Here is a 55,957-nt window from a genome sequence, read left to right as displayed (position 1 = left end):
TCATCGTCATGTACCGGCCGGAGGCGGGGACATCCGGCACCTGCGGCACCGGTAGCAGCACGTCGACGGCGGTCGGCTTCACGTATTCGAGCGTCCGGAATCGGTAGGTGTACCAGCCGTCGGGGGTCTCGACGACGATCGCGTCACCGACGTGGAGATCGGCGATGCGGTGGAAGGGGGCGCCGAACGTCGTGCGGTGCGCCGCGAGGGCGAAGTTCCCTTCCTGCCCCGGCATCTGCGTCCCCGGGTAGTGCCCGATGCCGATCGGGTCGAGTGTTCCCTGCCGTGTCACTCCGCCGGCGATCGCCACGTTGTAGTCCGAGCCGAAGCGGGGGATGTGCATGGTGGCGAAGATCTGCGCGTTCGCGGGCTGCGGAAGATCGGGCGGCGCCGCGGTCACGGGCTCGCCGCTGGTCGTGGGAGACGGCGAGGGTTCGGTTGTCGCCTCGGTCTGCCACTGCTGCGAGAGGGAGTTTCCGACCGAGTTCTGCTGGGCCCCGATGATGGAGTCGCCCCACCACATCTGCCAGGACACGTAGAGGAGCGCCAGCACTCCGGCCGTGATGAGGATCTCCCCGATGACACCGATCACGCTCACGCGGTGGCGGCGGGGAGCCTGCGGTGAGGCCGACGTCTCCGACGACGACGCGACGGCGCGACGATGGCGACGCAGCGGCGGTTCGGGTTCGGTCACACTCGGATTGTACGTTCCGCGGAGCTGAAGCATCCCCCCGATAGACTGTGCCGCATGGCATCCAAGCGCACGGACGACCAGCGACCCGCAGCCACCTCGGGTGAGCCCGCCCCGAACCCCGCGTGGTTCAAGCCGATCATGATCGGTCTCATGCTCCTCGGCCTCGCCTGGGTGCTCGTGTTCTACCTCAGCGGTTCGCAGTTCCCGATCCCGAACCTCGGCGCGTGGAACCTCGTCATCGGCTTCGGCATCGCCTTCGTCGGGTTCCTCATGACGACCCGCTGGCGCTGAGCCGCGGCATCCGAATTACACCGCTGTCATTCATCCCCACCTGTGGATGACGCTGTGGAAAACTCCGGCGATCAGCCGTAGATCGCGAGCGGGATCAGCATCAGCGCGAACAGCGCGACCGTGACCACGGTCAGCAGCACGATCTGACGCACCCGCTGGTCCCGACGACGCGTCCGCGCGAACACGAGGCCGACGACGGCGCCCGCGACGAGTCCGCCGAGGTGCGTCTGCCACGAGATTCCGAACCCGGGCACGAACCCGATCACCAGGTTCACCGCGAGCACGACGAGGATCCCCGTGATCTGGGCACCGAGGTGGCGGGCGATGATGACCAGCGCGCCGAAGAGCCCGAAGATCGCACCCGATGCCCCGAGCACGGGAGTCGGGAAGGCGAGCAGGGTCACTGCCACCCAGCCGCCGAGCGCACTGATCAGGTAGAGCGCGAGGAAGCGGCCCCTCCCGAGCAACGGCTCCATGATGCGACCGATCATCCAGAGCGAGAGCATGTTGAGCCCGATGTGCAGGATGCTGCTGTGCACCAGTGCGCCGGTCACCAGTCGCCAGGGTTCGAACGTGCCCAGAAGCGACGGGTAGAGCGCGGGCGCGTAGAAGACGAACCACTGCGTCGAGGCCGGGATGATCTGCTGGATCACATAGAAGACGGCCGTGATGGCGATGATCGCGTAGGTCACCACCGGCTGTCCGCGCAGCGCAACGGAGGTCGACCCTCCCGCCCGGCCCCAGCGGCGCTGCGCTCGGGCCTGGGCGGGAGTCTGGTCACGGCGCTGCTGCGCGATGCACTCGGGACAGATGACGCCGACGGCCGCCTGGGTCTGGCATTCGGGGCAGATCGTGCGCAGGCACCGCTGGCAGAGCACGAAGCTCTGCCGGTCGGGATGCCGGTAGCAGAAGTTCTCGCGATTGCGCGCGAAGTCGGCGCTGGTCACCGCTGTGGTCAGGCCGCGACGATGTCGATCGACTCGATGACCACCGGCTCGACCGGACGGTCGCCCGCAGCGGTCGGCACCGCGGCGATGGCATCGACCACGGCGCGCGAGGCGTCGTCGGCGACCTCGCCGAAGATCGAGTGCTTGCCCTGCAGCCACGGCGTCGGGTCGGTCGTGATGAAGAACTGCGAGCCGTTCGTTCCCTCGGCCTTGCCCGTGATGGCGTTCCGGCGGAGTCCGGCGTTCGCCATCGCGAGGAGGTACGGCTTCTGGAAGGTCAGCTCGGGGTGGATCTCGTCGTCGAACTGGTAGCCGGGCCCGCCGATGCCCTGTCCGAGCGGATCACCGCCCTGGATCATGAAGCCGGGGATGATGCGGTGGAAGATGACGTCCTTGTACAGGGCGCCCTCTCCCGGCTGACCCGTCGCCGGGTTGGTCCAGGCCTGCGAGCCGTCCGAGAGGCCGGTGAAGTTCTGCACCGTGCGCGGGGCGTGGTCCCCGAAGAGGTTGACGAGGATGTCGCCGTGGTTCGTGTGGATGGTGGCGACTGCCGTGTGAAGAGCCATGCGTACATTCTCACAGAGTTCCCTGCAACCCCGCCCGGCCGCGGCGCCCGATTCTGGCAATATGGGCGGTACCCATCCCATCGAAAAGGGGGTCCGCTCGTGAGTCTCACCCGCAAGCGCAAGAAGGAGCTGCGCAAGCTCCAGAACCAGGTGAACAAGCTGTGGGAAGCCCAGCAGGTCGTGCTCGGCGAGGCTGCCGGCGCCGCCCGCGAGGCCGGCCGGCAGCTCGGCAACTACAACCGTGAGCACGTGGTTCCGGCCGTGCAGCAGGGGTACGAGACCTATGCGGCTCCCTACGTCGACCGTGGGGTGAAGGCGTCCAAGCGCGTGCTGAGTGACGCCGTCGTGCCGGCGGCCGGTGCTCTCGTCGGTGGTGCTCTGTCGGTATGGGATGCCGCGAACGACACACGTGGCCGCATCGCCGCGGGCCGTGGCCTCGAGCTTCCCGATGCGGCGCTGTTCCAGAAGCGCGCCGCCGGCTACAGCAAGAAGGCGACGAAGAAGCTGTCCGCCAAGCTCGCGGCGCTCGAGCCGCAGCGCAAGGGCATCGGCGCGGGCGGGGTGATCGCCATCATCCTCGGTGCGGCCGCTGCCATCGGTGTGCTCTACGCCGCGTGGCAGACCCTGCGCGCCGACGACGAGCTGTGGGTCGCGGACGACCCGCTGCGCGCGCCCGACGCCTGAGTCGCGAACATTGAGGGGGCGGGAGGATGTCGACATCCTCCCGCCCCCTTCGCGCGCGTGGTGGTCAGTCGATGAGGCCGGCGAAGCGTAGCGAGATGTCGACCAGGCTCACCCGGCGCAGGGCAGCGACCTCGGTGAGCGAGAACCACCGCGCCTCGTCCGTCGAGCCGTCGGCCTCGTTGCGTAGCGCGCCTCCCACGGTCTCCGCGCGGTAGATGATCCTCAGCGCGTGAAGGGGTGACGCCGCTCCCGGGAACCGCTTTCCCGCCGGGATCACCTGCGAATCGATGCCGAGCAGCGCGCCGATGCGGGCCTCGTAGCCGGTCTCCTCGTCCACCTCGCGGCGAGCGGCGTCGATCGGGTCCTCTCCGGGGTCGATGCCCCCGCCCGGCATCGTCCATCCGCTCCGGCCGCCTTCGTTCCAGTGGGCGAGGAGCACCCTCCCCTCCGCATCGGTGATGACGGCGTACGCGGCGACCCGGATGTCCATGTCCGAAGCCTACGACCCGTGCTCTCGGGGCGGGCTGGGCGGACGGGCGTACACTGACCGGCACGCCTGACATCGCCACCTTCCTCACCACTTGGCGCGCCGATCCCCTCACGATCGTCGTGCTGCTCGTCGCGGGCGCAAGCTATCTCTGGGGCGTGAGAGCCGCAGGCCGCCGCGGGGTGGAGTGGCCGCTGACGCGCACGCTGCTGTTCTTCGGTCTGGGCCTCGGCTCGTACGCGGTCGTGGAGCTCGGATTCCTCGGCGTCTATTCCGGCGAGCTTCGCTGGGCATTCACGACCCGCATCGCACTGCTGATCTTCGTGGTTCCGGCCGGAGTGGTGGTGGGCCGCCCTCTCGAGCTCGCCGAGGCGGCGACCGGCCCGACCGGCGCGGCGCGCATCGCTCGACTCCTCGCCTCGCGGCTCGTGCGCCTGTTCGGAAATGCGATGTTCGCGACCGTCTTCGTCGCCGCGATCTTCTGCGTCTTCCTCACGCCTCTCGCCGGTGCCCTGCGCTCGAACCCGCTGACCGATGCCCTCCTGGGGGTGATCGTCCCGATTGTCGGGGTGGTTCTGGTCCTGCCGATGGCTGCGCTCTCCGCGGTGCACACCGGTCTGTTCATCACCATCGAGTTCCTGCTGGCCTTCGTCGAGCTGCTCATCGACTCGGTGCCCGGCATCCTGCTGCGACTCAACGACTCGGTGGTGGATGCCGCGGCCACCACGACCTCCTCGCTCGGGTGGTGGCCGAACCCCTTGCACGACCAGCACCTCGCAGGTGACATGCTGTGGTTCATCGCCGAGGTCGCAGACGTGCCGGTGCTCGTCATCCTGCTCCTGCGATGGATGCGCAGCGATCGACGCGAGGCCACCCAGTACGACGAGCTCGACGACGACGAGTACGAGCGTCTGACCCAGGAGCACCTGCGCGGGGGCCGCGCCGAGAGCGCCTGACCCGGCGTTCATCGGGTTGTGGAAAACCCCCTCGCGCGTCGGCGACGCGTGGCTAGCGTGGCGCTGTGTTGCCCGATGCGGAGGAGACGATCGCGCAGGTCGAGGCGGATGCCCGCCTGACCCAGGAGCGCGCTGACAAGATGCCGGCCTTCCAGGCCGCGATGGCGGAGGTGCGCGGCAGCGCGTACTCGGCCGCCAAGGACGTGTTCGTCGAGGTGGATGCCACCGGTCGGGTGACCGGCCTCCGCCTCGGCGATCAGGCCGTTGCGCGCGGTGCGCGACGGCTCACCCAGGAGATCCTCGCGGTGATCGCGGTCGCCCAGGACGACGTGCAGGAGAAGGCGCTGCGGCGCGTGTCCCGGTTGCTCGGTGACGACGACCCGATCGTCAGCGAGCTTCGCGCCGCGGCATCCGCGCCCCCCGTGGAGAGGACGACGTGATGGGCGACGAGATCGCGCTCGACTTCGACAGGCTGAGGCATCACGCCGCGCTCGTCGAATCTCTCGCCGACGACGTGACCCGGGCGATCGGCGCACTGCGCGGGGGCGATCTCGCCTCGGACGCGTTCGGCATCCTGTGCGCGTTCCTCGTGCCTCCCTCGCTCGCGATGACCGCAGCGGCCACGGGCATGTTCGGTACGAACGAGTCATTGCTGCTGCGCACGGCAGGGCAGCTGCGGGGCACGGCTCAGCAGTGGGAGCAGCTCGAGGCCGACATCGTCACGACACTGCATGATCTCGAGAGGGCGATGGACTGATGACCCCTTCTGCACAGACGCTCGCCGCCCCCTACGCGGGTACTCGCCTTCTCGAGGACGGCCGGGCGTTGTCGACCGCGATCCAGAACGGCAACTGGCTCGATGGCGGCATCGCGTTCTTCGACACCCTCAGCAGCGCTGCCGCCGCCGCGGCCGATCCGATCGGAACGATCGCGAGCGCCGGACTCGGGTGGGTGATCAACCTTCTCGGCCCGCTCAAGTCCTGGCTGGAACAGCTCGCCGGGAGCGAGGCGAGTGTCAGCGGCGTCGCGTCCCAGTGGACGAGCGCGGGTGCGTCGATGCGCAGCGCCGGGTCGACGCTCGCCGCGCGGACGAGCGATCTCGAGGGGCTGTCGGGAGCGACGGTGATCGCGTATCTGCGGTTCGCGCAAGAGACGTCGCGTCAGTTGACCGCTTCCGGCGATTGGGCGGATTCGGTCTCGAGCGGACTGACGACAGCCTCAGGTCTCGTGGCGCGTATGCAGAGCGTCGTGAAGTCGGCGATCTCGAAGGTGCTCGCCACGGCGATCGAAGCCATGGCGGTGGTGGCGGCATCCTTCGGACTCGGAATGGGCTACGCGATCGCCCGGGTCGTCACGCGCGTCAACGAGATGGTCAACAAGGTCGCGAAGCCCATCGTGCAGGTGCTGCGGTCGGTGAAGTCGCTCGTCGGCTTCGTGCAGCAGATGCGGTCCCTGTTCGACAGCACGTCGTCGCTCATCGCGACGCTGGCCGGCAACTCGCCTGCAGCGACGGTCGTGACCGCCGGCGGGACCGTGGATGCCGCGGCCGCGACGCAGCTCGGATCCACGGGCTATGACCGACTCACCCTCGCGGGCGGCGCTGCAGACCTCGACCGCACGCGCATCGACGCCGGGATGACCGGCATCGGCGCCCCGGGCTCGGCGACGGGGGTCGCCGCACTCACCGTCGACGGCTCGATGGGTGGAGGGGTATCCGGAGGAGCGGGCTTCTCGATCGCATCGGCCGGTGCGCCGACGAGCACGGGCATCTCCGCCGCGGGCCTCGTGGGATCGACCTCGGCGGGAACGGATCCCGCCGGAACCGTCGCCGGCACGACGGCCGCCGGTGCGGCGGCCGCGCGGATGATGCATCCCGGCGTCGCCGGAGCGGGTCCGATGTCCGATCAGAGATCGGCCGCCCCGCAACGCGGGGGAAAGCGACGGGGCGTACGTATCGTCTCGGACGACGACGACTGAGTTCGCATCGGAACGTCGAACGGCCGGTCCTTCGGGACCGGCCGTCGTTGTGTTGTGGAGCCTAGGAGATTCGAACTCCTGACATCCTGCTTGCAAAGCAGGCGCTCTACCAGCTGAGCTAAGGCCCCGGAGGGAGAAGAGTGGGGCTACCAGGACTTGAACCTGGGACCTCTTCATTATCAGTGAAGCGCTCTAACCGCCTGAGCTATAGCCCCGTGCGACGGCTCGGCCGTCAACCTCCAAGACTTTACCCGACGCCTCCTCATTTCACGAATTCGACGTCGCCGATGCTCACGGCGCAGGCAAGCCATGCCTTCGTTGCCGAGGCCCGATCCGGGTCGATTTACTGGACGCATGACCCAGGAATCCACGGAGCACGCCGAGCCGCACAACGGTGGTGTGAGCCAGCGTCTCAACTGGCTGCGCGCCGGTGTGCTCGGCGCGAACGACGGCATCGTGTCCGTCGCGTCCCTCGTCGTCGGTGTCGCCGGTGCGACGACCGATGTGCCCGCTCTGCTGACGGCCGGCATCGCCGGCCTCGTCGGTGGCGCCGTGTCGATGGCCCTCGGGGAGTACGTGTCGGTGAGCAGTCAGCGCGACAGCGAGCGGGCGCTCATCGAGAAGGAGAAGCGCGAGCTGCTCGAGATGCCCGAGGAGGAGCTCGAAGAGCTCACCCAGCTCTATCAGCAGCGCGGGATCTCGCGGGAGACCGCAGAGAAGGTGGCGGCCGAGCTCACCGCTCACGATGCCCTCGCGGCGCACCTCGAGGTCGAGCTCGGCATCGACCAGGATGACCTGGTCAGCCCGTGGCAGGCCGCGTTCTCCTCGGCGATCGCGTTCACGGCCGGCGCGATCCTTCCGCTTCTGGCGATCCTCCTGCCGCCCCCGGGCCTGCGTGTGCCGATCACGTTCGTCGTGGTGATCATCGCGCTGGCGCTGACCGGAACGATCTCCGCGAAGCTCGGCGGCAGCGGCCGCCGCAAGGCGGCGCTGCGCCTGGTGATCGGTGGCGCGCTCGCACTCGTGGTCACCTACCTGATCGGTCACCTGCTCGGCACCGCCGGCATCGTCTGAGACGGTATGACGAAGGGCCCTGCCGTACGGCGGGGCCCTTCGTCATACCGTCGGTCAGTTCGAGGTGAACCCGACCAGCAGTCCGCCGGTCACCTTGACGGCGAAGTTGTAGATTCCCGCGACGACGGCGCCGAGCACCGTCACCACGATGAGGTTGATGATGGCGACGACCGCGGCGAAGGCGAGCACCTGCGGCAGGCCGATCGTGTGGCTGAGGATGAACGTGCCGCCCGAGATCGACGACGTGAACTCGTCGGCCTTCGAGAGCACACCGGTCGCCGCGACGGCGGCGTAAACCACGACATAGGCGACGACCGTCACGATCGCGAGCGCCACCGCGGCGAGGAAGGAGAGCTTCACAGCCGTCCAGAAGTCGACGTAGACCAGACGCAGCCGCACCTGCTTGGTGCTGGCGCCCTTCGAGCTGCTGGACTTCTTCGCGAGCTTGTCCGCTACGGTGCTCATGCCTCAGTGTTCTCCTCAGTACCTACGTCGACGCCGTCGGACTCGGCCGGGGCATCGGATGTCTCGGCGAGACCTCGCTCGCCGTTGCGAGCGATCGCGAGGATGCGATCGTCGTCGTCGGGCCGGGCGAACACGACTCCCATCGTGTCGCGTCCCTTCGCCGGGACCTCGGCCACGGCAGAGCGTACCACCTTGCCACTTGCGAGAACCACGAGAACCTCGTCGTCCTCGCCCACGATGAGGCCGCCGGCGAGGTCGCCTCGGTCGTCGTGGAGCTTGGCCACCTTGATGCCGAGTCCACCGCGGCTCTGCACCCGGTACTGATCCACGTCGGTGCGCTTCGCGTAGCCGCCTTCGGTGACGACGAACACGAATCCTTCGTCGTGGACGACCGACGCCGACAGCAGACTGTCATCCCCGCGGAAGGCCATGCCCTTCACACCTTCGGTGGAGCGACCCATCGGACGCAGTGCGTCGTCGGTCGCGGTGAAGCGCAGAGACATGCCGTGCCGCGAGATCAGCAGCACATCGTCGGACTCGTCGACGAGCAGCGCGCTCGTCACCTCGTCGCCCTCGCGCAGCTTGATCGCGATGACGCCGCCCTGACGGTTGGTGTCGTACTCACCGAGTCGCGTCTTCTTCACGAGGCCCGACCGCGTGGCCAGCACGAGATAGGGCGAGGTCGCGTAGTCGCGGATGTCGAGGATCTGCGCCACCTGCTCGTCCGGCTGCAGGGCGAGCAGGTTCGCGACGTGCTGACCCTTCGCATCGCGTCCGGCCTCGGGCACTTCATAGCCCTTGGCCCGGTACACCCGGCCCTTGGTGGTGAAGAACAGCAGCCAGTGGTGCGTGGTCGTCACGAAGAAGTGCTCGACGACGTCGTCCGCGCGCAGCTGCGCGCCCTTCACACCCTTGCCGCCGCGGTGCTGCGAGCGGTAGTTGTCGCTGCGGGTGCGCTTGATGTATCCGTCACGGGTGATCGTGACGACCATCTCCTCCTCGGGGATGAGGTCCTCGATGGACATGTCGCCGTCGAAGCCGAACAGGATCTCGGTGCGACGCTCGTCGCCGAACTTCTCGACGATCTCACTCAGCTCGTCGCGCACGATCGTGCGCTGGCGCTCGGGGCTCGCGAGGATGCCCTTGTAGTCGGTGATCTGCTCCTCGAGGGCGGATGCCTCATCCATGATCTTCTGACGCTCGAGCGCCGCCAGGCGCCGCAGCTGCATCGTGAGGATCGCGTCGGCCTGCACGTCGTCGATGTCGAGGAGCGTCTTCAGTCCTTCACGCGCGTCGTCGACGGTGGTAGACCGGCGGATGAGCGCGATGACCTCGTCGAGCGCGTCGAGCGCCTTGAGGTAGCCGCGCAGGATGTGCATGCGCTCCTCCGCCTTGCGCAGGCGGAACTGGGTGCGACGCACGATCACGTCGAGCTGGTGGTCGATCCAGTGGCTGACGAAGCCGTCGATCGACAGGGTGCGCGGTACGCCGTCGACGATCGCGAGCATGTTGGCGCCGAAGTTGTCCTGCAGCTGCGTGTGCTTGTACAGGTTGTTGAGCACGACCTTCGCGACGGCGTCGCGCTTGAGCACGATGACCAGGCGCTGACCCGTGCGCTCGCTCGACTCGTCGCGGATGTCGGCGATGCCGGCGATTTTGCCGTCACGGGCGAGGTCGCGGATCTTGATCGCGACGTTGTCGGGGTTGACCTGGTACGGCAGCTCGGTGACGACCAGGCACGTGCGGCCCTGGATCTCCTCGACGTTGACGACGGCGCGCATCGTGATCGAGCCACGACCCGTGCGGTAGGCCTCGATGATGCCGCGGGTGCCGAGGATCTGCGCCGACGTGGGGAAGTCCGGCCCCTTGATGCGGGCGATCAGGGCGTCCTGCAGCTCGTGAGCGGATGCCTCGGGGTGCTCGAGCGCCCACAGCACACCGTCGGCCACCTCGCGCAGGTTGTGCGGCGGGATGTTCGTGGCCATGCCCACTGCGATGCCGACGGAGCCGTTGACGAGCAGATTCGGGAACCGGGCCGTGAGGACCTTCGGCTCCTGCGTCTGACCGTCGTAGTTGTCCTGGAAGTCGACGGTCTCCTCTTCGATGTCGCGCACCATCTCGAGGGCGAGCGGAGCCATCTTGGTCTCGGTGTAGCGAGGGGCGGCCGCCTCGAGGTTCCCGGCGGAGCCGAAGTTGCCCTGACCGAGCGCGAGCGGGTAGCGCAGCGACCACGGCTGCACGAGTCGCACGAGGGCGTCATAGATGGGGGCATCGCCGTGCGGGTGGTACTGGCCCATCACCTCGCCGACCACGCGGGCGCACTTGGAGTACGACTTGTCGGGGCGGAAGCCACCGTCGTACATGCCGTAGATCACGCGTCGGTGCACGGGCTTGAGGCCGTCGCGCACGTCGGGAAGCGCGCGCCCGACGATGACGCTCATCGCATAGTCGAGGTAGCTGCGCTGCATCTCCGACTGCAGGTCGACCTGGTCGATCCTGCCGTGGTTGTGCTCGGATGCCTCGTCGGGCCGGACGTCGTCAGTCATAGTCGTTCAATCTCGTTCGTGTGATCCGGGGCGCGGGGTGGTGGGCCTCAGATATCGAGGAATCGCACGTCCTTGGCGTTGCGCTGGATGAAGGAGCGGCGGGATTCGACGTCCTCTCCCATGAGGGTCGAGAAGATCTCGTCGGCGGCCGCCGCGTCCTCGATGGTCACCTGCAGCAGCGTGCGGGTGACCGGGTCCATCGTCGTCTCCCACAGCTCCTTCGGGTTCATCTCGCCCAGACCCTTGTATCGCTGGATGCCGTTGTCCTTCGGGATGCGCTTTCCGCTCGCGATGCCGTCGGCCAGCAGCGCATCGCGCTCACGGTCGCTGTAGACGTACTGGTGGTCGGAGTTCGACCACTTCAGGCGGTACAGCGGGGGCTGGGCGAGGTAGACGTAACCGGCCTCGATGAGTCCGCGCATGTAGCGGAAGAGCAGAGTGAGCAGCAGCGTCGTGATGTGCTGACCGTCGACGTCGGCATCGGCCATCAGCACGATCTTGTGATAACGGGCCTTCGTGATGTCGAAGTCCTCACCGATGCCCGTGCCGAAGGCCTGGATCATCTCGGTGATCTCCTTGTTGCCGAGCGCACGGTCGAGTCGTGCGCGCTCGACGTTGAGCACCTTGCCGCGCAGCGCCAGGATCGCCTGCGTGTGCGGGTTGCGCCCCTGCACCGCCGAACCGCCGGCGGAGTTTCCCTCGACGAGGAAGATCTCACTGATCGAGGGGTCCTTGCTCGTGCAGTCCTTCAGCTTCTCCGGCATCGACGCGGACTCGAACACGCTCTTGCGCCGGGCCGTCTCGCGGGCCTTGCGCGCGGCGATGCGCGCGGTCGCGGCGTCGATCGCCTTGCGCACGATGTTCTTCGCCTGTGCCGGGTTGCGGTCGAACCAGTCGCCGAGCTGGTCGCCGACGACCTTCTGCACGAACGCCTTGGCCTCTGTGTTGCCGAGCTTCGTCTTGGTCTGTCCCTCGAACTGCGGCTCGGAGAGCTTCACCGAGATGACGGCGGTCAGGCCCTCGCGCACGTCGTCGCCCGAGAGGTTGTCGTCCTTCTCCTTGAGCAGGCCCTGGGCGCGCGCGTACTTGTTGACGAGCGTGGTGAGCGCGGCGCGGAAGCCCTCTTCGTGCGTTCCGCCCTCGTGCGTGTTGATGGTGTTCGCGTAGGTGAACACGTTCTCGGTGTACGAGGTGGTCCACTGCATCGCGATCTCGAGGGCGATCTTCTTCTCGGTGTCCTCCGAGTCGAAGTCGATGATCTCGTCGTTGACCGCTTCGATCTTGCGCACCGAGTTGAGGTACTGCACGTAATCGACGAGTCCGCGCTCGTACAGATAGACGTCGCTGGGCTGACGGATGACCGGGGAGCCGTCGACATCCTCTTCGTACGCCTCGTCGGCACGCTCGTCACGGAGGGCGATGGTGAGCCCCTTGTTGAGGAAGGCCATCTGCTGGAAGCGCGTGCGCAGCGTGTCGTAGTCGAACACGACCGTCTCGAAGATCTCGGGGTCGGGCCAGAAGGTGATGGTGGTGCCGGTCTCGTCGGTCTCCTCGCCCTTCGCGAGGGGGGCGACCGGGGCGCCGCCGGACGTGTACGACTGCCGCCAGACGTGGCCCTGACGCTTGACCTCGACCTCGAGACGTGTGGAGAGCGCGTTCACCACCGAGGAGCCGACGCCGTGGAGACCACCCGATACGGCGTAGCCGCCGCCGCCGAACTTGCCGCCCGCGTGCAGCACGGTGAGCACGACCTCGACGGTCGACTTTCCCTCGGTCTTGTGGATGTCGACGGGGATGCCGCGCCCGTTGTCGATCACGCGCACCGCACCGTCCGCGAGGATCGTCACGTCGATCGTGTCGCAGTAGCCGGCGAGGGCTTCGTCGACCGAGTTGTCGACGATCTCGTAGACGAGGTGGTGGAGGCCGCGGGGACCGGTCGATCCGATGTACATGCCGGGGCGCTTGCGCACCGCCTCGAGGCCTTCGAGCACCTGAATGGCATCGGCGCCGTACTCACCCGGCGTGGACGCGGGAGCCTTCTTCTCGGAATTCTCGGGTCCGCTGGCAGGGTTTTCAGACGTCATAGGTTTCGAGCGCTCCGGATAGGTCGGCGATACCGGTCCAGTCTACCGCGCCGAGCGGTTTCGCGGGCCCTGTACGCCCGTATGGCGGGATGAAATGATCCGAGCCACCGACGGACGTGCCTCAGCCGTAGGTATCGCGAGGGCCGCGCCCTGGAACCGTTCTGGGGCCCCATTTCCACGAGGGGACGTCGGGTCCGATGAAGCGCACTGCGTCGACGCCCGCGTCCGGGAACCGTCGTGTGATCTCGCTGACGATCTGTGCGCGCATCAGCGTGAGCTGCTTCGCCCACGCGGTCGAGTCGCACTCGACGGTCAATCGGCCGTCGTCGAGCGAGAGTGGTCGTGTGTGCTGCGCGGTCTCGGCGCCGGCGACCTCCCGCCACTGGAGGATGATGTCCTCTCGGGCGAGCGCCCCGGTCCACCCGGCATCGCGCGTCAGCGCGTCGACCACATCGCCGAGGCCCTTCGGGTCGCGACCGGGCGCGAACGGGGCATCCTCGTCGTCGACCACGGGCCGACGGCCGCGCCGTTTCGCTCGCGGCGACGGCTCGAGACCGCGCAGTCGCCGATAGGTCGCGACGGTCTCCGGAACACCCGGTTCATCCATCGCTGACCCCGACGATCTGACCGCTGTCGATGCGCACCGTGCGCCCTCGGAGCGCCGCAGGCACATCGGCCTCCACAGCCGCCGTCACGATCACCTGCTCGAAATCGTGGATGACGCCAGCGAGCCGGGTGCGACGGTCGGCGTCGAGCTCGGCGAACACATCGTCGAGGATGAGCACGGGATCCCCCGTGGAACGCTCTTCCCGCAGGAGCGCGGCGGAGGCGAGACGGAGCGACAGCGCCGCCGACCACGATTCGCCGTGCGACGCGTAGCCCTTCACCGGGAGTCCGCGCACGCTCACCAGCAGATCGTCGCGGTGTGGACCGACGAGAGTCAACCCCCGGTCGAGCTCGATCGAGCGTCGCGCGGTCAGGGCCTGACGGAACGCCGTCGCGGTGTCGGATGCCGCGGCCACCTCCGAGGCCGATTCGTCCTCCTCGGGATCACCTCCGTCGATGGAGCGCACCCAACGGACGCTGGGGTCGTGGTCCGCGCCCGCGATCGAGGCGTAGGCGCTCGCCAGCGGACCCGCGATGTCGACGGCCAACCCCTGGCGTGCGTCGATGATCTGTGCGCCGAGCTCGATGAGCTTGTCGTCCCACACGTCGAGCGTGGCGAGCCCCGAACCCTGCACCCCGCGCGCCCGCGCCGACTTCAGCAGGGTGTTGCGCTGGCGCAGCACCCGGTCGTAGTCGCCCAGCACGGCAGACATCCGCGGGTGGCGCTGCACGAGCAGCTGATCGGCGAACCGGCGACGCGCGGAAGGGTCGCCACGGACGATCTGCAGGTCCTCCGGAGCGAAGAGCACGACGTGCGCGTAGCGCGGCAGCTCACCCGGACGCACCGGCGACCCGCCGACCCGAGCCTTGTTACCGCCCTGACGGTTGATCTGCAGCTCGACGATGAGCCGCCGCTCTCCGTGCCCGATGCGTGCGCGCACGATCGCGGCATCCTGTCCACGACGCACCAGCGGAGCATCGAGCGCCACCCGGTGCGACCCGAGGGTGGCGAGATAGGCGATCGCCTCCGCGAGGTTCGTCTTGCCCTGTCCGTTGCGCCCGACGAAAAGGTTGGGACCGCGCTCGAGCGCGAGATCCGCGTGCGCGTAGTTGCGGAAGTCGACGAGACTCAGCTGCTCCACGAACACCCGCCCAGCCTACCGACGGGGTGCGACGACGGTCGGGCTCGCGCGGCCCGCAGCCGCGGACCGGGCACCTGGGCGAGCCACTCGGTGATCGTGCGCATGAAGGCCCCGTGGTCGTCGCGGAACACGGTGTGCCCGGTACCCCCGAGGCGGAGCACGATCATGCCCCGTTCCACGAGAGCGGAGCGCGCGCGGTCGGTGATCAGCAGGCTCTTCTCTGCGAGCACCACCAGAGTCGGGATGCCGAGGTGCCGCGGCGGTCTCAGCCACGCGGTGCGAACGAAGGCGAGGATCGTGCGACGGTCCCAGCGGGCCACGGTCGACACCTCGATCTCGAGGTCGACCTCGCTCCACTTCGGGTTCATCCGCGCGAGCATACGGCGGCTCGGCCGCGGTGCCATCGCAAAGGCAGCTTTGAAGGCCGCCCCCTTGACCCCTCGGGGGAATGCGAAGGCCGGATCCACGTAGATCGCGCTGCGCGCCCCCAGCCGGGTCGCGACCTCACCGGCGACGACGCTGCCGAGGGAATGCCCCATCACGAGATCGGGGGGCCCGTCGAGGAGCGGTGCGACGGTCTCCACGACATCATCGGTCCAGGATGCCGCCGAGTACCGCGCCGCACGAGGCGAGGAGCCGTGACCGGCCAGATCTACCGCGAGGACGCGGTAGCCCGCGGCATCCAGATCTGCGGCCACCCGGTGCCACGCCTCGGCGCCCGACATGATGCCGTGCACGAGAATCGCCGTGCGGTGCCCATCACCCTGCGTCACGACGGCCAGCTGCATGCGGCCACCGTAGGCCGACAAGCTGGATGTGGGCCGTCCCCGACCTATGCGGTTCGGGCTGGGGCGTCAGCGCAGGAGCAGGTTGGGCTGGAGCAGGTAGCGGAAGCTCTCCGCACCGCCCTTGTCGACCGAGGTCTGCGGGGTGATGAGGATCGGGCTCAGCTTGTTCTGGTTCTCGCTCGACGTGAACGTGATGCGGGTGAACTCGCTGCGGACAGCACCGAGCGCTTCGAGCAGGTACTGGGGGTTCAAACCGAGCGTGACATCCTCACCGGTCAGGGTGGCATCGACCGCCTCGGATGCGCGTGCCTGCTCGGTGCCCGAGGCATCCATCGAGACGCCGTCGACCGTGAAGGTGAAGCGCAACGGAGCCGAGCGGTCGAGCACGAGTGCGACGCGGCGGACGGCCTCGGCGAGCTCGGCCGTGTTCACGACCGCGTAGTGATCCGTCTGCTCGGGGAACAGCCGGCGCACCGGCGGGAAGTTGCCCTTGATGAGCAGCGACGTCACCGTCTTGTTGCCCGAGGTGAAGGCGATGATCTCGCGGTCGCCCGACCCGGAGAAGTGCACGGAGATGTCGGACCCGTGCGAGAACGTCTTGCCGACCTCCTGCAGGGTGCGCGCCGGCACGAGCGCGGTCGTCGTCTCGTCGCCGGCGACCGTGCCGCCGTCCCACGGGATCTCCCGCAGCGCGACCCGGTAGCGGTCGGTGGCCACCAGGCTGAGTGCGGTGCCGCTGACCTCGAGCTGCACGCCGGTGAGCACCGGCGTCACGTCGTCGCGCGACGCGGCGAAGCCGACCTGCGAGATCGCCGTGGCGAATTCCTCCGCCTGCACGAGGCCGGATTCGCCGGTGACCTCGGGGATCGCGGGGTACTCCTGCACCGGCATGGACGCGAGGGTGAAACGCGCCGAGCCGCAGGTGAGCACGATGCCGTCGTCGTCGACGGAGATCTGGATCGGAGCGTTGGGCAGCCGACTGGCGATGTCGGAGAGAAGACGCCCGTGCACCAGGATCGTGCCCGGCTCATCGACCGTCGCCTCGATCGTGGTGCGCGCGGAGGCCTCGTAGTCGAAGGCCGACAGCGACAGACCCGCATCGGATGCCTCGATCAGCACGCCCGCGAGGATCGGCTGCGGATTGCGCTGAGGCAGCAGCTTGACCACGAAGGACACGGCTTCGCTGAAAACGTCTCGACTGACGTGGAACCTCACGGGCGCTCCCTTGACCTTGTTGGGCCTTCCCATGCTAGTGGTGCGTCTCGCGCAGGCGAATGACCCGTGTCGCGGGACGTTCTCCCACCCGATCTGTTCGCAAGGGTGATCGAACGGCTGAAAGGAGAGAGGACTTAAGTGATGGTGTTAACGCCTGTGGACAATGTGGATAACCCCGCGGATCCCTGTCCTGCATGGGGAACTACACGCGTGGAAGTTGTGAGTGGCCGGGGGAGGCCGATGTGGTGCGTCGATGTCAGGATCGACGCGTTCTCATGCGCACCGCGATCGAGCCCACAGGATCGGGGTCGAGATCCACAGTTATCCACAGGTTATGCACACTGGGGAAAGTGCATCTTGGCGTTCCCTGTGTGCCGTGTCAAGGGGGGAAGTGACGCACCGAGATGTGCGATCGGATCAGCGCGCGTTGCGCCCCAGCTGCGACGTGATCTCGGACACCTGGTTGTAGATCGACCGACGCTCCTTCATGAGGTCGCTGATCTTCTTGTAGGCGTACATGACGGTCGTGTGGTCGCGATTGCCGAAGAGCTGGCCGATCTTCGGCAGCGACAGGCTCGTGCGCTCGCGGCACAGGTACATCGCGATCTGCCGTGCGGTCGCGACCGCCTGCGAGCGACTCGACCCGTAGAGATCGTCGACCGAGAGCTTGAAGTACTGCGCGGTCGCAGTGATGATGTCGGTCGGCGAGATCACATTCGCGTCGTCCTGGTCGACGATGTCTCTCAGTACCTGCTGTGCGAGCGACATGTCGAGCGAGGACCGATTGAGGCTCGCGAACGCGGAGACCCGGATCAGCGCGCCCTCGAGTTCACGGATGTTGGTGGACACGACTGTCGCGATGTACTCCAGCACCTCGTCGGGGATGTGGAGTCGCTCGTTCTGCGCCTTCTTCCGGAGGATGGCGATGCGGGTTTCGAGATCGGGCGCCTGAACGTCGGTGATCAGACCCCACTCGAAGCGGCTGCGCATGCGGTCCTCGAACCCGGTGAGGTGCTTGGGCGGCACATCGCTCGTGATCACGACCTGCTTGTCGTGGTCGTGCAGCTGATTGAAGGTGTGGAAGAACGCCTCCTGCGTCTCGGCGCGACCCTGGAGGAACTGGATGTCGTCGATCAACAGGATGTCGACATCGCGGTAGCGCGCCTGGAACGCCGAGCCACGGTTGTTGGCGATCGAGTTGATGAAGTCGTTCGTGAACTCTTCGCTGGACACATAGCGCACGCGGATGCCCGAATAGAGGCTCTGCGCGTAGTCGCCGATCGCGTGGAGGAGATGAGTCTTCCCGAGCCCGGAGTCGCCGTAGACGAAGAGCGGGTTGTAGGCCTTCGCCGGCGCCTCGGCGACGGCGACCGCCGCGGCGTGCGCGAAGCGGTTGGACTGTCCGATGACGAACCGGTCGAACGTGTACTTCGGGTTCAGTCGGGTGTCGGAGCGCAGCGGGGTGCTCGGCGAGTCGGCGACGTCATCGGCGAGGGGCACGGGCGGAGCGGGCAACGGCGTCGACGACGGCGCCGGAGCGCTCAGGTGCGCGTCACTCAGTTCCGGATTCACGACCACGCGGAACGAGGTCACCTCACCGTCGGGCGAGGCGACACTGAGAGCCTCCATGATCGGCGTGCGCAGACGCTTCGTGAACTGAGCCTGCGTGAGTTCGTTCGGCACGTCGAGATAGAGAGTGCCGCCCATCACCCCCTGCGGGATCGCGAGGCTGAGGAATCCGTGCAGCTGCGGGGTGACCCGGTCGTCGTGCACGAGAGCGTCGAGCACGTCGGCCCAGACGGGCACCTCCGGTTGGTCCTGCACGATGCCGTTCCCCCTTAGACCTGTGGACGAATACCCCAGTTTCGGAGGAGAACCCGCCCGAACCTGTGGATAAGTGCTGGAGACACGCTAGTCAGACGACGGGGGCGAATCAAACCGTTCGGCGATGGGCGCGTGTCGATCACGGGGTGGTTTGGGGGTGCCGTGATAGTGCGGATAGCTCCTGGGTTTGAGTTCTCGGCTCCGCGGGCATAGCCTTAGTCGGTTGACTTATGCCTTCCAGGCAGTTCGTTCCCCGTCGCCGGCCGCCAGCTTCCGGTGACCCCCGATCCGGAGTGATCCCATGAGCAAGCGCACCTTCCAGCCCAACAACCGCCGCCGCGCCAAGAAGCACGGCTTCCGCGCCCGTATGCGCACCCGCGCCGGCCGCGCCATCCTCTCGGCGCGTCGCACCAAGGGTCGCGCCACGCTCTCTGCCTGAGACCGGCGTGCTTTCCCGGCCGAGTCGTCTCACCGATGGTGCCGACTACAAGGCCGTCGTCCGACGGGGAGTCCGGAGCACTTCGCCGCACCTGATCACCTATGTGGTCGCGAGCGAGGGCACGCGGGCACCCCGTTTCGGTTTCATCGTGTCGAAGCAGGTGGGAGGCGCGGTGACCCGCAATCTGGTTCGTCGCCGCTTGAAGGCGATCTGCGCAGAGGCGCGGGGCGACGTCGCGCCGGGACGCGACATCGTCATCCGCGCGTTGCCCGCCGCCGCCGCGGCATCCTTCTCCACTCTTCGCGGAGACGTGCGCACCGCACTGCAGCGGAGGGCGTCATGAGCTCGGCGACGCTGCCGTCTCACTCGCGCGGAACCGACCGGTTCGACACTCGGCTGTGGCTGCGCGCCGTGCCGCTCGTTCCTCGCAACCTGGGTCTCGCGCTGCTGCACGGCTACCGCGCAACCATCTCCCATGTTTACGGCGACGTGTGCAAGTACTATCCGTCGTGTTCCGCGTATGCGGTGGGTGCCGTGCAGCAGCACGGATTGGTCAAGGGTTCTGCCCTCGCGGCCGCCCGCATCGCCCGGTGCCACCCGTGGGCAGCTGGCGGAGTGGACGACCCCCCGACCCATGCGCATTACGCCCACGCTCTGACTCCGCACGGCTTCGTCGTGCCCCTTCGAAAGGACTGATCCGTGCCGGATCTGTTGGGAATCGTCCTCTGGCCGCTCAAATGGGTGGTCGAGCTCGTGCTGGTCGCGTGGCATGCCGTGTTCACGTTCTTCGGGATGGACCCGGCGACGGGTCTGACCTGGGTGCTGTCGATCATGGGCCTCGTGGTCGTTGTGCGCGCCGCACTGATCCCGGTGTTCGTGCGCCAGATCAAGAGCCAGCGCAAGATGATGGAGATCGCGCCCGAGCTGCGCAAGATCCAGGAGAAGTACAAGGGCAAGCGCGACCAGCTCTCCCGTGAGGCGATGAGCCGCGAGACGATGGCGCTCTACAAGAAGCACGGCACCTCCCCGGTGTCCAGCTGCCTGCCGCTGCTGATCCAGATGCCGATCTTCTTCTCGCTGTACAGCGTGCTGAGCGATGTCGCCAAGCATGCGACGGCGGCGGTGCCCACCGGTGGCGTCGGCCCGCTCACGCTCGAGCTGACGCAGGAGTTCTATCAGGCGAAGCTCTTCGGCGTCGCGTCGCTCCACGACACCCTCACCGGAGCGTGGGGTCAGCCGGGCGGCACCGTGACCGTGGTCATCCTCATCGTCCTGGTGGCGGCGATGATCGCGTCGCAGTTCATCACCCAGCTGCAGATCATCTCGCGCAACCTCTCGCCCGAGGCGAAGACCGGCCAGGCGTACCAGATGCAGCGCATCATGCTCTTCATCATCCCGATCGGCATGATCTTCTCGGGCGTGTTCTTCCCGCTCGGCGTCGTCATGTACTGGTTCACGTCGAACCTGTGGACGATGGTGCAGCAGTTCCTCGTGATCCGTAACCTCCCCACCCCCGGATCCGCGGCGGCCAAGGCCCGCGAGGAGCGCCTGGCTCGAAAGGGGAAGGCGGTCGATTCCAGCGGTCGTGTCGTCTCGCTGGAGAAGTACGAGGCGGAGCAGCAGCGGCTGCTCGCCGAAGCCGAGCGCGCGAAGGCTGCAGCTCCCAAGCGCCAGCAGCCCATGGGTAAGCAGCGCGCGAAGAAGCAGGGGGGCTCCCCCGCCGGTCCGAAGCCGGGCGCGTCCTCCGGTGGCGACGCGACGCGTCCCGCCTGACGACCTCCCCCAACTCCCCTATCCGAAGGACTCTCGATGACGACGACCGCGAACTCCGACGACCTCCGCGATGAGGCGACCGTCGAGCAGCTCGAGCAGGAAGGTGACGCTGCTGCGGACTTCCTCGAGGGGCTGCTCGACATCGCCGACATCGACGGCGACCTCACCCTCGATGTGCGAAACGGTCGTGCGTACGTGTCGGTCGAGGCATCGGACGCGTCCCTCGATGCACTCGCCGAGCCGGACACCGTGGCGTCGTTGCAGGAGCTGACCCGACTCGCGGTGCAGAACGCGACGGGTCGCTACTCCCGGCTCATCCTCGACATCGGCGGCTCCCGCGATGCGCGTCGCCGTGAACTCGAGTCCCTGGTCGAACGAGCCGCCGCCCGACTCGCCGACGGCGCGTCGCAGGCATCCCTCCCGGCGATGTCGAGCTACGAGCGCAAACTCGTGCACGACATCGCCGCCGAGCGCGGGCTCACCTCCGAGTCCTACGGCGAGGGCGCCGCGCGTCACACGGTGCTGCGCCGCGCGTGAGTGTTTCACGTGAAACATCGCCACAGGGTGATGTGGAACGCGAGCCCGCGTATGCGACCGAGGTGTTCGGTGACGGGATCGGACGCGCGCGTCGGTTCGCTGGTTCGCTCGCCCGGGAGGGTGAGCTGCGAGGTCTTCTCGGTCCCCTCGAGAATGCGCGCCTCTGGTCGCGGCATCTGCTGAACTGCGCGGCCGCGGCACCCCTGTTCGCGACGGGATCCGAAGTCGGGGACATCGGATCCGGGGCGGGTCTGCCGGGGATCGTCCTCGCGATCGCGCGCCCGGATGTCGCGTGGACTCTCATCGAACCGATGGAACGACGCGTGGCCTGGTTGTCAGAGCAGGTCGCCGACCTCGAACTGGAGCACGTGACCGTGCTCCGCGCGCGCGCCGAGGACGTTCCCCGAGAGTCCTTCGACGCGGTGACCGCGCGTGCGGTGAGCGCACTGAAGGGTCTTGTCCCTCTCGCGGCTCCGCTCGTACGCGACGGTGGAGAGCTGATCTTCCTCAAGGGCGCGTCGGTGGCGGCGGAGATCGACGCGGCCCGCAAGCAGCTCGCTGCTGCTCGCGTGTCGGACCCGCGTGTCGACACGGTCGGCGATGGTGTGCTCGAGGAACCGACGCGCGTCTTCCGGGGAACCGTGCGTCGTGCGCGAGCGTGATGTTTCACGTGAAACATCGCAAGGCCGCCGACGTGCGGTGTCGGCCACGCGGCTACAGTGGACGGAGTGAGTGACGACATGACCGAGACCGAGGTGTTTCACGTGAAACATTCCCCCGCGTCGGATGACTCACCGCTCGACGACACGCCACTTGCTCGCGAACTGGCGGACCTGTCGACCCGCCGACGTGCGCTCGAGCACGCGTCGGTCACGCTTCCGACGGCGACCCGGATCATCACGGTGTCGAACCAGAAAGGGGGGGTCGGCAAGACGACCTCCGCGGTGAATCTGGCTGCGGCGCTCGCACACGTCGGCGCTCGCGTGCTCGTCATCGACCTCGATCCCCAGGGCAACGCCTCGACCGCGCTCGGAATCCCGCACTCGGCGGACACGCCCAGCATCTACGACGTGCTGATCGATGACTTCCCGCTCGTGGACGTGGTCCAGTCGAGTCCCGAATCCGACCTCCTGCAGTGCGCGCCGAGCACGATCCACCTCGCTGGCGCAGAGATCGAGCTCGTCGCGCTCGTTGCTCGCGAGCACCGACTGCGTACCGCGCTCGAGACCTACCTCGCTGCCACGACCGACGCTCCCCACTTCGTCATCATCGACTGCCCGCCCTCACTCGGACTGCTCACGATCAACGCGTTCACCGCGGCATCCGAGGTGCTCATTCCCATCCAGTGCGAGTACTACGCGCTTGAGGGCCTCGGCCAGCTGATGGGCAGTGTCGAGATGATCCAGAAGCACCTCAACCCCCGGCTGCACGTCTCGACGATCCTGCTGACGATGTTCGACGCACGCACCCGTCTGTCGGGGGAGGTCGCCGACGACGTGCGTACCCACTTTGCAGGCGAGACGCTCACGACTGTCATCCCGCGATCGGTGCGGGTGAGTGAGGCACCGAGCTTCGGACAGACCGTCATCGCGTATGACGTGCAGTCGGCCGGCGCGGTGGCCTATCGCGAGGCCGCCGTCGAGATGCTCGCGCGCGGCGTCGAGCGGGAAGGGGGCCGATGATGGCCAAGCGCACCGGACTCGGGCGGGGGATCGGAGCCCTCATCCCGACGAGCGAGCCCAGCGAGGCACGCCCCGTCGATGTCTTCTTCCCCGAGCAGCCCAAGACCTCGACCGCGGATACCCCGCCGGCCTCCGAGCCCGAGCTCATCGCCGTTCCCGGTGCGCGGCTGATCCGCATCGACCCGAACGAGATCCAGCCCAACCCGCGTCAGCCGCGCACCGTGTTCGACCCGCAGGACCTGGCGGAGCTCGTGCACTCGGTGCGGGAGTTCGGCGTGCTGCAGCCCGTCATCGTGCGCGAGGTGGACGGCTCGTACGAGCTCATCATGGGAGAGCGTCGCACTCGTGCCGCCAGAGAGGCGGGCCTGGACTCGATCCCGGCGATCGTGCGCGAGACGGCCGACGAGGATCTGCTGCGCGACGCACTGCTCGAGAACCTGCACCGTTCGCAGCTGAATCCCCTCGAGGAGGCATCGGCCTACCAGCAGCTGCTTGAAGACTTCGGCATCACGCAGGAGCAGCTGTCCCAGCGCATCGGCCGCTCACGGCCGCAGATCTCCAACACGATCCGGCTGCTCCGCCTTCCCGTGCCGGTGCAGCAGCGGGTGGCGGCCGGTGTGCTCAGCGCGGGACACGCGCGGGCGATCCTGTCACTCGACGACACAGACGCGATGGCGCGGCTCGCCGACAAGATCGTGAACGAGGATCTCTCGGTGCGCGCCGCCGAAGCGGCAGCCAAGAACTCGCCCGCACCTCGACGCCCGGCGCCCAAGGCGGGGGCCCGGCGGGGTCACCTCGATGAGGTCGCTAGTCGACTGGGCGACCGCCTCGACACGCGCGTGAAGATCAGTCTGAGCGCGAGAAAAGGCCAGATCAGCATAGATTTCGCCACCATCCAGGACTTGAATCGGATCCTGGCGGAACTGGGCGAGGAGGGGTTCGCGGGCTGAGCCGCGGCATCCGGCCCGACCCTCACCGGCGGGCACGTAGGCTGGATGGGTGACCGACGCCCGAGCCACCGACGGAGCCCGTCGCGCCAGCCTCGAGCTGTTGCGTGCCGAGGCCGCGGATGAGCTGTCGGTGCTCGTGGAGGAACGGCTTCGCGACGGCGAGGACCCCTGGGACTTCATGGAGGACCTGCCCACGGTCGACGAGCTGGTCGTGTTCATGCTGCGGGCGGAGAACATCGCCGAGGCCGGCGGGGGCAAGCCCACCGCCGCCCGCCACTACCGCGTGCTGCGTCAGATCGCGCTCGACTACCCACCGCTCACCCGTGCGGTCTGGCGGCTTCTCGGAGAGGCGAACACCCACCGCCGCTGGGATGCGGTCGTGCGCGACGCGTCCTGACGGTTCCTCGGCTCGCGCACCTGCCCCGCGAGACGGCTGACGTACGCGACCTTCACTGCGCCGTCCTTACCGCCGCTGCCACGGGCTCCGCCCACGCCGTTCGAGGACGAAGACGACGAGAGGCCCGGATGCCGCGGCATCCGGGCCTCTCGTGAGGCGTCTCGCTCAGGCGAGGAAGGTGGCGAGATCCTGCTCGAGCGCGACCTTCGGCTTGGCGCCGATGATCGTCTTCTTGACCTCGCCGGCCTCGAAGACCTTGAGGGCGGGGATCGAGGTGATCTGGTACTTCATCGCGAGGTCGGGGTTCTCGTCGACATTGAGCTTGAGGATCGTGATCTTGCCCTGGTGCTCGCTCGCGATCTCGTCGAGGATCGGGGCGACCATGCGGCACGGACCGCACCAGGCGGCCCAGAAGTCGACGAGCACAGGGCCGTCGGCCTGCAGGACGTCTTCGGTCCACGTCTTGGAGCTGGTGGCGGTGGCAGTCATGGGGTTTCTCCTTAGGAAGTCTGCTGAGTGTTCGAACGCCGTGCGCGAACGGATTGTTCCCGCCGCTCAGGCGACCGGGAGCTCTTCGATCTGGTCGGCGTCGGCGGCCGGCGCACCGGCGTCGTCGAGGGAGGCGAGGAAGTGCTCCGCGTCGAGGGCGGCGACTGTGCCGCTTCCCGCCGCGGTCACGGCCTGGCGGTAGGTCGGGTCGATCACGTCGCCCGCGGCGAACACGCCCGTGAGGGACGTGCGCGACGACCGGCCGTCGACCCACACCGTGCCGGCGTCGGTCAGTCGCAGCTGGTCGTGCACGAGGTGGGTGCGCGGGTCGTTTCCGATCGCGACGAAGACGCCCTCGAGGGGGAGCTCGCGAGTCGACCCGTCGACGGTGGAGCGGAGTACCACGCCCGACACCGAGTCCTCACCCAGGATGTCGACGACCTCGCTGTTCCAGACGAACTCGATCTTCGGGTCGGCGAAGGCGCGCTGCTGCATGATCTTCGATGCACGCAGCTCCTCGCGACGGTGGATCACGTAGACCTTCGACGCGAAGCGGGTGAGGAAGGTGGCCTCCTCCATCGCCGAGTCGCCGCCGCCGACGACGGCGATGGTGCGCTCGCGGAAGAAGAACCCGTCGCAGGTCGCGCAGTACGAGACGCCGTGACCCGAGAGGCGCTGCTCACCCTCGATGCCGATCTTGCGGTAGGCGGAGCCGGTCGCGAAGATCACCGCGTCGGCCTCTTCCACGGCGCCGTTGCCGAGGGTGACGCGCTTGACGTCACCGGAGAGGTCGAGCGCGGTGACGTCGTCGTAGCGCACGGTGGTGCCGAACTTCTCGGCCTGCTCCTGCAGCTTGGCCATGAGCTCCGGGCCCTGGATGCCCTCCGGGAACCCGGGGAAGTTCTCGACCTCGGTGGTGTTCATCAGCTCGCCGCCGACCTCGACGGAGGAGGCGAACAGCACGGGCGACAGCTCGGCGCGCGCCGCGTAGATGGCGGCGGTGAATCCGGCGGGGCCCGATCCGATGATGATGAGCTTGCTCACGTGGGGACTCTCCTTGTCGATCGGCCGCGGGGATGTCTCTCGCAGCCACTACCGGTCAACACATGGTAGCCGCGGGACATTCCGCGAGGGGCCGTCAGCGACGCACGATCCGCCGTACGAGGGCGATGCCCGGGCCGAGCTCGGGCGCGCGCAGCACCGCCAGGGCGAGCACGTACACGACGGTGGCCGAGAGCCCCACCACGGCTGTTCCGACAGCCCCCAGGATCTGCCCCGAGACCATCCAGCCGTGCACACCGCCGGCGAGCAGGAACACCCCGTAGCCGGCGAGGCCCGCGGGGATGGCCGCGATGCCGAAGCGGGCGAGCGATCCGAGCCAGACCCGTGCCCGCAGGTCGCCGATCTTGCGCCGCAGCAGGATGCCCCCGGCGATGACCTGCACGAGCATGGCGAACGACTGGCCCAGTGCGATGCCGGCGCCCAGATACTCCCGGGGGAGCGTCCACGAGGCGATGAACGCCGTGAGCACCACCAGCACCGCCTGCAGCAGCGTGAACAGGAAGGGTGTGCGGGTGTCGTCGAACGCGTAGAACGACCGCTGCACGATATAGAGCACCGACATCGGGATGAGACCGGCGAGATAGCACAGCAGCATCAGCGCGGCCGCCGGGGCATCGGCATCCGAATCGGTGAAGATGCGGGCCGCGGGGATGGCCGCCGCCGCGAGCGCCGCGGTGGCGAGCACGATGAACAGGCCGAGCATCGTGATGCTGCGGCCCACATCGACGCGCACCGCGTCGATGTTGCCGGCGTGCGCCTGCTCGCTCAACCGCGTGAAGTAGGGGGTGCCGATCGAGACCACGATCACCGAGTACGGCAGCATGAACAGCAGCCACATGTTCTGCGACGTCGTGGCGGCGGGGCCGTAGCCGGATGCCGCGGACAGCAGCTGCGACTGGATGAGCCCGGCCGCCTGCCCCACGAGCACCATGAGGAACGTCCAGCCCGCGAGGCGTCCGATGTGGCGAAGACCGACCCCGCGCCAGCGGAAGTCGGGGCGCAGGCTCAGTCCCGCCCCCCGCCAGAACAGCAGCAGCACGATCGCCTGGGCGACGACACCGCCGGTGGCGGTCGCGCCGATCACCGTCACCATGCCGGGCGTCCAGCCGGTGACCTCGGTCTGCGGGCCGAACAGCGCGATGAACGCGCCGAAGCCGGCCACCGAGACGACGTTGTTGATGATCGGCGCCCACGTGAACGGACCGTAGGCGTTGCGGGCGTTGAGCGTCTCGCCGAGGAGCGCATAGAGGCCGTAGAAGAGCACCTGCGGCAGGCACCAGTAGGCGAACGCGGTCGCGAGGGCCATCTGATCGGGGGTGTAGTTCGGCGCGTACGCGACGACCAGCAGCGGGGCGAACACCATCGCGAGCGCCGTGGCGCCCAGCAGCACGGTCGTGCCGAGGGTGAACAGCTTGGAGACGAACGCGCGACCGCCGTCGGCGTGGCTCGCCGCCTTCACGATCTGCGGAACGACGACGGCGGTGATGATGCCCGTCGAGATGATCGCGTAAATGTTGTTCGGCAGCTGATTGGCCGTCGAGAACGCGTCGGCGGCGCGGCTTCCGACCGAACCGAGCGCGGCCACGAGCACGATGGAGCGCACGAATCCGGACAGTCGGGAGATCACGGTTCCGGCGCCGATCAGCAGGCTGGCGCGGCCGAACGAGGTCACGGAGCGTCCTTCGGGTCAGCCGGGGCCGCGGCATCCGTCGTCGCCGGATCGCCGGTCGCCGGATCGGCGGTCGCGTCGGTTGCGTCGTCTCCGGCGGTCGTCGCTGTCGGGCGCGAGAGGCGTCGGCGTCGGCGGACCATACGGATGACGCCGAGGCCGATGAACGCGGCCACCAGCACGCTGATCACGACGAGGCCGATGTTCTCCCAGTCCGCGCGCACCGCGACATCCACCGTCTGGGCGGTGCCGACCGCGACCCCGGACGCGCTGCGCAACTGCAGCGCGATACGCACGTCTCCGTTGCCCAGGCGCGCCCGAACAGGTACCTCGACGCGCGTCACACTCGAGGCCTCGGCGTGCACCTCAACGCGTGCGTCGACGTCGAGGCGCACGTCGTTCGGGGTGGCGAAGAGCGTGACGTCGACCGGATAGGGCAGATCGTTGCGCACCGCGAACCACAGGTTCGCGCCGCTCGCGAAGAGGTTCACGTTGCTGGTGGGCGTGATGTCGACCGAGCCGAGCGTCGTCGCCGTGGCCGCGGCATGGTCGGACAGTGCTGCCTTCCAGCCGTCGAGGTCCGACAGCCACGAGCCGCCGAGGAGCTGGAGGGCCGCCGCGTCCTCGGGACCTGTCAGCAGGGCGGGCGAGCTCAACACGGTGGCGAACTGCGCGATCGACGCGGCCTGCGACTGCAGCGAGGTCACTGCGCTCGTCCGGGCCGCGTCGATGGTCGAGGTCGCGAGTGCGCGCGGAGTTCCCGAGGTGCTGATCAGGCCGCTGAGCGAGGTGAGGGAGATCCCGGATCCCCCGGTGACGGCGGCGACCGCAGCGCCGACCCCGGCCGCTGACCGGGTGGCGGTGCGGTCGACGACGACGGCGAGAGGGGAGCCCGACGTGTCGTGCGCGGCGAAGAAGAGGGCGGCGGATGCCGCGGCCAGCGGTGCGCCCCGCAGGTTGGCGTCACCCGTGGCGGCGGCGAGACCGAGGGCGGATGAGATCTCGCCGTCGTAGACCACGACGGGCGCCGCGTCGACGGTGCCGGACGCGGAGACGGTGGCGTTGTTCGCCCCCGTGGTCGTACTCACGGAGGACACGAGGGACACCGCCGCAGCGTCGCTCGATCTCAGCTCGGAGACGGTCTGTGCGTCGCTGAGGCCCGAGGGTGCCCAGTAGATCGAGGGGTCGGACGGCCCGATCGCCAGCAGTTCGGAGAGCGTCGGCAGCGTCGACGTCGTCGAGCCGCTCGCGCTCGGCGTCGGCGTCGGGCCGCCTGTCGTCGTCGGGGAGGGGGAGGTGCTGCCGAAGTTCTTCGGGTCGAGGTAGGCGGCCAGCGAGGTCGGCGCGAGCGGGCGGGACAGTCCCGCCTCGAGCTGGGTGGCGACATCCGCATCGCCGTACTGCAGGGCGAAGCGCTCGTTCGGCAGGGTCATCAGCCGCTGCAGCCATGCGCGCGCACTCGCCGGCGCCGACGAGCCGAGCACGCGGATCGAGGCGACGACGGCGGGGTCGACGGCCAGGACCGCCGCGGTTCCGGCGACCGCGGTGAGCTCCGCGTCGAGCAGCCCGCCGGTGGCGGTCAGCGTGGCGAGCCGGTCGGCGGGGATCACGGCGGTGGATTGCGGGCCCGCGCTGATGGGCACGACGAGCGCGACCGAGGCCGTCGTCGCGTCCGGCACGGTGATGACCGATCGGGCGTCGTACGAGCCGAGGGTCACGCGCACCGGGTACACGCCCGCGGCGAGAGTCGCGATCGCGCTGGTGGTCGGATCGATGACGAGTGAAGCCGATTCGGTCTGACCGCCCGCGGTGGTGCCGAGGTCGGTGGCTCCGAGCACGGCCGGTGTCGTGGCATCCGCGGTTCCCGACAGCCACCGCGACAGCTCGGTGCGGCTCGTGAACGGCGCGCTCCCGATGCTGAGGGTTGCGACTCCGCCGTCGACGGCGGCACCGGTCGTGTTCGAGAGGACGATGGACGCCGCCAGCGACTCACCCGGGCGGAAGAGTCCGTCCTGTGCGGGGGAGAGCGTGAGGGCGACGGTGCCGGTCGGCGACGCGGACGGTGACGGCGACGGTGTGTCGGCGGCGGCCGGCGCCGCAGGGGCGAGCAGCACGGCGGCGGCCAGCACCGCAGCGCCCGCGCGCAGCGCCCGACGCAGGAGCGCGCGTGCGCGGGGGGCGTCCCCCGCCGAGGTGTGCTTCGCAGTCATAAGAGAGGTCGGTGCGGTCCACGCGCACGTCGGCTGCGATTCTACGGGCGGGTGCTGTGGCATCCCCGAGCCTCGCGGGGAAGGCGGCGAGCGGACGCCCGCGCGCGGTTGAATGGACGGGTGACCGTCTCCATCGACACCGCCGCGGCGGCGGCCCTCGCCCGGGATCTGGATGCCGCGGACTACCGCACCGACGCCGTGCGCGCCGCGTGGGGCGACCTGCCCGATCGGGCCATCGGGCAGGGGCTGCGCGGCCCCGCCCTCGCGGCGCTCGAGGGACGCACCGACCCGCTCGCGGTCGTGTGCCGCCTGCTCGGCGTGGGGGCTGCGGCATCCGTCGCCGAGGTGGAGGCCGCGTTCCCCGCGTGCGGCGTGGCCGGGCTCATCGCGCTCGACCTCGTGCAGGTCGCCGGAGAGGTCGTCGTCGCGACCGCCCTCGTACGCCCGCAGGCCTTCGCCGACGGTCGCGGCGAGGTCGAATGGTGGATCGCGAGCGATCTCGACGAGGCGGCCCTCGGCGGAGAGCTCGCCCCCGACCACGTGCTGGGCGTCGGGGGTGCCTCGCTCACGCTCGCGTCGCTGCAGCTGCCGGCGGCCGCGGCATCCGTGCTCGACATCGGCACGGGGTGCGGCATCCAGGCGCTGCGGGCGCGGCGGTATGCGGACCGCGTGGTGGCGACGGATGTCTCGACCCGCGCCCTGCGGTTCGCCGCCCTGAACGCGGCGCTCGCGGGGGACACCGCGGTCGAGCTGCGGGAGGGGAGTCTGTTCGAGCCCGTCGCGGGCGAGCAGTTCGACCGGGTCGTCTCCAACCCGCCGTTCGTGATCACGCCCCGTGTCGCGGGCGTTCCGGCCTACGAGTACCGCGACGCCGGATTCGCGGGCGATGATCTCGTGGCCGCCGTCGTGCGGGGGGTCGGGGAGGTGCTCACGCCCGGCGGAGTGGCCCAGCTGCTCGGCAACTGGGAGTACCGCGACGGCGAGGACGGCCTCGAGCGAGTGCGGGCCTGGGTGGCGGCGAGTCCGGTTCCGCTCGACGCCTGGATCGTCGAGCGCGAGCAGCTGGACCCGCTCGCGTATGCGCAGCTGTGGGTGCGTGACGGCGGGTCGGCTCCGGGCGGCGACGACTACGCCCGCCTCGTGGGCGCCTGGCTCGAAGACTTCGCCGACCGCGGCGTGACCGCCGTGGGGTTCGGCTATCTGCTGCTGCGCCGGGCCACGGGCGTGCCCACACTCGCCCGGTTCGAGCGGATGCCGCAGCCCATCGACCACGCGCTCGGACCGCACCTGGCGGCCTCCCTCGCCGCCCACGACAGGCTCGCCGCGCTCACCGATGCGCAGCTCGCCGCGAGCGTGCTGCACGTCGCCCCGGATGTCACCGAGGCGCGGCATCACCGCCCCGGCGAGGAGGCGCCGACGGTCATCGAGCTGCGCCAGGGCGCCGGCTTCCAGCGGGCGCTCGTGGTCGATCCGGGGCTCGCCGCCCTCGTCGGCGCGTGCGACGGCGACCTCGCGGTGGGTGTGCTCGTCGCGGCGATCGCCGACCTCCTCGAGGTCGACCCCGACGCGCTCGCCGCGGAACTGCTGCCGCGCGTGCGGGAGCTCGTCGTGACGGGCTTCCTCGGGTTCGACGGCCCCGAGCCGGCCGATCCCGCCGGATAGGCTCGTCGGCATGCTCAACATGGTCGACGGTGTCGCGCGCCTGGCCGCACTCGCCGCGTCACCGGTCGTGGTCCGCGTCGCCGACGCGTTCGCCGCCGCAGGGTTCGAGCTGGCGATCGTGGGCGGCCCGGTGCGCGATGCGCTGATCGGCCGCCCGACGCACGACCTCGACTTCGCCACGAACGCGCGGCCCGATGACATCCTGCGGATCGTCACGCCGATCTCCACCGCCCAGTGGGACATCGGGCGGGCGTTCGGCACGATCGGCGCGCGCGTACAGGGCGAGCAGGTCGAGATCACGACGTACCGCGCCGACAACTACGACGGGGCGACCCGCAAGCCCGTGGTCGCCTTCGGCGACGTGCTCGACGACGACCTCGTGCGCCGCGACTTCACGGTCAACGCGATGGCGCTGCGCGTGCCCGAGCGGGCGCTCGTCGACCCCTCGGGGGGTGTGGAGGACCTGGTCGCGGGCGTGCTGCGCACCCCGATCGACCCGCGGGTGAGCTTCGGCGACGATCCGCTGCGGATGCTGCGCGCCGCCCGGTTCTCCTCGCAGCTGGGCTTCGCCGTCGCCCCCGAGACGAGCGAGGCGATCGCCGGGCTCACGGCGACGTTGGCGATCGTGAGCCCCGAGCGCGTGCAGGGCGAGCTCGTTCGGCTGCTGGCGTCGGACGATCCCGTGCGGGGCATCCGTCTGCTGGTCGAGACCGGTCTGCTCGCGGAGTTCCTGCCGGAGGTGCCGGCGTTGCGCCTCGAGGTCGACGAGCACCACCACCACAAGGATGTCTACGAGCACTCGCTGACGGTGCTGCGGCAGGCGATCGCACTCGAACGGTCGCGGCATCCCGATGCCGAGCCCGATGTGCCGCTGCGGCTCGCCGCCCTGCTGCACGACATCGGCAAGCCCGCCACGCGCCGGCTCGAGCCGGGCGGCGGGGTCACCTTCCACCACCACGACGTGAAGGGCGCCCGCCTTGCGCGCGCCCGCCTTCGCGACCTGCGCTTCGACAGCGACACGATGACGGTGGTGGCCCGGCTCATCGAGCTGCACCTGCGCTTCTTCGGCTACGCCGAGGGGGCATGGACGGACTCGGCCGTGCGCCGGTACGTGCGCGATGCGGGCGAAGAGCTCGAGCGTCTGCATATCCTCACCCGCGCCGACGTGACGACCCGCAACAAGCGCAAGGCGGCGCGGCTGGCGGCGGCGTACGACGACATCGAGGCGCGCATCTCCCAGCTCGCGGCGCAGGAGGAGCTCGACGCGATCCGGCCCGAGCTCGACGGCAACCGCATCCAGGAGGTGCTGGGCATCGGCCCCGGCCGTGAGGTCGGCGAGGCCTACCGCTACCTGCTGGAGGTGCGTCTCGACGAGGGCGTCATCGGTGCGGATGCCGCGGAGCAGCGCCTTCTCGAGTGGTGGGCCGCCCGGTCGTAGGGCGACCCACCACGGCGGTCACGCGGCGCTGGCGATGTCGCGGCCGTGGGCGCGCGCGGACTCCTCGGCCTGCTGTTTGAGGTCGGCGGCGAGGTCGCTGAAGGCGTCGAGCGCCGGGTTCACGCCGACGAGGGTGAACGGACGCATCACGACGCGCAGGTCGAGCCCCCAGACATCCGCGAAGACGCGCTCGAGCCACCCGGTGGAGTGGTCCCAGCCCTCCTTCGGGGTGCCTTCGCCGTAGTTGCCGCCGAGCACGGTCGCGAGTACGGCGGGCTTGCCCTGCAGAGCGGTGCCCTGCGGGTCGATGCGGGGATCGGTGTAGGCCAGGTCGAACCAGGTCTTCACGTGCTGCGAGACGCCGAAGTTGTACAGCGGCACGGTGAACAGCAGAGCGTCGGCCGAGATGAGCTCGTCGGCGAGACGGGTGGCGAGGGCGACGGCCTCGACCTGCTCGGGGCTGCGGTCGGCCTCGGGGGTGAACTTCGCGGTGACCGCGGCGGGCCAGGCGGTCGCGGGAATGGGCGCCGTGGCGAGATCCCGGCGTACGACGCCGCGATCGGGGTGCGCGGCGGTCCACTCCGCCTCGACGATGTCTCCGAGCGCACGGCTCGCAGAGGTGGCGGGGAGGATGCTGGCATCCAGACGGAACAGCGACATGACACTCCATTCATTCTCGTAGTCGCTATGGAAATTAGAGCGACTTTCCGGAGTGTAGCACCGCTACCATGGGGGCATGGCCGAGGACCACGACACCCACGCGTGCGACGCGGCGGTGTCGCTCGCGTTCTCGATCCTCGGCAAGCGCTGGAACGGCATGATCCTGAGCGTGCTCGGGGCGGGACCGACGTCGTTCGTCGCGATCCGCCGGGCCATCGGCGTCAGCGACGCCATGCTCTCCGACCGGTTGGGCGAGCTCGCCGAGGCGGGACTCGTGAGCCGCTCCGTCGAACCCGGCCCGCCCGTCACCGTCAGCTACGCGCTCACCGAGGCGGGCACCCGCATCAGCCCGATCCTCGACGACCTCGGACGCTGGGCGAGCTCCTACCTCGTCGCCCCCGCGCGGCCATGAGCGTCGCGGGCGCCGCGAACCTGCGGGATTCCCACGAACCCTGCCGCGCGTCGCGCCCGATGTCTACACTGAGGGCGACCCCCGTTTCATCGTCGATCGGAGGGCGCGAATGACGTCCCCTTGGACCGAGGACCTGCCGGTCGTACCCGCGGCATCCCGTCTGATCATCGAGCGCGCGCACGAGGAGTTCGTGCGCGGCAACTCGGACGACGACCGCGTGCGGAACGTGCGCGGCATGGTGCGCGAGAGTTGGCGCCGCTCGCTCGACCGTCTCGTCGGCGTCGAAGACCTGCCGCCCATCGGCATCCCCGCCGACGAACTCGACCGGCTGCGGCACGAGCATCCCCTTGCGGGTGCGATCGACATGATCCGCACGCTCCTCATCCCCGGCGTCTCCGAGGATTCCGGCGTGGTCGTCGCCGTCGGCGATGCCGCCGGGAGACTGCTGTGGGTCGAGGGCGATCGACGTCTGCGACTGCGTGCGGGCGAGATGGGCTTCGTCGCCGGCGCCACGTGGTCGGAGGAGGCCATGGGCACCGCCGCCCCCGGCACCGCCCTCATGCTCGACCAGTCGGTGCAGATCCGCGGCGCCGAGCACTTCAACCGTCTCGTGCAGGGCTGGTCGTGCACGGCCGCGCCCGTGCACGACCCCGAGACGAGACGTCTACTCGGCGTCATCGACGTCACCGGCACCGACGTCGTCGTCACTCCTCAAGCCAAGCTCCTGGTCGACGCGACCGCGCGGGCCGTCGAGGGCGAACTGCTGCTCTCGCGCCTGCGAGCCCGCGCCGAGCAGCCCACCCGCACCCGCCGCTCTCGCACCCAGCCTGCGGTCACCGGCCGCACCACACTGCGGGTGCTCGGCCGCGACCGCGCGCTGCTCGAGACCGCCGCCGACCAGTCGGTCACGGTGTTCGAGCTCTCGGTGCGCCACGCCGAGATCATGCTCATGCTCGCCACCCACCGGCAGGGTCTGTCGGCCGAGCGGCTGAGCGAGCTCGTCTACGGCGACCCCGAGGCATCCGTGACGCTTCGGGCCGAGATCGTGCGCTTGCGCAAGGTGCTCGAGAAGTCTGCGCCGCATCTCGTGCCCGAGTCCCGTCCCTACCGGCTCGGCGGAGGGCTCGAGACCGACGCGCAGCAGCTGCTGTCGCTGCTCGACCGCGGCGCGCACCGTGTCGCGCTCTCGGCGTACCGCGGCGACGTGCTGCCCGAATCGACCGCACCCGGGGTCGAGGAGTTCCGCGACTCGGTGCGCACGGCGCTGCGCGAAGCGCTCATGAGCGAGGCGAGCGTCGACGTGCTGCTGGCCTTCGCCGACACCGAGATGGGGTCCGCCGACGGCGAGCTGCTGCGGCTGTGCCTCGAGATGCTGCCCGCCCGCTCGCCCAAGCGCGCGGGGCTCGTGGCGCGCATCGAGAAGCTCGAACAGGGCTGACCCGCGCCGCGCAACGTGATGCAACGTGGCGCGACCTAGCTTCGACGGCAACGAGGCGGCACCGACGCCGACCTCGGTTCATGACCCGTCGAAGGAGACACCATGACCATCGTCGAAGATGGCGTCTCGAGCGTCTACGCAGCCCCCGGACAGCGTGGCTCGATCGCCGACTACCGCCCCCGCTACGGCCACTACATCGGCGGCGAGTGGGTAGAGCCCGTCAAGGGCCAGTACTTCGAGAACATCTCGCCGGTCAACGGCAAGCCGTTCACCGAGGTCGCGCGCGGCACCAGCGAGGACATCGATCGCGCGGTGGATGCCGCGTGGAAGGCGTTCGAGAGCTGGAAGAAGACCAGCACCACCGAGCGCGCCAACCTGCTCAACAAGATCGCCGACCGCATCGAGCAGAACCTCGAGAAGATCGCCGTCGCCGAGACCTGGGACAACGGCAAGCCGGTGCGCGAGACGCTCGCCGCCGACATCCCGCTGACCGTCGACCACTTCCGCTACTTCGCCGGCGTGCTGCGGGCCCAGGAGGGCGGCATCAGCCAGATCGACGAGAACACGGTCGCGTACCACTTCCACGAGCCGCTGGGCGTGGTCGCGCAGATCATCCCGTGGAACTTCCCGATCCTCATGGCCGCGTGGAAGCTCGCCCCCGCGCTCGCCGCCGGCAACTGCGTGGTCATCAAGCCCGCCGAGCAGACCCCGGCGTCGCTGCTGTTCCTGTTCGAGATCATCGGCGACCTCATCCCCGCCGGTGTCGTCAACATCGTCAACGGCTTCGGCATCGAGGCGGGCGCGCCGCTCGCGCAGCACAAGCGCATCCGCAAGGTCGCCTTCACCGGTGAGACCACCACCGGCCGCCTGATCATGCAGTACGCGTCGCAGAACCTCATCCCGGTCACGCTCGAGCTCGGAGGCAAGAGCCCGAACCTGTTCTTCGAGGACGTCGCCACCCGTGACGACGGCTTCTACGACAAGGCGCTCGAGGGCTTCACGCTGTTCGCCCTGAACCAGGGCGAGGTCTGCACCTGCCCGTCGCGCGCGCTCATCCAGCGCTCGATCTACGACCAGTTCCTCGGTGACGGCCTGCAGCGCGTCAGCAAGATCATCCAGGGCAACCCGCTCGACCCGAACACCATGATCGGTGCGCAGGCGTCGAACGACCAGCTCGAGAAGATCCTGTCCTACATCCAGATCGGCCAGGAGGGCGGCGCGAAGCTGCTCACCGGTGGTGAGCGCGTCGACCTCGGCGGCGACCTGTCGGGCGGCTTCTACGTGGCGCCGACCGTGTTCGAGGGCACCAACGACATGCGGATCTTCCAGGAGGAGATCTTCGGTCCGGTCGTCTCGGTCACCTCGTTCGACGACTTCGACGACGCGATCTCGATCGCCAACGACACGCTGTACGGCCTGGGCGCCGGTGTCTGGAGCCGCAACATCGACACCGCCTACCGCGCCGGTCGCGCCATCGAGGCCGGTCGCGTCTGGACGAACACCTACCACCAGTACCCGGCTCACGCCGCCTTCGGTGGCTACAAGCAGTCGGGCATCGGACGCGAGAACCACGCTCAGATGCTCGACCACTACCAGCAGACCAAGAACCTCCTGGTCAGCTACGCGGAAGGGGCCATGGGCTTCTTCTAAGCCGATGGATGCGGGGCTCCCCACTCCTCCGGGAGCCCCGCGGTTCCGTCGCCCGCCGTCGTCCCGGTCTTCCCTCCGGGCGGCGGCGGGCGCACACTCGGAGGACACGATCTCGGAGAGGAGATCACGATGGTCCGTATCGGCACCTATCACCGCGTCGATGTGACGGATGCCGCGGCATCCCTGCTGCGGCAGCTGACCGAGCAGCACGGCCCGCTGATGTTCCACCAGTCCGGCGGCTGCTGCGACGGCAGCGCACCCATGTGCTACCCGATCGGGATGTTCATGACCGGTCCGAGCGACGTGAAGCTCGGCGACCTTGATGTCCCGGGCCTCGAGCCGATCGAGGTCTTCATGTCGGAGAGCCAGTTCGAGTACTGGAAGTACACCCATCTGACGATCGACGTCGTGCCCGGCCGTGGCGCCGGCTTCAGCGTGGAGGGCCCGACGGGGATGCGCTTCCTCATCCGGTCGCGCATGCTCAACGACGCCGAGCTCGAGTACTTCGGGTTGACGACGGCGTCGTGACGCCCGGTCGGTGACGCCCGCGGCCGAGCGCCGCTCGCGCGGAGCCTGACCCGGCTACAGCCAGCCGTTCTGCTCGGCGATGCGCGCCGCGTCGCCTCGGTTGCGGGCGCCGGTCTTGCCGATGGCCGACGACAGATGGTTGCGCACGGTGCCTTCGGACAGGTGCAGCATGCGCGCGATGTCCGCGACGCTGCCGCCGGTGCGCGCCCCCTCGAGAACGTCGCGTTCGCGCTCGGTGAGCGGCGAGTCGCCCTGCGCGAGCGAGTCGATCGCGAGCTGCGGGTCCACGACCCGCTCCCCTCGGGCGACCCGGCGCACCGCGTCGGCGAGCTGCGCGGCGGGGGTGTCCTTCACGACGAACCCGGATGCCCCCGCCTGCAGCGCGCGCGACAGGTAGCCGGGGCGGCCGAAGGTCGTGACGATGAGCACGCGGCATCCGGGCGCCGTCTCGCGCAGCCGCGCGCACGCGGCGATGCCGTCGAGACCGGGCATCTCGATGTCGAGCAGGGCCACGGTGGCCGCCGCCGCGCGGACGGCGGCCTCGACCTCGTCGCCGCGGCCGACCTCGGCGACGACCTCGATGTCGGGCTCCAGCGAGAGCAGCGCCGAGAGCGCCCCGCGCACGAGGGCCTGGTCGTCGGCGATCAGCAGCCGGATGCCGTCGCTCACAGCTCGACCCGCACCGAGAACCCGCCGAGGTCGCTGCGACCGATGCGCAGGCGGGCGCCGGCGGCATCCGCTCTCTCCCGCAGCCCCGTGAGACCTGTGGACGCGGTGCCGGCCCCGGGCCCGACACCGTCGTCGGCGACCTCGACCACATCGTGCTCGAGCCGGATGCGGCAGCGCGACGCACCCGCGTGACGGATGACGTTCGTGACGCCTTCGCGCACGACCCACCCCGCGAGCTCACGATGTGCCGGGTCGATCGCATCGGTGGATGCGGGCGCGTCGAGCTCGATCCCGGCCGCCCGCAGCGCCGCCCGGGCGGCGGCGAGCTCCGCGCTCACGTTCACCTCGCGGAAGCCGCTCACCGCGGCGCGCACGTCGGCCAGGGCGCCGCGGGCAAGCGCCTCGACCTCGCCGATCTCGACGCCCGCCCGCTGCGGGTCGGCGTCGATGAGGCGTCCGGCGAGCTCGGCCTTCACGGTGATGACCGTGAGCGAGTGCCCGAGGATGTCGTGGATGTCGCGCGCCACCCGGCTGCGCTCCCGGTCGGCGGCGAGCACCTCGACCTGGGCCTGCGTCTTGCGCAGCTGGCCGAGCGCGGCGAGGGTGCGTGCGAAGGCGGCCATCATGAGCGAGATCGACACGATGATCGCGGAGTTCAGCACGGCGTCCGCCGGGTCGACGCCGGTCGCGACTGCGATGCCGAAGGCGAGCAGGCCGAGCGCGACGATGGCGATCCAGGTGAACCGCCAGCCGATGACGCTCACGCCCAGCACCACGCCCACGAACGTCCAGGTGGCGCGCACGTCCCACCCGAGCCAGGGCATCAGTGCGAAAGACAGCGCGAACAGCCCCAGCACGATCCAGATGCGCCCGCGGCGCGGAGTGGCCCACGCGGTCGGGGCGGCGATCAGGAACGCGGCGGCGAAGAGCAGCACCAGAGTGCTGCCGAGCACCTGCTGCCACAGCTGCGGGGCGCTGAGCACCCCCGGCAGCACGACGAACAGCCACGGCAACGCGATCGCGCCGCCCACGTACCACCCCCGTACGGAGGGAGTCGCCAGCGTCGCACGCCATCCGGCGAGCGAGGCGCGCTCGCCGTCGGCGAGCACCGGCCAGCCCATGCCGCGCACACGATCGGGCGACTCCGTCTGACTCACATCCCACACGATAGGCCGCGGGGCGGCATCCGCACCCGGACGCCGCCCCGCGGACATCGCGCTCACGCCCGCTTCGTGTCGCGACGGAAGAACACCACCGTGCCGGCGACGAAGATCGCAAGCCACACGATCGCGTTGACGAGCGCGCCGAGGTCGAAGGCGTCGCCCGTGAGCGGTGCGCGCGCGATCTGGCTGATGCCGTACACGGGGGTGAACTTCGCGATCGTCTGCAGGAAGTCCGGCATGCTCGACAGCGGGTAGAACAGACCTCCGAGGAACGAGAGCAGCACGATCACGAGGCTCGTGATCTGCGCGGCGTTCTCGCCGGGGACCATGTAGCCGACCATCAGTCCGAGGGTCGTGAAGACGGCGCCGGCGAGCAGCCACGCCGCGAGACCCGTGACGATCCACTGCACGGGGCTCAGCTGCACACCCGAGAACCCGGCCACGACATACGTGGCCACGATCGCGATGAACCCGAACAGCATGCCGGCGATGATCTTGATGATGACGTTCACGAGGGGGTTGAGCGGCGTGAGCAGCAGCTGCCGGCTCCATCCCTGTGCGCGCTCGAGGGCGACCGATGCGCCGGTCTGCGTGGCCGACATCATGGCACCGTACATCGCCATCGACACCATGATGTAGGCCGCGACGGAGACACCGCCGGCCGACAGGGGCACATCCGTGAGCGGGGTGTCCTTCAGGCGATAGCCGACGATCATGTACATCAGCACCGGGAAGGCGACGGTGAAGATCAGCGACCGGCGGTTGCGCAGCTTCCGCGTGAGCTCGATGCCGAGATAGGTGAAGGTGAAGCCGCCGAGCGGCGGCACTCGCCGGTCGAGGTTGACGGGGGCGGGGGCGGGGGTGCTGGTCATCGCGTGCTCTTCTCGGTGTCGTCGTTGCCGGTGAGCGCGAGGAAGACGCTCTCGAGGTTCTGCGCCGAGATCTCGAGGTCTCGCGCGGGGGTGGCGGTCAGGAGATGCCGGGCCACCGAGTCGGAGTCGCGGGTGCGGATCGCGATGCGCTCGCCCTGCACCGAGACATCCTCGGCGCCGGCGATCGCCGCGAGCGCGACCGGGTCCGCGCCGGGCAGGGTGGCGTGCACGACGCGGCCGGCGACCAGGTTCTTGATCTCCGCCGTCGTGCCGTCGGCGACGATGCGGCCGTGGCTCATCAGCACGATGCGGTCGGCGTACTCGTCGGCCTCGTCGAGGTAGTGCGTGGCGAACAGCACGGTGCGGCCGCGGGCGGCGTCCGCGCGGATCGCCTGCCAGAACGAGCGGCGACCCTCGACATCCATGCCCGTCGTCGGCTCGTCGAGGATCAGCAGCCCCGGGTCGCTGAGCAGCGCCATCGCGAACCTCAGCCGCTGCTGCTGACCGCCCGAGCACACCCCCACCTTGCGGTCGGCGATCGACGAGATGCCTGCGCGCTGCAGCACCTCGTCGATGGGCCGGGTGTCGCTGAACAGGCTCGCCGTGAGCCGCAGCGTCTCGCGCACGGTGAGGTCCTTGAGCAGGCCGCCGGTCTGCAGCACAGCGGAGATGAGACCGTGGGAGATCGCCGACCGGGGACTGCGCCCGAACACCTCGATCTCACCCGCGTCGGGGTGCGCGAGCCCCAGGATCATGTCGATCGTGGTGGTCTTGCCGGCCCCGTTCGGGCCGAGGAACGCGACGATCTCGCCCTGCGCGACGGTGAGGTCGACGCCGCGCACGGCCTGGACCTTGCCGAACGACTTCACGAGGCCGCGAGCGCGGATCGCCGTGTGACCGGAGCCGCCGGAGCGAGCGGATGCCGCGTCTGCGGCGGGTGCGGATGAGCTCATGCTCAGAGCCTCCCGCAGGGCGATCCGCTGCACCAGAGCCGGTCGTCACGACCCGAATGTGACATTCGTCACGCCCATAGCACGCGTTTCGATCTTGTGAAAAGTCCTTCCACAGGCTTTGTCCCCGCTGAGAACGGGTCCAAGATATCGGGATGCGGTCCGTCGCCAGGCGGCCGTCTCTTTCACAGCTGGAGTCACATCACCATGACACTTTCCCCCCGCACGCGCGGCCGTCTCGGCCTCGTCGTGGCCGCGGTCGGCGCCTCCGCGCTGCTGCTGGCCGGTTGCTCGGGCAGCAGCTCCTCCTCGAGCTCGGGCTCGAGCGAGCCGCTGCTGATCGGCACGACAGACAAGATCACCTCGATCGACCCGGCCGGTTCGTACGACAACGGCTCGTTTGCCGTGATGAACCAGGTCTACCCGTTCCTGCTCAACAGCAAGTACGGCACGTCGGAGGTCACCCCCGACATCGCGACCTCGGCCGAGTACACCTCGCCCACCGAGTACACGGTGAAGCTCAAGCCGGGTCTGAAGTTCGCGAACGGCCACGACCTCACCTCCTCGGACGTGAAGTTCTCCTTCGACCGTCAGGTCGCGATCAACGACCCCAACGGCCCGGCATCTCTGCTCGGCAACCTCGACTCGGTCGCCACCCCCGATGACACGACCGTCGTGTTCACGCTGAAGGCGCCCAACGACCAGACGTGGCCGCAGATCCTCTCGAGCCCGGCGGCGCCGATCGTCGACGAGCAGGTGTTCTCGGCGACCGCCGTCACCCCTGACGACACGATCGTCGCGGGCAACGCGTTCGCGGGCCAGTACACGATCGACTCGTACAAGAAGAACGAGCTGATCGACTACAAGCCCTACGCCGGTTACCAGGGCGAGCTGGGCGCGGCCGCCAACGGCGGCGTGACGGTCAAGTACTACGCCGACTCGTCGAACCTGAAGCTGGATGTCTCCAACAACGCGATCGACGTCGCGTTCCGCAGCCTCACCGCCACCGACATCGCCGACCTGAAGTCGAACAACAAGGTGCAGGTCGTTGACGGCCCCGGCGGCGAGATCCGCTACATCGTCTTCAACTTCAACACCCAGCCCTACGGTGCGACGACCGCGGAGGCCGACCCGGCCAAGGCTCTCGCCGTGCGCCAGGCCGCGGCATCCCTCGTCGACCGCGCCGCCATCTCGCAGAACGTCTACAAGGGCACCTACACCCCGCTGTACTCCTACGTTCCGCAGGGCCTCGCCGGCGCCACCGAGTCGCTGAAGTCGCTGTACGGCGACGGCAACGGCGGCCCGAGCCTCGACAAGGCGAAGCAGATCCTCGAGGCCGCCGGCGTCACCACGCCCGTCACCCTCAACCTGCAGTACAACGGCGACCACTACGGCCCCTCGTCAGGTGACGAGTACGCCGCGGTCAAGAGCCAGCTCGAGAACGGCGGCCTGTTCACCGTCAACCTCGCGCAGACCGAGTGGGTGCAGTACTCCAAGGACCGCGTCGCCGACGTGTACCCGGCATACCAGCTCGGCTGGTTCCCGGACTACTCCGACGCCGACAACTACCTGACGCCGTTCTTCTCGAAGGACAACTTCCTGAAGAACCACTACGACAACGCCGAGGTGCAGGACCTGATCACGAAGCAGGCCTCCGACACCGACGCCGCGTCGCGCGCGACCGAGCTCGGCAAGATCCAGGACCTCGTGGCCCAGGACCTGTCGACCCTGCCGCTGCTGCAGGGCACGCAGACCGCGGTCGTCGGCTCCGACGTCCAGGGCGCGACGCTCGACGGTTCGTTCAAGTTCCGTTACGCGCCGCTGCACAAGTAAGCGTCGTCCAGCGCCGTGGGCCGGGGGTCTCCCCCCGGCCCACGGCGCGATCCACGTAAGGTCGTTCCCCCATGGTCACTGCCGCCGTCGATCCGGCCGCACTCGCCCCCGCCGTCTCCAAGGGCGGCGGGCTCTGGCGCTACATCCTCGTGCGGCTGCTGCTGGTCATCCCCACCGTCTTCATCCTGGTCACCGTCGTCTTCGTGCTGATGCGTCTGACCGGCGACCCCATCACCGCCGCTCTCGGCGGACGTCTCCCTCCCGATCAGCTGCAGCAGCGCATCCACGAGGCCGGCTACGACCGACCCCTCTGGGCGCAGTACCTCGACTACCTCGGCGGCATCCTGCGCGGTGACTTCGGCACCACGATCACCGACCGCCGACCCGTGCTCGACGTGCTGCTGCAGTACGGCTCGGCGACCCTCGAGCTCGCGTTCTACGCGCTCATCGTCGCGTTCCTCATCGGCATCCCGTTCGGACTGGTCGCCGCCTACACGCGCGACCGCTGGCCGGACGCCACCCTGCGCGTCGGGGCGATCCTCGGCTACGCGACCCCCATCTTCTTCGTCGGACTGCTGCTCAAGCTCGTCTTCTCGGTGTGGCTCGGCGTGCTCCCCACGAACGGCCGCGCCTCCACCCGCACCGAGCTGCTGCTCGGCAACCTCGACCACCCCAGCGGCATCTACCTGATCGACGCGATCCGACTCGGCAACGGCGCCGCGGTCGGCGACGTGCTGCTGCACGCGATCCTCCCCGGCGTCGCTCTCGGCATCCTGACCGCGGGCGTGTTCCTGAGGCTCGTGCGCACGAACGTGATCGGCACGCTCGGCGCGCAGTATGTGACATCCGCCCGCTCGCGAGGGGTGAGTGAGTTCCGCCTCGTCACCAAGCATGCGTACCGGCCCGCGCTGATCCCGATCATTACTGTCATCGGCCTGCAGATCGCGATGCTGCTGTCGGGGGCGGTGCTGACCGAGACGACGTTCGAGTGGAAGGGCATCGGCTTCATGCTCTCCGAGTATCTGAAGGCGCGTGACTTCGTCGCCGTGCAGGGGATCGTCGTCATGATCGCGGTCGTCGTGGCGCTGACCAACTTCGTGGTCGACGTCATCGCCGCTCTCATCGACCCGCGAGTGAGGTACTGATGTCCACGGATGCCTCCTCCCGCCCCGCTGCGGTCAGTGTTCGCACGCGTCCTCTCGCCGACCGCATCCCGGTGCTCTCGCACCTGCGCCGCAGCGTCGGGCTGCAGCGCGCGATGCTCGTCATCGGCGTCGTCATCGTCGCCGTGTTCGTGCTCGTCGCCGCCTTCGCGCCGCTCATCGCGCCGTACTCGTGGGCACAGCAGTCGGCGAACGGTGTCGACTTCGCGACCCAGCAGCTACCCAGCGCCGCCCACATCTGGGGCACGACCGTCAGCGGCTTCGACGTGTTCTCGCGAGTGATCTGGGGCGCGCAGACGGCGCTGTTCGCGATCCTCGCGGCGATCGTGTTCTCGCTGTTCATCGGTGTCGCCCTCGGGCTTCTGTCGGGGTATTTCGGGGGTTGGCTCGACCGGGTGCTCGTCGTGATCTGCGACGCGATCTACGCGTTCCCGTCGCTCCTGCTCGCGATCGTCATGTCGATCGTGATCAGCCGCGGGCAGTCGACGCTGGTCGGCGGCATCCTGGCGGCCGCGATCTCGATCACCGTCGTCTTCGTGCCGCAGTACTTCCGCGTGGTGCGCGCCGAGGTCGTGCGGGTGAAGGCGGAGCCGTTCGTCGAGTCGGCGCGCGTCATCGGAGTGCCGCTCGGGCGCATCCTGGTGCGCCACGTGCTGCGCAACTCGACCCGCACGCTGCCGGTGGTCGTCACCCTCAACGCGTCCGAGGCGCTGCTCACCCTCGCGGGCCTCGGCTTCCTCGGGTTCGGCATCGAGGCGACGAAGGCCGCCGAGTGGGGCTATGACCTGAACCGGTCGGTCGCCGACGTGACGAGCGGGATCTGGTGGACCTCCATCTTCCCGGGCCTGGCGATCGTGCTCGTGGTGCTCGGCATCACGCTCGTCGGCGAGAGCCTCAACGACCTGAGCGATCCGCGACTGCGCACCCGCCGTCGCGCGGGAGGTGCCGCATGAGCGACGTCGCAGACATCCGAGACCTCACGGTCACCTTCGCGACCGACGGCGCGCCCGTCACCGCGGTGTCGGGCATCTCGCTCGCCGCGCACGCCGGCGAGGTGCTGGCGATCGTCGGTGAGTCCGGGTCGGGCAAGACGGTCACGGCGAACACGCTGCTGGGCCTGCTGCCCGAGACGGCGACGCTCTCGGGAGCCGTGATCATCCGTGGCGCCGACGGCGAGACCGATGTCGTGCACGCGACCCACGCGCAGCTGCGCGCGATGCGCGGGCGGGACGCGGCGATGGTGTTCCAGGAGCCCTCGACCGCGCTGAACCCCGTCTACACGGTGGGCTGGCAGATCGCGGAGGGCCTGCGCGCCCACCAGAAGATCAGCCGCGCCCAGGCGAAGGTGCGCGCGATCGAGATCCTGCGCACGGTCGGCATCCCCGACCCCGAGCGCCGCGTCGACGACTTCCCGCACCAGTTCTCGGGCGGTCAGAAGCAGCGCGTCGTGATCGCGATGGCGCTGGTGCTCAACGCGGGGCTGATCATCGCCGACGAGCCGACGACGGCGCTCGATGTCACCGTGCAGGCCGAGATCCTCGAGCTGCTGCGCACCTGCCGCGACGAGTTCGGGGCGACGATCGTGCTCATCACCCACAACATGGGCGTCGTCGCCGACCTCGCCGACCGCGTGATCGTGATGTACCGCGGCGACATCGTCGAGCAGGCGCCCGTGCGCGAGCTGTTCGCGTCGCCGCGCGAGCCGTACACGAAGGAGCTCCTCGCCGCCGTCCCGCGCGTGGGTGCGGGCAAGAGCCGCACGCAGGGGCAGGATGCCGCGGCATCCGCCCCGACCGAGGCGCCCGCCGACGCGGTGGTCGTCGCGCGAGCGGCCGAGATCGGCTACCCGGGTCGCTTCGGTCGCGGCGGGGTCGTGGCCGTCAAGGGCGTCGACTTCTGGGTCGCGCCGGGCGAGGTCGTCGGCCTCGTGGGCGAGTCGGGGTCGGGCAAGACCACGATCGGGCGCGCCCTCGTCGGTCTCACGGAGGTCATGGGCGGGTCGCTGACCGTGCTCGGCACCGAGATGCGCGGCGCCACGAACCGGCGGCTCGCGCCACTGCGACCCGAGATCGGGTTCGTGTTCCAGGATCCGGCGACGAGCTTCAACCCGTTGCTGACGATCGCCGAGTGCATCGCCGAGCCGCTCATCGTGCACGGCCGCGCCCGGTCGCCGCGAGCGGCGCGCGCCCGCGTCGACGAGCTGCTCGACGCGGTGCGCCTGCCGACCGCGTTCGGCGACCGGTTCCCGCATGAGCTCTCCGGCGGTCAGCGCCAGCGCGCGTCGCTCGCCCGGGCTCTGGCTCTGCAGCCGACGCTGCTCATCGCCGACGAACCCACCAGCGCGCTCGATGTGTCAGTGCAGGCGACCGTGTTGGAGCTGTTCGCGCAGCTGCAGCGGGAGCTGGGGTTCGCGTCGCTGTTCATCAGCCACGATCTGGCGGTGATCGACGAGGTCGCCGACCGTATTGTGGTACTCAGGCACGGCGTGATCCGCGAGCAGGGCACGACCGCTCAGGTGCTCGGCGCCCCGCGCGACGACTACACGAAGCGGCTGCTCGCCTCGCTCCCCGTGCCCGATCCGGTGGCGCAGGCCGCGCGCCGGCAGGAGTGGGAGCGCACGCGCGAGGGGTGACCGGGTGACCGACGACGAGGGCGACAGCCCGCACGCACCCGGGTATGCGGCGGAGCGGTTCACCGCGTTCTCCGACGCGGTGGTCGCCATCGCGATCACGCTGCTGATCCTGCCGCTCATGGAGAGCGTCGGCGACATCAGCTCGACCGAGGGCGGCACGTGGCGGTGGCTGGGCGACCACCACGACCAGTTGGTGTCGTTCGTGCTGAGCTTCGCGATCATCGCGATGTTCTGGGTGGGCAACCACCGACAGTTCTCCCGGGTGCAGCGGGTCGATGCCGCGGTTATCTGGCTGATGATGGCGTGGCTCGTGACGATCGTCTGGCTGCCGGTCGCAACCTCCATCACGGGGGCGGCGGGGTCCGGCGATCCGGTCGCGAAGTCGATCTACATGGGCAGCATGGTGGTCACGAGCCTGCTGTCGCTCTGCACACGCCTCTATCTGCGGCAGCATCCCGGTCTGCACGACACTCCCGAGACGGCGCTGATCCGCGGCGTCGGCAACGATCTGTCGCTGGCCGTGCTGTTCTCGCTGGCGCTCGTGATCTCACTGCTGTTCCCCGCGATCGGCTACTACTCGCTGATCCTCATGGGTGCGAACGGCGTGCTCGAGCGCACGATCACGCGGGTCTTCCTCTCCCGCGATGGACGCGTCACGGGGTGACGAGCCGTCCGATCGCATCGCCGAACAGGCTCCACAGCCAGAACCCGATGAACACGACGGCCGCGATGCCGCCGAGCACCGACGCGCGGCGGCGGAGTCTCCGACCGGCGGGAGCCACGACGGGCGGCGGCGTGACGTGGGGGGTGGATGCCGCGGCATCCGCTGGTGCGCCCTGTTCGCTCTGGACGCGCTCGTCGCGCCAGCGCGCCCACTGATCGAGCTTGGCCGTGAGGGCGCCGATGGTCGCGTCGAGCCACTGCCAGGTGGCGGGATCGAGGGTGACGAGGTCGCGCTCGGCGTAGAGGAACAGTCGGTCGTCGACGATCTCGACGTCGAGGGCGGCAGCGCTGTCGATGAAGCGCGCCATGATGTCGGGCGTGAACAGGTAGAGCGCGTCGCGCTCGTAGCCGGCGGGGCAGTACAGGCGGAAGTACCGGTCGAAGTCGCCCTCGAGCGACAGGTGCTGTGAGCGCGCGAAGTCCGCCGGCAGATTGGATGCCCCGAACATGCGGTTGTTGCCGACGGCGTCGAGCACGATGTTCGGCAACGGCACGTCGAGGCGCACGGCCACGTACCCCCACCGGTGCGTGGTGCGGTCCCGGTCCGAGCCGGTCTCGTACCGGTAGTTCGCGATCTCGATGTCGCGCCCGGACGCGGTGCGCACGATGTCGAGCGCCTTCCGGTTCTCGCCGGTGTCGAAGATGACGCCCGGCAGGTTCGGGTCGTCGATGCGTGTCGTGTAGGTGAGACCGTTCGCGCGCGCGAAGGCGTCGAGCCGGTACGCGTGCACGGCGGCGCTGCGCCAGGTGCGCACGGCCGCCGAGACGAAGATCGCGAGCACTCCGACGACGGCGAGCACGAAGACGAGGGCGACGGGCGAGGCTCCGTCGCCCGTGGTGAGACCCATGATGACCGATCCCAGCACGCCGATGACGATGGGCACGATGACCGCCAGGGCGAACAGCGTCACGATGCCGGCGATGACGAACCCGACGACGCGTCCCGCGGTCATGCCTTTGTCGTGGGCCTTCCGGAACGCCCGCACCGCCGCCGGGTCGACCGGTGCGACGAGGGCACCCGTGTCGAGGGCGCCGGATGCCGCCCGCCCCAGTCCGTTCATCGGTTCACCTTGTCGGCGTCCCAGTCCAGGTGCGCGCCCTCGTCGATCGGCAGTGCCTCGATGCTCTCCACCGCACAGACCGCATCGATGAGAGCGGGCGGGCCGCCGACGACCGTCGAGTCGAGGTCGACCTCGCTGACGGTCACCCACGCCTGGTCGGATGACCAGACGATGCTCGGCGACAGGGCGGAGGGCGCGAAGCCGTAGCTCTCCGCGATGCGATCACGCCAGGGCACGTCGAGAGGCCAGTCGTCTGCGCTCAGCTCGCCGATCGTGCCGCGAAACACGACGAAGCCCCGGTTCGGCAGCTGCAGTCGGGGTGCCGCGGAGATCTCGCGCGAGAGCACGGCGCCGCCCGCTGCCGCTGCCTGTCCGTCGGAGGAGAGGAACACCCGGCCGGTGCCGCTCGTGCTCTCGACGAGCGCGCCGTGTCCCTCCCACAGCGCGACGAAGATCTCGTCGGTGTCGCTGTGCGCTGCGAGCGTGCGGGCGAGGTGCGGCCATACCGCGGCATCCAGCTGACCCTGTTGAGGCGGGCGCACGCGCCATCCGTCGGCCGAGAGGAACTCGTCCGCCACACTCGACTCCCACGTGTCGGTGGTCTGTCGCACGAGGGAGCCCCATTGCGCGAGAGGATGCCACGTCGTGCCGTGCATCGCCGCGGCCTCCGACCAGCTGACCGACCGGCGCTCCACGTCGTGCACCCCGTGGGTCATGAAGGCGTCCCACGCACGGAGATGTCGGGCGTACGGAAGTGGGGGCCACTGTCCGGCCATCGGGCGATCGGCGTCCGTCGGGTGGAACACTCGCGCGTAGCTCGGGAATCCGCGCGGGACGACGTCGTGCATGCTGCCGCGCCACGGATCGTCGATGCGCTCGACCAGCCACCGACCGGCGTCGGCCCCGTCCCCCACCCACTCCATGCCGACACCGTAGCGGGCGGGGCGACCCGCTGTCAGGCGTGCACGGCGGCGGCTCGCAGATCGAACTTGCGCACCTTGCCGGTGGCGGTGTGGGGCAGCTCCGCCACGAAGTGGAACTCGTCGGGCACCTTGAATGCGGCGAGCAGCCCGCGCGTGTGCACCCGCAGCTCGTCGGCGCCCGCGGCATGCCCGTCGCGCAGCACCACGAAGGCGACGGGGCGCTCACCCCACCGTTCGTCGGGGCGGCCGATGACGGCGACCTCGAGCACGGCGTCGTGCGAGACGACGGCCTGCTCGACCTCGACGGTCGAGATGTTCTCGCCGCCCGAGATCACGATGTCCTTCGCGCGGTCCTTCAGCTCGATGTAGCGGTCGGGGTGCATCACGCCGAGGTCGCCGGTGTGGAACCACCCCCCGCGGAACGCCTCCTTCGTGGCCCGGCTGTCGCGGAAGTACTCCAGCATCACGTTGTTGCCGCGCAGCACGATCTCGCCGATGGTCGTGCCGTCCGCGGGGACATCCTGCCCCTGCTCGTCGACGACCCGCGCGGACTCTGCCTGCACCATCCCCACCCCCTGCCGCGCGAGACGCTTGGCGCGCTCGCCGCGGTCGAGGCCGTCCCACGCGGTCTGGTACTCGCACACCGTGAACGGTCCGTACACCTCGGTGAGCCCGTAGACGTGCACGACGGTGATGCCGAGGTCCTCGAGCGTCTCGATGATGGTCGGCGACGGCGGCGCACCCGCGGTGGTGATGCGCAGTGGCCGCTCGACGAGGTGCGCGTCGGCCGACGCCGCGATCGTCGTGCACACGGTCGGCGCCCCGCAGAGATGGGTGACGGATGCCCCGTCGATGAGCTCCCAGATGCGGTCGGCCCGCACGGCGCGAAGCCCGACATGGGTGGCGCCGGCGGCGGTCACCGCCCACGGCGTGCACCAGCCGTTGCAGTGGAACATCGGCAGCGTCCACAGGTAGACCGACGCGCTCGTCAGCTGCTGGTGGAACACCTCGCCGAGCGCGTTCAGGTAGGCGCCGCGGTGCGTGTAGACGACGCCCTTCGGCTTGCCGGTCGTGCCCGAGGTGTAGTTGATCGAGATGGGCGCGCGCTCATCCCTCACATGCCATGACACCGGCTCGTCGAGGTCGGCCGCGCGGCCCAGGAACTCCTCGTAGGACACCTGACCGGATGCCACGTGCCCGCCCGGATGGCCGAACTCGGGGTCCTGCACCTCGACGACCTCCTCGAGGGTGCCGACGCTGGCGAGCGGGTCGCCGATCGACGCGAGGATCTCGGCGTCGGCGATCAGCACCCGCGCGCCGGAGTGCAGCAGGATGTAGTCGATCTCGGCCCGGCTCAGGCGGGTGTTGATCGCGACGAGCACGCCGCCCGCGAGCGGCACCGCGAAATGGCCGATCAGCATCTCGGGGGTGTTGGGCACGAGGTAGGCGATGCGGTCGCCGGGCTCGATGCGCGCCTGCAGCACCCGCGCCAGTTGCTCGGCCTCGCGGGCGAAGCGCCGGTACGAGTAGCGGCGCGCGCCGTAGACGATCGCGTCCTTGTCGGGGAAGACCTCCGCCGCCCGCTGCAGGAACCGCAGCGGGGTGAGCGGCTCGTCGTTCGCGGCGGGGCTGAGGGGAATGGGCGAGGTGATCGTCGCGGGTTCGGCGAGGTGAGGCATCCGGGTCTCCTTCGACAGCCGGGCGGCGCTCCGTCGCGCCGCGGTGGCACGATGCAAACACGGATGCCGCGGCCCCCACACCCCCCGATGGAGGGTGTCGGCCGGCGCCGGCCGTCAGGGCAGCAGGCCGAGGCGCCGCGCCGTCGCGACGGCCTCATGGCGCGAGTGGGCGCCGAGTTTCGCCATGATCGTCTGCATGTAGCCCTTGACGGTGTCGGGCTGCAGGGTGAGCCGCCGCGCCGTCTCGGCATAGGTGCAGCCGAGCGCGACCTGCGCGAGCACGTCCGACTCCCGTGCCGACAGCTGTGGGGCATCGTGCTGCCGGGCGCCCACGAGCTGCGCGTCGATGGCGAGCAGGCGGGCGGCGAGCGTCGGATCCGTGGTCGCCGCGGCCAGCGCGGTCAGTTCGGCGTGCGCCACCCGCACCGCGTCGCGGGCGTCCCGGTCGTCGGCGCGCACCGTGGGGTCGACGCCCCGCAGCGCCGCCAGCCGGCGGTCGACCTCGTCCCGCACGTGCAGCTCTCCGCCGATCGCGCGCGCTCCGCCGAGCAGGTGCGTCGCGACCGCGTCGCCGAGGCTCCCCTCGTCGCGTGTCGCGGCGTAGAGCACCGCGCGGGTGGCACCGTCGACCGTCACCGGCACGGCGACCATCGACCGCAGCCCCTCGCGTCGCACCGCAGCGTCGTGCTGGTGGGAGATCTGCGGCGCTCCCACGTAGTCGTTGACCGCCGTCGGGCGTCCGCGCGCGACGGCTCCGCCGCCGACCCCTTCGCCCGCGCGAACGAACAGCCGGTGCAGGCTGTCGGTCTCCGTGCCCACGAGCTCGGTGATCGTGAACGCGTCGTGATCGACCAGTCCTGCCATCAGCACGTAGCCGGGCGTACCGCCTGCCAGACGACGCAGGATGCCGCGCAGCAGGTCGCGGTCGTCGGGCCGCAGGGCCGCCGCGCTGATGTCCGGCATCGTCGCCTCCAGATGATTGGGCCGCATCGTAGCACCGGCCCGTGCGCGGGAAGCGCCGCCGGTTGGCGGGGGTTCGTGGCATCCGATACACTTCGAAGGTTGTCCGTGTGCGGCTCCCGCCGCGCATCGCGGACACGTGCATCAACCCTCCTGCTGTCGGGAAACGCCCGGCAGCCGTTCTAGTCCGAAGGAGGTGGGTTAGTGACGCACACGCACCAGTACGAGCTGATGGTCATCCTCGACCCCGAGCTCGACGAGCGCCAGGTCACCCCGAACCTCGACAAGTTCCTGAAGGTCATCACGAATGATGGTGGCTCGATCGACAACGTCGACGTCTGGGGCCGCCGCCGTCTCGCCTACGAGATCAAGAAGAAGTCCGAGGGCATCTACGCCGTCGTCAACTTCACCGCGACCAGCGAGACCACGCAGGAGCTCGACCGCCAGCTGAACCTCAGCGAGCTCGTGTTCCGCACCAAGGTGCTCCGCGCCGAAGAGGCCATCGCTCTCATCGCGTCCGAGCAGAAGCGCGCCGACGAGAAGGCTGCCCGCAAGGCCGCCGCCGGTGCCGCGAAGGTCGCGAAGGCGTAACGACGATGGCCGGCGAGACCGTCATCACCGTCGTGGGCAACCTCACGGCCGACCCCGAGCTGCGGTACACGCAGAACGGGCTGCCCGTCGCGAACTTCACCATCGCGTCGACCCCCCGCACGTTCGACCGTCAGGCGAACGAGTGGAAGGACGGCGAGGCCCTGTTCCTGCGGGCGTCGGTCTGGCGTGAGTTCGCCGAGCACGTGGCGGGTTCGCTGACCAAGGGAAGCCGTGTCATCGCGACCGGTCGTCTGCGTCAGCGCTCCTACCAGGACCGTGACGGCAACAACCGCACCGCGATCGAGCTGGAGGTCGACGAGATCGGCCCCTCGCTGCGCTACGCCACCGCACAGGTCACCCGTGCGGCCGGCGGTTCCGGCGCCGGCGGCGGCGGATCGCGCGCCCAGGTCGCCGACGAGCCGTGGTCGACGCCCGGCTCCTCGAACAGCAGTGCCGACGCGTGGAGCGCCCCGGGCGCCTACGGCGACGACACTCCGTTCTGAATCTCGAATCACGGATGCCGCGGCCCCGCGCCTGAGGCATCCGCTCACACACACGAAGGAACACCATGGCTGGAAAGGCAAGCGGCGACCGCCGCAAGCCGCGGAAGGGCGCGAAGGTCGCCGCTCCCGCGAAGGCGATCCGCGTGGGCGTCATCGACTACAAGGATGTCGCCACGCTTCGCAAGTTCATCTCGGAGCGCGGCAAGATCCGCGCCCGTCGTATCACCGGTGTCTCGGTGCAGGAGCAGCGTCTGATCGCCAAGGCGATCAAGAACGCGCGCGAGATGGCGCTCCTGCCCTACGCCGGCGCAGGCCGCTAAGGAGCACCCATGTCGAAGCTGATTCTCACCAATGAGGTCGCGGGGCTCGGTAGCGCCGGCGACGTCGTCGAGGTCAAGAACGGGTACGCCCGCAACTACCTCATCCCCCAGGGCTTCGCTGTCGCGTGGACGCGCGGTGGCGAGAAGCAGGTCGCGTCGATCCGCGCGGCCCGTGAGGCCCGTGCCATCCACGACCACGAAGAGGCGCTCGCGCTGAAGGCGAACATCGAGCAGTCCTCCGTCAAGCTCGCGGTCAAGGCCGGCGCCGAGGGGCGTCTGTTCGGTTCCGTCAAGAACGACGACGTGGCCGACGCCGTCAAGGCCGCCGGTCTCGGTGACCTCGACAAGCGGAAGATCCACATCACGTCGCCGATCAAGTCGGTCGGCACCCACGAGGCGACGGTCCGTCTGCGCGACGACGTCACCGCCGTGATCACGCTGCAGGTCGTCGCCGCGAAGTAATCCGGCGCGACGCACGGCTGAGGGCCCCGGGATCCTTTCGGATCCCGGGGCCCTCAGCGTTTCCGGGGGGATGCGGGTCAGGCGAAGCTGGCCACGCGGCGGCGACGGATCACCGAGTAGCCCGCGGCGCCCACACCGGCGGCGACGAGCGAGGCGCCCATGAGCATGAGCGGGAACAGGCCGGCCGCGCCGGTGAAGGCGAGGGCGCCGCCCGTGCTGGCCGCAGAACCGAAGATCGATCCGTTGGTGCCGGGGTCAACCGGGTTGGTCGGGTTCGTCGGGTTGGTGGGGTTCGTCGGGGTGGTGGGCGTGGTGTTCGTCGGGCAGTTCACCGTGTTCGGGGTGAGCAGCGCGACCGAGTTGCACGACGCCGTCAGCGGCGTTGTGACCGTTGCGAGTCCCGTGCCGTTGACGAGCCCGGTCACTGTCGAGACGAGCGGGTTGAGGGCGTCGTTCACCAGCGGGGAGAGCACGTCGGTGCCTCCGGTGGCCGGGGAGAGTCCCGGCACCAGGGTGTCGAGACCGGCAGGCAGGCTCGAGGTGCCGAGGCTCGGCACCAGCGTGCTCAGACCGGCGGGAAGCTGGCTCTGCAGTCCCGACAGCGCCGAGCTCAGCGGGTTGCTGCTCGATGACAGTCCGCCCAGGAGCGAGGTCAGCGGGTTGCTGCTCGCCGACGACCCGCCGCCCGCGGTGCCCGTTCCCGAGACGGCGTTGCCCAGCACGCCCACCGCGTTGCCGCCGATCGTGACGGGTGCGTTGACGCCCACGAGCCCCTTGCCGGGTGTGGTCGCGGGCGCGGACGGGGACGTCGATGTCGAGGCGTTGCCGGCGACGCCGACGGCGTTGCCGCCGATCGTCACCGGGGCGTCGACCTGAACGAGCTTCGGCACTCCGGACGATCCGGAGACGGCGTTCGGGTTGACCGTGATGACGCCGTTGAGCAGGTTGCCGAGCGGGTTGCTCGACGACGATCCGCTGGAGGACGACCCGCTCGACGAACCGGGGGTGCCGGTGGCAGTGCCGCCGATGCCGATACCGCTGCCGGTGATGGTCACCGGCAGGTGCACGCCGATGAGGGCGCCGTTGTCGTTGTTGGTGTTGTCGCCCGTGGCGGCGTTGGCGGCCACCGCGCCCGTGAGGGCGAGTCCGGTGCCGATGGCGATGCCGATGACGGATCGCGTGAGGTGCGTGCGCATGATGGTGTTCCTTCCAGGGAGATGACGGTTGGTGGCCGAGGCCACCCGGCGCTCCGCGCGGGTGCGCGGTGAGGGATATGCAGTTGTGGGGAGAGAGGTCTGAAGGTGTGCGTCCCGGGTCGACGCCGCGTCGAGGAGGTGCGATGTCGACCCGGGACGGTTGCGGCGACCCGCGCTCTCGCGAGGAGCGGGGACGTCGCCCATCTCGGTCGTCGCCCGCTGGCCGATCGGCCGACGACGAGCGCCGGACACGCCGAGGGCGACCAGCCGGCTGTCGACTGCATCGACGTGGCCGAGCCGGGGCGCCGCTGCCGCGATGAACGCGGCGGGGGCCGAGGCATCCGATGCGCACCCAGGGGTCCCCGACACAGGAAGAGTCGGCGAAGTGCGGATCGTGGCGGACGTCGCGTCAGCGAGGGAGCGGAGCTGGGCGGTGGGGTCGTCGACGACCGAGGCCGTGCGATCACCCCCGACCGAGGTGGATGGCCCGCCGGTGGCCGCGGGGGCGGCCACCGGGGAGTGAGTGGGCATGCCACCTCGCAGGCCGGTCGGCCCGCTGATCGGCGACGTCGCGACGATCGCCGTCGCGGAGTCCGCGGGGCGCACCGGGGCGTGCGAATCGAAGGTGTGCATGGTCTGTTCCCATGTGAGGGTCGCGAGGGCGCGACGGATCGTCTGGCGAGCGGTCGCTCGTCAGGTGTGCGGTGGGGTGTCAGCGGCGCCGGAGGTCCGGTGGCGGATCGGGTGGCTGCCCGAGCGGCCCGGGTGGGCCGGCGGAACGACGGTGTGGGGCGGCGCCGGCGGGAACCCCGAGAGTGCCGAGCGTGGGGCTCGCCATCATCGGGTTGCCCGACCCGCTGGCGCCGCCCGGCGCCAGGGTCCCCGTGGGGAGGGTGGGGTGCACCTGGCCCGACG

Annotated in this window: 58 protein-coding genes and 2 tRNA genes (1 of these 60 cut by a window edge); 31 read left to right on the top strand and 29 right to left on the bottom strand. The window is 69.5% G+C overall.

The features are described 5' to 3' along the window. Positions 1–694: the 5' portion of a class E sortase gene (locus RR49_RS09895; protein ID WP_235557456.1), read on the bottom strand. It extends 116 nt beyond the left edge of the window; the window shows 694 of its 810 coding nt (coding positions 1–694); its start codon is at positions 692–694; its stop codon lies beyond the left edge, outside the window. Between the two features lie 54 nt (positions 695–748). Here RR49_RS09895 and RR49_RS09890 point away from each other — a divergent pair, with 54 nt between their 5' ends. Beyond that, the gene (locus tag RR49_RS09890; RefSeq protein ID WP_045247922.1) at positions 749–985 is read left to right on the top strand and encodes a cell division protein CrgA; all 237 of its coding nucleotides are present in this window, start codon (positions 749–751) and stop codon (positions 983–985) included. Between the two features lie 71 nt (positions 986–1,056). On the opposite strand, the gene RR49_RS09885 is transcribed toward RR49_RS09890, so the two are convergent. Together RR49_RS09885 and RR49_RS09880 are read right to left on the bottom strand one after the other, a co-directional pair. After that, a complete protein-coding gene (locus RR49_RS09885; RefSeq protein WP_045247921.1) occupies positions 1,057–1,932 on the bottom strand; it encodes a rhomboid family intramembrane serine protease in 876 nt (291 codons plus the stop codon). An 8-nt stretch (positions 1,933–1,940) separates the two neighbouring features. Further along, positions 1,941–2,498: a peptidylprolyl isomerase gene (locus tag RR49_RS09880; RefSeq protein WP_045247920.1), complete on the bottom strand. Its 558-nt coding sequence runs from the start codon at positions 2,496–2,498 to the stop codon at positions 1,941–1,943. A 99-nt stretch (positions 2,499–2,597) separates the two neighbouring features. On the opposite strand from RR49_RS09880, the gene RR49_RS09875 reads away from it, so the two are divergent. Further along, positions 2,598–3,182, top strand: a complete 585-nt coding sequence (locus RR49_RS09875; RefSeq protein ID WP_045247919.1) for a hypothetical protein — start codon at positions 2,598–2,600, stop codon at positions 3,180–3,182. Positions 3,183–3,246: 64 nt separating this feature from the next. On the opposite strand, the gene RR49_RS09870 is transcribed toward RR49_RS09875, so the two are convergent. Next, on the bottom strand, positions 3,247–3,672 hold the full coding sequence (locus RR49_RS09870; protein WP_045247918.1) for an NUDIX hydrolase: 426 nt from the start codon (positions 3,670–3,672) through the stop codon (positions 3,247–3,249). Positions 3,673–3,791: 119 nt separating this feature from the next. Between RR49_RS09870 and RR49_RS09865 the strand changes: the two genes are divergently transcribed. From RR49_RS09865 to RR49_RS09850, 4 genes are all read left to right on the top strand, one after another. After that, the gene (locus RR49_RS09865; protein WP_048808965.1) at positions 3,792–4,625 is read left to right on the top strand and encodes a cytochrome c oxidase assembly protein; all 834 of its coding nucleotides are present in this window, start codon (positions 3,792–3,794) and stop codon (positions 4,623–4,625) included. Between the two features lie 65 nt (positions 4,626–4,690). Beyond that, positions 4,691–5,065, top strand: a complete 375-nt coding sequence (locus RR49_RS09860; RefSeq protein WP_045247917.1) for a YbaB/EbfC family nucleoid-associated protein — start codon at positions 4,691–4,693, stop codon at positions 5,063–5,065. Next, the gene (locus RR49_RS09855; RefSeq protein WP_045247916.1) at positions 5,065–5,382 is read left to right on the top strand and encodes a hypothetical protein; all 318 of its coding nucleotides are present in this window, start codon (positions 5,065–5,067) and stop codon (positions 5,380–5,382) included. Before RR49_RS09860 ends, RR49_RS09855 begins: the two co-directional genes overlap by 1 nt. Beyond that, complete coding sequence (locus tag RR49_RS09850; RefSeq protein ID WP_045247915.1) at positions 5,382–6,602, top strand: hypothetical protein; 1,221 nt, start codon at positions 5,382–5,384, stop codon at positions 6,600–6,602. The genes RR49_RS09855 and RR49_RS09850 overlap by 1 nt, the downstream gene beginning before the upstream one ends. 55 nt (positions 6,603–6,657) lie before the next feature. Here the strand turns inward: RR49_RS09850 and RR49_RS09845 are convergent. Further along, positions 6,658–6,730 (bottom strand) — tRNA-Ala (locus RR49_RS09845). A gap of 13 nt (positions 6,731–6,743) precedes the next feature. Further along, positions 6,744–6,817, bottom strand: a tRNA-Ile gene (locus RR49_RS09840). A 139-nt stretch (positions 6,818–6,956) separates the two neighbouring features. Between RR49_RS09840 and RR49_RS09835 the strand changes: the two genes are divergently transcribed. Then, positions 6,957–7,676 carry a VIT1/CCC1 transporter family protein gene (locus RR49_RS09835; protein WP_045247914.1) on the top strand — a complete coding sequence of 240 codons (720 nt, stop codon included), beginning with the start codon at positions 6,957–6,959 and terminating at the stop codon, positions 7,674–7,676. A 54-nt stretch (positions 7,677–7,730) separates the two neighbouring features. Here RR49_RS09835 and RR49_RS09830 read toward each other — a convergent pair whose 3' ends face one another. From RR49_RS09830 to dnaA, 8 genes are all read right to left on the bottom strand, one after another. Then, positions 7,731–8,141, bottom strand: coding sequence for a DUF3566 domain-containing protein (locus RR49_RS09830; RefSeq protein ID WP_045247913.1), 411 nt, complete (start codon positions 8,139–8,141; stop codon positions 7,731–7,733). Beyond that, positions 8,138–10,687, bottom strand: a complete 2,550-nt coding sequence (gyrA, locus tag RR49_RS09825) for a DNA gyrase subunit A (RefSeq protein ID WP_045247912.1) — start codon at positions 10,685–10,687, stop codon at positions 8,138–8,140. The genes RR49_RS09830 and gyrA overlap by 4 nt, the downstream gene beginning before the upstream one ends. 47 nt (positions 10,688–10,734) lie before the next feature. Beyond that, entirely contained in the window at positions 10,735–12,771 is a 2,037-nt protein-coding gene (gyrB, locus tag RR49_RS09820) for a DNA topoisomerase (ATP-hydrolyzing) subunit B (protein ID WP_045247911.1), read from the bottom strand. A gap of 121 nt (positions 12,772–12,892) precedes the next feature. Further along, positions 12,893–13,378 (bottom strand): DciA family protein, encoded by a 486-nt coding sequence (locus RR49_RS09815; RefSeq protein WP_045247910.1) that lies wholly within the window; start codon positions 13,376–13,378, stop codon positions 12,893–12,895. After that, entirely contained in the window at positions 13,371–14,525 is a 1,155-nt protein-coding gene (gene recF / locus RR49_RS09810) for a DNA replication/repair protein RecF (RefSeq protein WP_045247909.1), read from the bottom strand. The genes RR49_RS09815 and recF overlap by 8 nt, the downstream gene beginning before the upstream one ends. After that, on the bottom strand, positions 14,507–15,307 hold the full coding sequence (locus RR49_RS09805; RefSeq protein WP_048808964.1) for an alpha/beta fold hydrolase: 801 nt from the start codon (positions 15,305–15,307) through the stop codon (positions 14,507–14,509). The genes recF and RR49_RS09805 overlap by 19 nt, the downstream gene beginning before the upstream one ends. Before the next feature lie 66 nt (positions 15,308–15,373). Continuing rightward, positions 15,374–16,522, bottom strand: a complete 1,149-nt coding sequence (dnaN, locus tag RR49_RS09800; RefSeq protein WP_045247908.1) for a DNA polymerase III subunit beta — start codon at positions 16,520–16,522, stop codon at positions 15,374–15,376. Positions 16,523–16,939: 417 nt separating this feature from the next. After that, entirely contained in the window at positions 16,940–18,229 is a 1,290-nt protein-coding gene (gene dnaA / locus RR49_RS09795) for a chromosomal replication initiator protein DnaA (RefSeq protein WP_416361455.1), read from the bottom strand. A 418-nt stretch (positions 18,230–18,647) separates the two neighbouring features. Between dnaA and rpmH the strand changes: the two genes are divergently transcribed. From rpmH to RR49_RS09750, 9 genes are all read left to right on the top strand, one after another. Then, positions 18,648–18,785: a 50S ribosomal protein L34 gene (gene rpmH / locus RR49_RS09790; RefSeq protein ID WP_045247906.1), complete on the top strand. Its 138-nt coding sequence runs from the start codon at positions 18,648–18,650 to the stop codon at positions 18,783–18,785. A 7-nt stretch (positions 18,786–18,792) separates the two neighbouring features. Beyond that, positions 18,793–19,128 carry a ribonuclease P protein component gene (gene rnpA / locus RR49_RS09785; protein WP_045247905.1) on the top strand — a complete coding sequence of 112 codons (336 nt, stop codon included), beginning with the start codon at positions 18,793–18,795 and terminating at the stop codon, positions 19,126–19,128. Further along, positions 19,125–19,481, top strand: coding sequence for a membrane protein insertion efficiency factor YidD (gene yidD, locus RR49_RS09780; RefSeq protein ID WP_045247904.1), 357 nt, complete (start codon positions 19,125–19,127; stop codon positions 19,479–19,481). The genes rnpA and yidD overlap by 4 nt, the downstream gene beginning before the upstream one ends. 3 nt (positions 19,482–19,484) lie before the next feature. Beyond that, a complete protein-coding gene (gene yidC, locus RR49_RS09775; protein ID WP_045247903.1) occupies positions 19,485–20,558 on the top strand; it encodes a membrane protein insertase YidC in 1,074 nt (357 codons plus the stop codon). Between the two features lie 36 nt (positions 20,559–20,594). After that, on the top strand, positions 20,595–21,095 hold the full coding sequence (locus RR49_RS09770; protein WP_045247902.1) for a Jag family protein: 501 nt from the start codon (positions 20,595–20,597) through the stop codon (positions 21,093–21,095). Positions 21,096–21,127: 32 nt separating this feature from the next. Continuing rightward, positions 21,128–21,757, top strand: coding sequence for a 16S rRNA (guanine(527)-N(7))-methyltransferase RsmG (gene rsmG, locus RR49_RS09765; RefSeq protein ID WP_048808961.1), 630 nt, complete (start codon positions 21,128–21,130; stop codon positions 21,755–21,757). A 78-nt stretch (positions 21,758–21,835) separates the two neighbouring features. Beyond that, positions 21,836–22,777: a ParA family protein gene (locus tag RR49_RS09760; RefSeq protein ID WP_045247900.1), complete on the top strand. Its 942-nt coding sequence runs from the start codon at positions 21,836–21,838 to the stop codon at positions 22,775–22,777. Next, positions 22,777–23,727 (top strand): ParB/RepB/Spo0J family partition protein, encoded by a 951-nt coding sequence (locus tag RR49_RS09755; RefSeq protein WP_048808960.1) that lies wholly within the window; start codon positions 22,777–22,779, stop codon positions 23,725–23,727. Before RR49_RS09760 ends, RR49_RS09755 begins: the two co-directional genes overlap by 1 nt. 49 nt (positions 23,728–23,776) lie before the next feature. Then, on the top strand, positions 23,777–24,124 hold the full coding sequence (locus RR49_RS09750) for a hypothetical protein (protein WP_045247898.1): 348 nt from the start codon (positions 23,777–23,779) through the stop codon (positions 24,122–24,124). Between the two features lie 165 nt (positions 24,125–24,289). Here the strand turns inward: RR49_RS09750 and trxA are convergent, their stop codons facing one another. From trxA to RR49_RS09730, 4 genes are all read right to left on the bottom strand, one after another. Beyond that, positions 24,290–24,613 carry a thioredoxin gene (trxA, locus tag RR49_RS09745; RefSeq protein WP_045247897.1) on the bottom strand — a complete coding sequence of 108 codons (324 nt, stop codon included), beginning with the start codon at positions 24,611–24,613 and terminating at the stop codon, positions 24,290–24,292. 66 nt (positions 24,614–24,679) lie between these two features. Further along, a complete protein-coding gene (trxB, locus tag RR49_RS09740; RefSeq protein ID WP_045247896.1) occupies positions 24,680–25,657 on the bottom strand; it encodes a thioredoxin-disulfide reductase in 978 nt (325 codons plus the stop codon). 94 nt (positions 25,658–25,751) lie between these two features. Then, on the bottom strand, positions 25,752–27,347 hold the full coding sequence (gene murJ / locus RR49_RS09735) for a murein biosynthesis integral membrane protein MurJ (protein ID WP_045247895.1): 1,596 nt from the start codon (positions 27,345–27,347) through the stop codon (positions 25,752–25,754). Next, entirely contained in the window at positions 27,344–29,554 is a 2,211-nt protein-coding gene (locus tag RR49_RS09730) for a DUF6049 family protein (protein WP_045247894.1), read from the bottom strand. The genes murJ and RR49_RS09730 overlap by 4 nt, the downstream gene beginning before the upstream one ends. A 120-nt stretch (positions 29,555–29,674) precedes the next feature. Here RR49_RS09730 and RR49_RS09725 point away from each other — a divergent pair, with 120 nt between their 5' ends. Further along, the gene (locus tag RR49_RS09725) at positions 29,675–31,216 is read left to right on the top strand and encodes a DUF7059 domain-containing protein (RefSeq protein ID WP_048808958.1); all 1,542 of its coding nucleotides are present in this window, start codon (positions 29,675–29,677) and stop codon (positions 31,214–31,216) included. A gap of 10 nt (positions 31,217–31,226) precedes the next feature. Continuing rightward, entirely contained in the window at positions 31,227–32,654 is a 1,428-nt protein-coding gene (locus RR49_RS09720) for a CCA tRNA nucleotidyltransferase (RefSeq protein ID WP_045247893.1), read from the top strand. 18 nt (positions 32,655–32,672) lie between these two features. On the opposite strand, the gene RR49_RS09715 is transcribed toward RR49_RS09720, so the two are convergent. Next, positions 32,673–33,314, bottom strand: coding sequence for an FMN-dependent NADH-azoreductase (locus RR49_RS09715; RefSeq protein ID WP_045247892.1), 642 nt, complete (start codon positions 33,312–33,314; stop codon positions 32,673–32,675). Between the two features lie 76 nt (positions 33,315–33,390). Here RR49_RS09715 and RR49_RS09710 point away from each other — a divergent pair, with 76 nt between their 5' ends. From RR49_RS09710 to RR49_RS09695, 4 genes are all read left to right on the top strand, one after another. Next, complete coding sequence (locus RR49_RS09710; protein ID WP_045247891.1) at positions 33,391–33,726, top strand: winged helix-turn-helix transcriptional regulator; 336 nt, start codon at positions 33,391–33,393, stop codon at positions 33,724–33,726. Positions 33,727–33,835: 109 nt separating this feature from the next. After that, entirely contained in the window at positions 33,836–35,164 is a 1,329-nt protein-coding gene (locus RR49_RS09705; RefSeq protein ID WP_045247890.1) for a GAF domain-containing protein, read from the top strand. Positions 35,165–35,266: 102 nt separating this feature from the next. Continuing rightward, complete coding sequence (gene exaC, locus RR49_RS09700) at positions 35,267–36,814, top strand: acetaldehyde dehydrogenase ExaC (protein WP_045247889.1); 1,548 nt, start codon at positions 35,267–35,269, stop codon at positions 36,812–36,814. A gap of 129 nt (positions 36,815–36,943) precedes the next feature. Continuing rightward, on the top strand, positions 36,944–37,342 hold the full coding sequence (locus tag RR49_RS09695) for a DUF779 domain-containing protein (protein WP_045247888.1): 399 nt from the start codon (positions 36,944–36,946) through the stop codon (positions 37,340–37,342). A gap of 54 nt (positions 37,343–37,396) precedes the next feature. On the opposite strand, the gene RR49_RS09690 is transcribed toward RR49_RS09695, so the two are convergent. The 4 genes from RR49_RS09690 to RR49_RS09675 form a co-directional block, all read right to left on the bottom strand. Next, positions 37,397–38,011, bottom strand: coding sequence for a response regulator transcription factor (locus RR49_RS09690; RefSeq protein WP_045247887.1), 615 nt, complete (start codon positions 38,009–38,011; stop codon positions 37,397–37,399). Continuing rightward, positions 38,008–39,168, bottom strand: a complete 1,161-nt coding sequence (locus RR49_RS09685) for a sensor histidine kinase (RefSeq protein ID WP_052672038.1) — start codon at positions 39,166–39,168, stop codon at positions 38,008–38,010. Before RR49_RS09685 ends, RR49_RS09690 begins: the two co-directional genes overlap by 4 nt. 62 nt (positions 39,169–39,230) lie before the next feature. Then, complete coding sequence (locus RR49_RS09680) at positions 39,231–40,046, bottom strand: ABC transporter permease (RefSeq protein WP_045247885.1); 816 nt, start codon at positions 40,044–40,046, stop codon at positions 39,231–39,233. Then, positions 40,043–40,999: an ABC transporter ATP-binding protein gene (locus tag RR49_RS09675; RefSeq protein WP_045248007.1), complete on the bottom strand. Its 957-nt coding sequence runs from the start codon at positions 40,997–40,999 to the stop codon at positions 40,043–40,045. The genes RR49_RS09680 and RR49_RS09675 overlap by 4 nt, the downstream gene beginning before the upstream one ends. A gap of 204 nt (positions 41,000–41,203) precedes the next feature. Between RR49_RS09675 and RR49_RS09670 the strand changes: the two genes are divergently transcribed. From RR49_RS09670 to RR49_RS09650, 5 genes are all read left to right on the top strand, one after another. Beyond that, positions 41,204–42,829, top strand: coding sequence for an ABC transporter substrate-binding protein (locus RR49_RS09670; RefSeq protein WP_045247884.1), 1,626 nt, complete (start codon positions 41,204–41,206; stop codon positions 42,827–42,829). A gap of 71 nt (positions 42,830–42,900) precedes the next feature. Continuing rightward, positions 42,901–43,974 (top strand): ABC transporter permease, encoded by a 1,074-nt coding sequence (locus RR49_RS09665; protein WP_045247883.1) that lies wholly within the window; start codon positions 42,901–42,903, stop codon positions 43,972–43,974. Then, the gene (locus tag RR49_RS09660; protein WP_045247882.1) at positions 43,974–44,945 is read left to right on the top strand and encodes an ABC transporter permease; all 972 of its coding nucleotides are present in this window, start codon (positions 43,974–43,976) and stop codon (positions 44,943–44,945) included. Before RR49_RS09665 ends, RR49_RS09660 begins: the two co-directional genes overlap by 1 nt. Further along, positions 44,942–46,624 carry a dipeptide ABC transporter ATP-binding protein gene (locus tag RR49_RS09655; protein ID WP_045247881.1) on the top strand — a complete coding sequence of 561 codons (1,683 nt, stop codon included), beginning with the start codon at positions 44,942–44,944 and terminating at the stop codon, positions 46,622–46,624. The genes RR49_RS09660 and RR49_RS09655 overlap by 4 nt, the downstream gene beginning before the upstream one ends. A 4-nt stretch (positions 46,625–46,628) precedes the next feature. Further along, positions 46,629–47,288 carry a TMEM175 family protein gene (locus RR49_RS09650; RefSeq protein ID WP_048808956.1) on the top strand — a complete coding sequence of 220 codons (660 nt, stop codon included), beginning with the start codon at positions 46,629–46,631 and terminating at the stop codon, positions 47,286–47,288. Here the strand turns inward: RR49_RS09650 and RR49_RS09645 are convergent. The 4 genes from RR49_RS09645 to RR49_RS09630 all read right to left on the bottom strand — a co-directional run bounded on the left by RR49_RS09645 (position 47,278) and on the right by RR49_RS09630 (position 51,973). Then, positions 47,278–48,408, bottom strand: a complete 1,131-nt coding sequence (locus tag RR49_RS09645) for a hypothetical protein (protein ID WP_045247880.1) — start codon at positions 48,406–48,408, stop codon at positions 47,278–47,280. The genes RR49_RS09650 and RR49_RS09645 overlap by 11 nt on opposite strands. Further along, a complete protein-coding gene (locus RR49_RS09640) occupies positions 48,405–49,331 on the bottom strand; it encodes a hypothetical protein (protein ID WP_045247879.1) in 927 nt (308 codons plus the stop codon). Before RR49_RS09640 ends, RR49_RS09645 begins: the two co-directional genes overlap by 4 nt. Before the next feature lie 32 nt (positions 49,332–49,363). Beyond that, entirely contained in the window at positions 49,364–51,010 is a 1,647-nt protein-coding gene (locus tag RR49_RS09635; RefSeq protein WP_045247878.1) for an AMP-binding protein, read from the bottom strand. 114 nt (positions 51,011–51,124) lie between these two features. After that, on the bottom strand, positions 51,125–51,973 hold the full coding sequence (locus RR49_RS09630) for a helix-turn-helix transcriptional regulator (protein WP_045247877.1): 849 nt from the start codon (positions 51,971–51,973) through the stop codon (positions 51,125–51,127). Between the two features lie 228 nt (positions 51,974–52,201). On the opposite strand from RR49_RS09630, the gene rpsF reads away from it, so the two are divergent. The 4 genes from rpsF to rplI all read left to right on the top strand — a co-directional run bounded on the left by rpsF (position 52,202) and on the right by rplI (position 53,846). Continuing rightward, positions 52,202–52,561 (top strand): 30S ribosomal protein S6, encoded by a 360-nt coding sequence (rpsF, locus tag RR49_RS09625; RefSeq protein WP_045248006.1) that lies wholly within the window; start codon positions 52,202–52,204, stop codon positions 52,559–52,561. Between the two features lie 5 nt (positions 52,562–52,566). Then, the gene (locus RR49_RS09620; RefSeq protein ID WP_045247876.1) at positions 52,567–53,064 is read left to right on the top strand and encodes a single-stranded DNA-binding protein; all 498 of its coding nucleotides are present in this window, start codon (positions 52,567–52,569) and stop codon (positions 53,062–53,064) included. 65 nt (positions 53,065–53,129) lie between these two features. Further along, positions 53,130–53,384 (top strand): 30S ribosomal protein S18, encoded by a 255-nt coding sequence (gene rpsR / locus RR49_RS09615; RefSeq protein WP_045247875.1) that lies wholly within the window; start codon positions 53,130–53,132, stop codon positions 53,382–53,384. Between the two features lie 9 nt (positions 53,385–53,393). Beyond that, on the top strand, positions 53,394–53,846 hold the full coding sequence (rplI, locus tag RR49_RS09610) for a 50S ribosomal protein L9 (RefSeq protein ID WP_045247874.1): 453 nt from the start codon (positions 53,394–53,396) through the stop codon (positions 53,844–53,846). Between the two features lie 77 nt (positions 53,847–53,923). Here the strand turns inward: rplI and RR49_RS09605 are convergent, their stop codons facing one another. Continuing rightward, positions 53,924–55,675 carry a hypothetical protein gene (locus tag RR49_RS09605; protein WP_045247873.1) on the bottom strand — a complete coding sequence of 584 codons (1,752 nt, stop codon included), beginning with the start codon at positions 55,673–55,675 and terminating at the stop codon, positions 53,924–53,926. Positions 55,676–55,754: 79 nt separating this feature from the next. After that, the coding region (locus RR49_RS15990) for a hypothetical protein (RefSeq protein ID WP_211255158.1) at positions 55,755–55,957 on the bottom strand (203 nt) is incomplete at its 5' end.

Origin of the sequence: Microbacterium ginsengisoli, assembly GCF_000956535.1 — a bacterium.
Taxonomy (GTDB): Bacteria; Actinomycetota; Actinomycetes; order Actinomycetales; family Microbacteriaceae; genus Microbacterium; species Microbacterium ginsengisoli.
This window is presented reverse-complemented; position numbering and strand designations above follow the sequence as displayed.

Excerpts from the sequence above, each read along its gene's own strand:
- RR49_RS09890 (WP_045247922.1), top strand. The coding sequence starts at position 749 with ATGGCATCCAAGCGCACGGACGACCAGCGACCCGCAGCCACCTCGGGT.
- RR49_RS09880 (WP_045247920.1), bottom strand. The coding sequence starts at position 2,498 with ATGGCTCTTCACACGGCAGTCGCCACCATCCACACGAACCACGGCGAC.
- RR49_RS09870 (WP_045247918.1), bottom strand. The coding sequence starts at position 3,672 with ATGGACATCCGGGTCGCCGCGTACGCCGTCATCACCGATGCGGAGGGG.
- RR49_RS09855 (WP_045247916.1), top strand. The coding sequence starts at position 5,065 with ATGGGCGACGAGATCGCGCTCGACTTCGACAGGCTGAGGCATCACGCC.
- RR49_RS09850 (WP_045247915.1), top strand. The coding sequence starts at position 5,382 with ATGACCCCTTCTGCACAGACGCTCGCCGCCCCCTACGCGGGTACTCGC.
- RR49_RS09835 (WP_045247914.1), top strand. The coding sequence starts at position 6,957 with ATGACCCAGGAATCCACGGAGCACGCCGAGCCGCACAACGGTGGTGTG.
- RR49_RS09830 (WP_045247913.1), bottom strand. The coding sequence starts at position 8,141 with ATGAGCACCGTAGCGGACAAGCTCGCGAAGAAGTCCAGCAGCTCGAAG.
- gyrA (WP_045247912.1), bottom strand. The coding sequence starts at position 10,687 with ATGACTGACGACGTCCGGCCCGACGAGGCATCCGAGCACAACCACGGC.
- gyrB (WP_045247911.1), bottom strand. The coding sequence starts at position 12,771 with ATGACGTCTGAAAACCCTGCCAGCGGACCCGAGAATTCCGAGAAGAAG.
- RR49_RS09815 (WP_045247910.1), bottom strand. The coding sequence starts at position 13,378 with ATGGATGAACCGGGTGTTCCGGAGACCGTCGCGACCTATCGGCGACTG.
- RR49_RS09805 (WP_048808964.1), bottom strand. The coding sequence starts at position 15,307 with ATGCAGCTGGCCGTCGTGACGCAGGGTGATGGGCACCGCACGGCGATT.
- dnaA (WP_416361455.1), bottom strand. The coding sequence starts at position 18,229 with ATGGGCGGCACTCTCTATCTCGACGTGCCGAACGAACTCACGCAGGCT.
- rpmH (WP_045247906.1), top strand. The coding sequence starts at position 18,648 with ATGAGCAAGCGCACCTTCCAGCCCAACAACCGCCGCCGCGCCAAGAAG.
- yidD (WP_045247904.1), top strand. The coding sequence starts at position 19,125 with ATGAGCTCGGCGACGCTGCCGTCTCACTCGCGCGGAACCGACCGGTTC.
- RR49_RS09770 (WP_045247902.1), top strand. The coding sequence starts at position 20,595 with ATGACGACGACCGCGAACTCCGACGACCTCCGCGATGAGGCGACCGTC.
- RR49_RS09760 (WP_045247900.1), top strand. The coding sequence starts at position 21,836 with ATGACCGAGACCGAGGTGTTTCACGTGAAACATTCCCCCGCGTCGGAT.
- RR49_RS09755 (WP_048808960.1), top strand. The coding sequence starts at position 22,777 with ATGGCCAAGCGCACCGGACTCGGGCGGGGGATCGGAGCCCTCATCCCG.
- trxA (WP_045247897.1), bottom strand. The coding sequence starts at position 24,613 with ATGACTGCCACCGCCACCAGCTCCAAGACGTGGACCGAAGACGTCCTG.
- RR49_RS09730 (WP_045247894.1), bottom strand. The coding sequence starts at position 29,554 with ATGACTGCGAAGCACACCTCGGCGGGGGACGCCCCCCGCGCACGCGCG.
- RR49_RS09720 (WP_045247893.1), top strand. The coding sequence starts at position 31,227 with ATGCTCAACATGGTCGACGGTGTCGCGCGCCTGGCCGCACTCGCCGCG.
- RR49_RS09715 (WP_045247892.1), bottom strand. The coding sequence starts at position 33,314 with ATGTCGCTGTTCCGTCTGGATGCCAGCATCCTCCCCGCCACCTCTGCG.
- RR49_RS09710 (WP_045247891.1), top strand. The coding sequence starts at position 33,391 with ATGGCCGAGGACCACGACACCCACGCGTGCGACGCGGCGGTGTCGCTC.
- RR49_RS09705 (WP_045247890.1), top strand. The coding sequence starts at position 33,836 with ATGACGTCCCCTTGGACCGAGGACCTGCCGGTCGTACCCGCGGCATCC.
- exaC (WP_045247889.1), top strand. The coding sequence starts at position 35,267 with ATGACCATCGTCGAAGATGGCGTCTCGAGCGTCTACGCAGCCCCCGGA.
- RR49_RS09695 (WP_045247888.1), top strand. The coding sequence starts at position 36,944 with ATGGTCCGTATCGGCACCTATCACCGCGTCGATGTGACGGATGCCGCG.
- RR49_RS09680 (WP_045247885.1), bottom strand. The coding sequence starts at position 40,046 with ATGACCAGCACCCCCGCCCCCGCCCCCGTCAACCTCGACCGGCGAGTG.
- RR49_RS09675 (WP_045248007.1), bottom strand. The coding sequence starts at position 40,999 with ATGAGCTCATCCGCACCCGCCGCAGACGCGGCATCCGCTCGCTCCGGC.
- RR49_RS09670 (WP_045247884.1), top strand. The coding sequence starts at position 41,204 with ATGACACTTTCCCCCCGCACGCGCGGCCGTCTCGGCCTCGTCGTGGCC.
- RR49_RS09665 (WP_045247883.1), top strand. The coding sequence starts at position 42,901 with ATGGTCACTGCCGCCGTCGATCCGGCCGCACTCGCCCCCGCCGTCTCC.
- RR49_RS09660 (WP_045247882.1), top strand. The coding sequence starts at position 43,974 with ATGTCCACGGATGCCTCCTCCCGCCCCGCTGCGGTCAGTGTTCGCACG.
- RR49_RS09655 (WP_045247881.1), top strand. The coding sequence starts at position 44,942 with ATGAGCGACGTCGCAGACATCCGAGACCTCACGGTCACCTTCGCGACC.
- RR49_RS09645 (WP_045247880.1), bottom strand. The coding sequence starts at position 48,408 with ATGAACGGACTGGGGCGGGCGGCATCCGGCGCCCTCGACACGGGTGCC.
- RR49_RS09640 (WP_045247879.1), bottom strand. The coding sequence starts at position 49,331 with ATGGAGTGGGTGGGGGACGGGGCCGACGCCGGTCGGTGGCTGGTCGAG.
- RR49_RS09635 (WP_045247878.1), bottom strand. The coding sequence starts at position 51,010 with ATGCCTCACCTCGCCGAACCCGCGACGATCACCTCGCCCATTCCCCTC.
- RR49_RS09630 (WP_045247877.1), bottom strand. The coding sequence starts at position 51,973 with ATGCCGGACATCAGCGCGGCGGCCCTGCGGCCCGACGACCGCGACCTG.
- rpsF (WP_045248006.1), top strand. The coding sequence starts at position 52,202 with ATGGTCATCCTCGACCCCGAGCTCGACGAGCGCCAGGTCACCCCGAAC.
- RR49_RS09620 (WP_045247876.1), top strand. The coding sequence starts at position 52,567 with ATGGCCGGCGAGACCGTCATCACCGTCGTGGGCAACCTCACGGCCGAC.
- rpsR (WP_045247875.1), top strand. The coding sequence starts at position 53,130 with ATGGCTGGAAAGGCAAGCGGCGACCGCCGCAAGCCGCGGAAGGGCGCG.
- rplI (WP_045247874.1), top strand. The coding sequence starts at position 53,394 with ATGTCGAAGCTGATTCTCACCAATGAGGTCGCGGGGCTCGGTAGCGCC.
- RR49_RS09605 (WP_045247873.1), bottom strand. The coding sequence starts at position 55,675 with ATGCACACCTTCGATTCGCACGCCCCGGTGCGCCCCGCGGACTCCGCG.